The 42,448-nt window shown below is 65.5% G+C and carries 43 protein-coding genes and 1 tRNA gene (1 of these 44 only partly in view); 20 read left to right on the top strand and 24 right to left on the bottom strand.

Going from position 1 to position 42,448, the window contains the following annotated elements; all coding sequences use genetic code 11:
• Positions 1–199, top strand: the 3' portion of a protein-coding gene (locus tag ACX40Y_RS16340) for a TonB-dependent receptor (protein ID WP_459120628.1). Its footprint begins 2,042 nt before the window's first position; 199 of the gene's 2,241 nt are visible here — the last part of the coding sequence; its start codon lies off the left edge, out of view; its stop codon occupies positions 197–199.
• 32 nt (positions 200–231) lie between these two features.
• Positions 232–1,977 (top strand): tannase/feruloyl esterase family alpha/beta hydrolase, encoded by a 1,746-nt coding sequence (locus tag ACX40Y_RS16345; RefSeq protein WP_459120629.1) that lies wholly within the window; start codon positions 232–234, stop codon positions 1,975–1,977.
• Positions 1,978–2,000: 23 nt separating this feature from the next.
• Here ACX40Y_RS16345 and ACX40Y_RS16350 read toward each other — a convergent pair whose 3' ends face one another.
• Both ACX40Y_RS16350 and ACX40Y_RS16355 read right to left on the bottom strand, forming a co-directional pair.
• Positions 2,001–3,176: a hypothetical protein gene (locus ACX40Y_RS16350; RefSeq protein WP_459120630.1), complete on the bottom strand. Its 1,176-nt coding sequence runs from the start codon at positions 3,174–3,176 to the stop codon at positions 2,001–2,003.
• A 150-nt stretch (positions 3,177–3,326) separates the two neighbouring features.
• Positions 3,327–4,001, bottom strand: coding sequence for an OmpW/AlkL family protein (locus ACX40Y_RS16355; RefSeq protein ID WP_459120631.1), 675 nt, complete (start codon positions 3,999–4,001; stop codon positions 3,327–3,329).
• Positions 4,002–4,180: 179 nt separating this feature from the next.
• Between ACX40Y_RS16355 and ACX40Y_RS16360 the strand changes: the two genes are divergently transcribed.
• Together ACX40Y_RS16360 and ACX40Y_RS16365 are read left to right on the top strand one after the other, a co-directional pair.
• Positions 4,181–4,915, top strand: a complete 735-nt coding sequence (locus ACX40Y_RS16360; protein ID WP_459120632.1) for a Crp/Fnr family transcriptional regulator — start codon at positions 4,181–4,183, stop codon at positions 4,913–4,915.
• Positions 4,916–4,993: 78 nt separating this feature from the next.
• Entirely contained in the window at positions 4,994–5,794 is an 801-nt protein-coding gene (locus ACX40Y_RS16365; protein WP_459120633.1) for a universal stress protein, read from the top strand.
• A gap of 132 nt (positions 5,795–5,926) precedes the next feature.
• Here the strand turns inward: ACX40Y_RS16365 and ACX40Y_RS16370 are convergent, their stop codons facing one another.
• Positions 5,927–6,184: an SWIB/MDM2 domain-containing protein gene (locus ACX40Y_RS16370; RefSeq protein ID WP_459120634.1), complete on the bottom strand. Its 258-nt coding sequence runs from the start codon at positions 6,182–6,184 to the stop codon at positions 5,927–5,929.
• A 334-nt stretch (positions 6,185–6,518) separates the two neighbouring features.
• On the opposite strand from ACX40Y_RS16370, the gene ACX40Y_RS16375 reads away from it, so the two are divergent.
• Both ACX40Y_RS16375 and leuA read left to right on the top strand, forming a co-directional pair.
• On the top strand, positions 6,519–6,677 hold the full coding sequence (locus ACX40Y_RS16375; RefSeq protein ID WP_459120635.1) for a hypothetical protein: 159 nt from the start codon (positions 6,519–6,521) through the stop codon (positions 6,675–6,677).
• Between the two features lie 210 nt (positions 6,678–6,887).
• Positions 6,888–8,546 carry a 2-isopropylmalate synthase gene (gene leuA / locus ACX40Y_RS16380; RefSeq protein ID WP_459120636.1) on the top strand — a complete coding sequence of 553 codons (1,659 nt, stop codon included), beginning with the start codon at positions 6,888–6,890 and terminating at the stop codon, positions 8,544–8,546.
• 49 nt (positions 8,547–8,595) lie between these two features.
• On the opposite strand, the gene ACX40Y_RS16385 is transcribed toward leuA, so the two are convergent.
• A complete protein-coding gene (locus tag ACX40Y_RS16385; protein ID WP_459120637.1) occupies positions 8,596–10,365 on the bottom strand; it encodes a methyl-accepting chemotaxis protein in 1,770 nt (589 codons plus the stop codon).
• On the opposite strand from ACX40Y_RS16385, the gene ACX40Y_RS16390 reads away from it, so the two are divergent.
• Positions 10,310–10,504: a hypothetical protein gene (locus ACX40Y_RS16390; protein ID WP_459120673.1), complete on the top strand. Its 195-nt coding sequence runs from the start codon at positions 10,310–10,312 to the stop codon at positions 10,502–10,504. The two genes, ACX40Y_RS16385 and ACX40Y_RS16390, sit on opposite strands and share 56 nt — an antisense overlap.
• On the opposite strand, the gene ACX40Y_RS16395 is transcribed toward ACX40Y_RS16390, so the two are convergent.
• From ACX40Y_RS16395 to folE, 3 genes are read right to left on the bottom strand one after another with little or no spacing between them, the layout of a single operon-like run.
• On the bottom strand, positions 10,473–10,838 hold the full coding sequence (locus tag ACX40Y_RS16395; RefSeq protein ID WP_459120638.1) for a dihydroneopterin aldolase: 366 nt from the start codon (positions 10,836–10,838) through the stop codon (positions 10,473–10,475). The genes ACX40Y_RS16390 and ACX40Y_RS16395 overlap by 32 nt on opposite strands.
• Positions 10,831–11,601, bottom strand: coding sequence for an SDR family oxidoreductase (locus ACX40Y_RS16400; protein ID WP_459120639.1), 771 nt, complete (start codon positions 11,599–11,601; stop codon positions 10,831–10,833). Before ACX40Y_RS16400 ends, ACX40Y_RS16395 begins: the two co-directional genes overlap by 8 nt.
• Complete coding sequence (gene folE, locus ACX40Y_RS16405) at positions 11,601–12,221, bottom strand: GTP cyclohydrolase I FolE (RefSeq protein ID WP_459120640.1); 621 nt, start codon at positions 12,219–12,221, stop codon at positions 11,601–11,603. The genes ACX40Y_RS16400 and folE overlap by 1 nt, the downstream gene beginning before the upstream one ends.
• A gap of 213 nt (positions 12,222–12,434) precedes the next feature.
• Between folE and ACX40Y_RS16410 the strand changes: the two genes are divergently transcribed.
• Positions 12,435–15,074 (top strand): TonB-dependent receptor, encoded by a 2,640-nt coding sequence (locus ACX40Y_RS16410; RefSeq protein WP_459120641.1) that lies wholly within the window; start codon positions 12,435–12,437, stop codon positions 15,072–15,074.
• Between the two features lie 64 nt (positions 15,075–15,138).
• Here ACX40Y_RS16410 and ACX40Y_RS16415 read toward each other — a convergent pair whose 3' ends face one another.
• From ACX40Y_RS16415 to miaA, 6 genes are all read right to left on the bottom strand, one after another.
• Positions 15,139–15,738 (bottom strand): TMEM175 family protein, encoded by a 600-nt coding sequence (locus ACX40Y_RS16415; RefSeq protein ID WP_459120642.1) that lies wholly within the window; start codon positions 15,736–15,738, stop codon positions 15,139–15,141.
• A 64-nt stretch (positions 15,739–15,802) separates the two neighbouring features.
• Positions 15,803–16,402 carry a YceI family protein gene (locus tag ACX40Y_RS16420; protein ID WP_459120643.1) on the bottom strand — a complete coding sequence of 200 codons (600 nt, stop codon included), beginning with the start codon at positions 16,400–16,402 and terminating at the stop codon, positions 15,803–15,805.
• A 96-nt stretch (positions 16,403–16,498) separates the two neighbouring features.
• The gene (gene ilvC / locus ACX40Y_RS16425; protein WP_459120644.1) at positions 16,499–17,518 is read right to left on the bottom strand and encodes a ketol-acid reductoisomerase; all 1,020 of its coding nucleotides are present in this window, start codon (positions 17,516–17,518) and stop codon (positions 16,499–16,501) included.
• A gap of 178 nt (positions 17,519–17,696) precedes the next feature.
• Positions 17,697–18,212: an acetolactate synthase small subunit gene (gene ilvN / locus ACX40Y_RS16430; protein ID WP_459120645.1), complete on the bottom strand. Its 516-nt coding sequence runs from the start codon at positions 18,210–18,212 to the stop codon at positions 17,697–17,699.
• Between the two features lie 160 nt (positions 18,213–18,372).
• Positions 18,373–20,118 carry an acetolactate synthase 3 large subunit gene (locus tag ACX40Y_RS16435; protein ID WP_459120646.1) on the bottom strand — a complete coding sequence of 582 codons (1,746 nt, stop codon included), beginning with the start codon at positions 20,116–20,118 and terminating at the stop codon, positions 18,373–18,375.
• Between the two features lie 92 nt (positions 20,119–20,210).
• Entirely contained in the window at positions 20,211–21,134 is a 924-nt protein-coding gene (miaA, locus tag ACX40Y_RS16440; protein ID WP_459120672.1) for a tRNA (adenosine(37)-N6)-dimethylallyltransferase MiaA, read from the bottom strand.
• Between miaA and serB the strand changes: the two genes are divergently transcribed.
• Positions 21,133–22,011, top strand: a complete 879-nt coding sequence (serB, locus tag ACX40Y_RS16445) for a phosphoserine phosphatase SerB (RefSeq protein WP_459120647.1) — start codon at positions 21,133–21,135, stop codon at positions 22,009–22,011. The genes miaA and serB overlap by 2 nt on opposite strands.
• Before the next feature lie 6 nt (positions 22,012–22,017).
• Here the strand turns inward: serB and ACX40Y_RS16450 are convergent, their stop codons facing one another.
• Together ACX40Y_RS16450 and ACX40Y_RS16455 are read right to left on the bottom strand one after the other, a co-directional pair.
• Entirely contained in the window at positions 22,018–22,818 is an 801-nt protein-coding gene (locus ACX40Y_RS16450; protein WP_459120648.1) for a MipA/OmpV family protein, read from the bottom strand.
• Positions 22,819–22,832: 14 nt separating this feature from the next.
• A complete protein-coding gene (locus ACX40Y_RS16455) occupies positions 22,833–23,729 on the bottom strand; it encodes an SPOR domain-containing protein (RefSeq protein ID WP_459120649.1) in 897 nt (298 codons plus the stop codon).
• Between the two features lie 158 nt (positions 23,730–23,887).
• On the opposite strand from ACX40Y_RS16455, the gene ACX40Y_RS16460 reads away from it, so the two are divergent.
• The 3 genes from ACX40Y_RS16460 to ACX40Y_RS16470 are packed head-to-tail and all read left to right on the top strand — an operon-like array spanning position 23,888 to position 26,557.
• The gene (locus tag ACX40Y_RS16460) at positions 23,888–24,601 is read left to right on the top strand and encodes an AAA family ATPase (protein ID WP_459120650.1); all 714 of its coding nucleotides are present in this window, start codon (positions 23,888–23,890) and stop codon (positions 24,599–24,601) included.
• Positions 24,602–24,611: 10 nt separating this feature from the next.
• Positions 24,612–25,244 (top strand): hypothetical protein, encoded by a 633-nt coding sequence (locus ACX40Y_RS16465; protein ID WP_459120651.1) that lies wholly within the window; start codon positions 24,612–24,614, stop codon positions 25,242–25,244.
• Positions 25,245–25,255: 11 nt separating this feature from the next.
• Positions 25,256–26,557, top strand: coding sequence for a tetratricopeptide repeat protein (locus ACX40Y_RS16470; protein ID WP_459120652.1), 1,302 nt, complete (start codon positions 25,256–25,258; stop codon positions 26,555–26,557).
• A 9-nt stretch (positions 26,558–26,566) separates the two neighbouring features.
• On the opposite strand, the gene ACX40Y_RS16475 is transcribed toward ACX40Y_RS16470, so the two are convergent.
• From ACX40Y_RS16475 to ACX40Y_RS16490, 4 genes are read right to left on the bottom strand one after another with little or no spacing between them, the layout of a single operon-like run.
• Entirely contained in the window at positions 26,567–27,790 is a 1,224-nt protein-coding gene (locus ACX40Y_RS16475) for a dihydroorotase (protein ID WP_459120653.1), read from the bottom strand.
• A complete protein-coding gene (locus ACX40Y_RS16480) occupies positions 27,787–28,776 on the bottom strand; it encodes an aspartate carbamoyltransferase catalytic subunit (RefSeq protein ID WP_459120654.1) in 990 nt (329 codons plus the stop codon). Before ACX40Y_RS16480 ends, ACX40Y_RS16475 begins: the two co-directional genes overlap by 4 nt.
• Before the next feature lie 43 nt (positions 28,777–28,819).
• The gene (gene ruvX / locus ACX40Y_RS16485; RefSeq protein ID WP_459120655.1) at positions 28,820–29,281 is read right to left on the bottom strand and encodes a Holliday junction resolvase RuvX; all 462 of its coding nucleotides are present in this window, start codon (positions 29,279–29,281) and stop codon (positions 28,820–28,822) included.
• 45 nt (positions 29,282–29,326) lie between these two features.
• Positions 29,327–30,439: a DUF3089 domain-containing protein gene (locus ACX40Y_RS16490; protein ID WP_459120656.1), complete on the bottom strand. Its 1,113-nt coding sequence runs from the start codon at positions 30,437–30,439 to the stop codon at positions 29,327–29,329.
• Positions 30,440–30,584: 145 nt separating this feature from the next.
• Between ACX40Y_RS16490 and gatC the strand changes: the two genes are divergently transcribed.
• Together gatC and gatA are read left to right on the top strand one after the other, a co-directional pair.
• Positions 30,585–30,872 (top strand): Asp-tRNA(Asn)/Glu-tRNA(Gln) amidotransferase subunit GatC, encoded by a 288-nt coding sequence (gene gatC, locus ACX40Y_RS16495; RefSeq protein WP_459120657.1) that lies wholly within the window; start codon positions 30,585–30,587, stop codon positions 30,870–30,872.
• Positions 30,869–32,353 carry an Asp-tRNA(Asn)/Glu-tRNA(Gln) amidotransferase subunit GatA gene (gatA, locus tag ACX40Y_RS16500; protein ID WP_459120658.1) on the top strand — a complete coding sequence of 495 codons (1,485 nt, stop codon included), beginning with the start codon at positions 30,869–30,871 and terminating at the stop codon, positions 32,351–32,353. The genes gatC and gatA overlap by 4 nt, the downstream gene beginning before the upstream one ends.
• A gap of 147 nt (positions 32,354–32,500) precedes the next feature.
• Here the strand turns inward: gatA and ACX40Y_RS16505 are convergent, their stop codons facing one another.
• On the bottom strand, positions 32,501–33,460 hold the full coding sequence (locus ACX40Y_RS16505) for a glycosyltransferase family 2 protein (protein WP_459120659.1): 960 nt from the start codon (positions 33,458–33,460) through the stop codon (positions 32,501–32,503).
• A gap of 128 nt (positions 33,461–33,588) precedes the next feature.
• Here ACX40Y_RS16505 and gatB point away from each other — a divergent pair, with 128 nt between their 5' ends.
• Together gatB and ACX40Y_RS16515 are read left to right on the top strand one after the other, a co-directional pair.
• Positions 33,589–35,100: an Asp-tRNA(Asn)/Glu-tRNA(Gln) amidotransferase subunit GatB gene (gene gatB, locus ACX40Y_RS16510; protein ID WP_459120660.1), complete on the top strand. Its 1,512-nt coding sequence runs from the start codon at positions 33,589–33,591 to the stop codon at positions 35,098–35,100.
• Positions 35,101–35,114: 14 nt separating this feature from the next.
• The gene (locus ACX40Y_RS16515) at positions 35,115–35,723 is read left to right on the top strand and encodes a peptidylprolyl isomerase (RefSeq protein WP_459120661.1); all 609 of its coding nucleotides are present in this window, start codon (positions 35,115–35,117) and stop codon (positions 35,721–35,723) included.
• Between the two features lie 3 nt (positions 35,724–35,726).
• On the opposite strand, the gene ACX40Y_RS16520 is transcribed toward ACX40Y_RS16515, so the two are convergent.
• The 3 genes from ACX40Y_RS16520 to ACX40Y_RS16530 all read right to left on the bottom strand — a co-directional run bounded on the left by ACX40Y_RS16520 (position 35,727) and on the right by ACX40Y_RS16530 (position 36,922).
• Positions 35,727–36,446 carry a Crp/Fnr family transcriptional regulator gene (locus ACX40Y_RS16520; RefSeq protein WP_459120662.1) on the bottom strand — a complete coding sequence of 240 codons (720 nt, stop codon included), beginning with the start codon at positions 36,444–36,446 and terminating at the stop codon, positions 35,727–35,729.
• Between the two features lie 87 nt (positions 36,447–36,533).
• On the bottom strand, positions 36,534–36,713 hold the full coding sequence (locus ACX40Y_RS16525) for a hypothetical protein (RefSeq protein WP_459120663.1): 180 nt from the start codon (positions 36,711–36,713) through the stop codon (positions 36,534–36,536).
• Between the two features lie 26 nt (positions 36,714–36,739).
• Entirely contained in the window at positions 36,740–36,922 is a 183-nt protein-coding gene (locus ACX40Y_RS16530) for a hypothetical protein (protein ID WP_459120664.1), read from the bottom strand.
• A gap of 124 nt (positions 36,923–37,046) precedes the next feature.
• Here ACX40Y_RS16530 and ACX40Y_RS16535 point away from each other — a divergent pair.
• The 4 genes from ACX40Y_RS16535 (at position 37,047) to clpX (ending at position 41,114) form a co-directional block, all read left to right on the top strand.
• A tRNA-Leu gene (locus ACX40Y_RS16535) sits at positions 37,047–37,131 on the top strand.
• Positions 37,132–37,189: 58 nt separating this feature from the next.
• Positions 37,190–38,824, top strand: coding sequence for a trigger factor (gene tig / locus ACX40Y_RS16540; RefSeq protein ID WP_459120665.1), 1,635 nt, complete (start codon positions 37,190–37,192; stop codon positions 38,822–38,824).
• 244 nt (positions 38,825–39,068) lie between these two features.
• On the top strand, positions 39,069–39,704 hold the full coding sequence (locus ACX40Y_RS16545) for an ATP-dependent Clp protease proteolytic subunit (RefSeq protein WP_019368058.1): 636 nt from the start codon (positions 39,069–39,071) through the stop codon (positions 39,702–39,704).
• A 144-nt stretch (positions 39,705–39,848) separates the two neighbouring features.
• Positions 39,849–41,114, top strand: a complete 1,266-nt coding sequence (gene clpX / locus ACX40Y_RS16550; RefSeq protein ID WP_459120666.1) for an ATP-dependent Clp protease ATP-binding subunit ClpX — start codon at positions 39,849–39,851, stop codon at positions 41,112–41,114.
• Between the two features lie 77 nt (positions 41,115–41,191).
• Here the strand turns inward: clpX and ACX40Y_RS16555 are convergent, their stop codons facing one another.
• Positions 41,192–42,331, bottom strand: coding sequence for an acyltransferase family protein (locus tag ACX40Y_RS16555; RefSeq protein ID WP_459120667.1), 1,140 nt, complete (start codon positions 42,329–42,331; stop codon positions 41,192–41,194).
• Positions 42,332–42,448: the final 117 nt, after the last annotated feature.

A 42,448-nucleotide genomic window follows, 5' to 3' on the forward strand; every position in this document is an offset into this window, starting at 1 on the left:
GCTCTATACGCCGACTCTCGATTATCTGCGCGGGCGCGGGCTGCTTTCAGCGCAGCTGACGCTTGGCCTCGGGAACTGGTCGATCGAGGCCTATGGCATGAACCTCGCCAATTCCCGCTATGTCAGCGGGCAATCGGGCAACAATGAATTCTATGGCGCGCCGCGTGAATATGGCGTGCGGGCGCTCGTGCGGTTTTGAACGCGAGCCGGGATCGTTTTTGGGAGATGGGTATGAATCGTTTTCTTCGTTCCGCTGCGTGCATCGCGTTGCTGGCGCCGACGGCCTGCATTCGTGACGGCTCCGACACGGCATCGAGCGCCGGGCAGGCCGACGCGGCGGCGCGCTGCACGGCGCTGGCCGGGCGCATCATGGCGGGGCAGGGGGAGGGCGCGACGCCGCTTTCCGCCGTCTATCGCGAAGCCGGTCCCGCGCAGCTGCCGCCCAACCCGATGGGCCCGCCGCCAGGCCCGCCGCCTCAGCTTCCCGCCCACTGCGAAGTGATCGGGACAATGAAGCAGCGCACCGGCATCGACGGCCAGGCCTATGCGATCCGTTTCCACCTGCGGCTGCCGGCCGAATGGAACGGCCGCTTCTACATGCAGGGCGGCGGCGGCACCAATGGCGAGCTGGGCGATGCGCTGGGCATGACCGGACCGGGCGCTCCCGCGCTTGCAAAGGGTTACGCGGTGCTGTCGCAGGATTCGGGGCACGACAATGCCGTGAACGCCGCGCCCGAGCGGGGCGGCCCGTCCGCTTTCGGCTTCGATCCGCAGGCACGCGCCGATTATGGCGGCGCATCGCTGCCGGTGGTGGTGAAGGCCGCCCGACAGCTGGTTTCGGACTTTTACGGCCGCGATCCGGCGCGCAGCTATTTCGTCGGCTGTTCGAAGGGCGGGCAGGAAGGGATGATGCTGGCACAGCGCTATCCCGCATTGTTCGACGGCATCGTGGCGGCTGCGCCGGGCATGTCGCTGCCGCGCGCGGCGGTGGCGGAGGCGTGGGATACGCAGAGCATCGCCTCGGCAGCGCCGCGTCCGGTCACGGTGCCCGGGTTGGCGAGTGCCTTTAGCGACGCCGATCTGAAACTGGTGAGCGGCGCGGTGCTGAAGGCGTGCGACGTCGATGACGGCCTTGTCGACGGCATCATCGGCACGCCGGGCAGTTGCACGTCGGCGCGGGTGCTGCCGGTGCTCCGTCAGTCGCTTTGCACCGGCGAAAAACAGGCCGGCTGCCTGTCGACGGCGCAGGTCGACGCGCTGGTCCGCATCCATGACGGGGTTCGCGACAGCAGCGGCAAGCCGCTCTATGCCAGCTTTCCCTGGGATGCCGGCTGGTCGGACATGGGCTGGCGGATCTGGAAGATGGGCTCGGCCGACGGACGCGTTCCGGCGCTCAATGTGCTGATGGGGGCGCCTTCGCTCGCGATGATCTTCACCACGCCGCCCACTCGCGTGGCGCCGGGGCCGCAGGGCGGGCTCGATTTCGCGATGAGGTTCGATTTCGATCGTGATGCCGGCAAAATCTATGCGACCGGCGGCGCCTTCACGCGCTCTGCGTGGCAGGATATCGGCGCGCGTTCGCCCGATCTTGATGCGTTCCGACGGCGTGGCGGCAAGATGATCGTTCCGCATGGCGTTTCCGATCCGGTCTTCTCGGTTGAGGATACGATCGCATGGTGGCGCGAGGTCGATGATCGCGCCGGCGGCAGGGCGGCCGATACGGTCCGCGTATTTCCGGTGCCCGGCATGGGTCATTGCGCCGGTGGTCCAGCCACTGACGGGATCGACAGTTTCGACGCGCTGGTCGCCTGGGTCGAGCGTGGTGAGGCGCCGGACCGGCTGATCGGTCGCGCCAACCCTGCCTCGCCCTGGCCGGGACGCACGCGGCCGGTCTGCGCCTATCCGACGGTGCTTCGCTACAAGGGCAGCGGAGATGTCGAATCGGCCGACAGCTTCGAGTGTCGCATGCCAGGCTGATCGCGCTCGGGCGGGCTCGCCGCTCAGCCCCGCCCGCGGCGCGGGCCGGGCGGCGAGGGCGGCCGGCCCAGCGCGCTGCATTGCGCCATCGCCTCGGCGGCGGCCCCCGCATCGCCGGCGATCACCGCCTCCGCCATCTCGCGTAGCGCGTCGACGATCGCGCGCGCTTGCTCCGCCGGTATGAAGGGCAGGGGCGGTGGTTGCTGCGTCATCCGGTGATAGCAATAATACCAGAGGCAGCGGACCAGCATGTGGAGCACGGCGCAATCAGCCGAGCCGGCGATATGGCGCAGCACGGCGACCTGCGCGGCAACCTCGCCGCGCATCATGTCCTCGACGCGGACCTCGGCCACCAGCGCGCGCAGCGTCGCCGCGTCATGCTCGCGCAGCGCGGCGCGTTCGGCATGGATTTCGTTGATCGCCTCGATCAGCCGCCCACAGAGTGCCGGGTCGATATCGTGCGCAATGAAATGGGGCAGGGTGGCGCGCACCAATGCGCAGGGCGGCGGCGCAATTCGCCTGAAGCCGCCACCCCGCCCGCGCACCGCCGCCGCCATGCCGAGATTTTCGAGGATGCGCAGCGCCTGAACGATGATCGGACGGCAGGCGGCGTGCGCCTCGATCAACTGGTCGATCGTGCCGATCTCGGCATCCGCCCGCTCATGCTGTTCCAGAATCTGCCGCGCAATCTGGAGCGCGCGGCTGTCGCGGCTGGCGTGCGCCGGGGCGCGGTCGCCCGCGTTCGATGCGGCGTCGATCTGATCGAGCAGGGCCGCGGCGAAGCGTCGTGCGCCGGCAGTGTCGTGCGTGCGGCCCAGCTTGTTTCTCAGCAGGGCTCCGGCCTCGGCGACCTGCCCGGCGGGAACCCCGTGTGCAACCAGATGAAGCGCCATCAGCCGTCCGGTCTGCGCAAGCGACGGCTGATGCAGTACGAGGCCGCCCGATGCGCCGCGCTGGACATGGGCGAGATCGCGCCCTTCGAGGACGCGTAACGCCTGGCGCATGGCCTGGGGCGTCGATCCATGTTCGCGGGCAAGATCGGTTTCGGAACCGAGAACAAGCCCCGTCGGCCAGCCGCGTTCGAGCAGGGCGCGCTCCAGCGAGTCCGCCAGTTCGAGCGCGCGTTTAGGGGCGACGCTCCGGCGAAATCCGGTCGCTTCGATCATCGCGGGCGACAGCATCCGGGCGCTCTCCTGCACGTCGGGGTGGCCTGTGATGCTTGAACGTGCCAGCGCGATCCGCCGCTGACAATCGGATATCTGCCTCGCGGTGAAGAAGACGCAAAAGGGGAGCCGCCGGCCCTAGCCGACGACTCCCCGTCACGCCCCGCGGCCTTGGGGACGATTGCTTCAGAAGCGGGTGCCGATGCCGAAGCCGAACACCAGCGGATCGATGTGGACGCTGGTCCTGTTGACCGTGTTGCCCGTCGTCAGGCGCGCCGTGGTGTCCATATCGATATATTTGACGTCGAGGTTCAGAAAGAACTTCTTGTTGATGTCGATATCGACGCCGGCCTGAAGCGCGTAGCCAAAGCTGTCCTTCAGCGACAATTCGGTCTTGCCCAGCGCGGTGTTCAGCGAATCGCTGGTCTTCGACGAATAGAAGGTGGTGTAGTTGACGCCCGCACCGACATAGGGGCGCACCGCCGCCTTCGGCATGAAGTGATATTGCAGCGTCAGCGTCGGCGGCAGGACCCAGGTGTGGCCCACCGTGCCCAGGCCGGAAATCGCTTCGCGCCCGGTGATGTCGTGGCGGGTACTGGAGACGATCAGCTCGGCGCCGATATGGTCGGTCGCCATGTAAGTGAAATCGACTTCCGGCATCACCGCATCGCCAACGCCGACCTTGCCGGTGGGGATGCCGGGCTGGATGCCGCCGGACGATTCATTCGGGGCGACGACGATGCCGCGCAGGCGGACCAGCCAGTCGCCTGCCGCGATCCCGGTATCGTCCTGTGCCTGCGCGCTCGCGGTCGACGCCAGCAGGCCGGCGGCTGCCAGACCGACAAGAAGCGAAGTACGCATGTGATGTTCTCCTCGTTTTCGACGAGGCACCGGGTACGCTTTCCGCCGCGCCGCGGTTTTGATCGGGCGCAACCAGCCGACTAGGTAATGTTCACAGGCCGGCTCCGGTCTTTGCTTCGGATCAATACGTAGCGACAGCATTCGCCTGTGCGCGGCATGCCGCGTGCGGGAGGCGATTGATGTACAGGGATCACGATCAGATGCAGATCGGCGCAGCGGAATGGACGGTTCCTGCACGCTGCGCGACGTGCGGCGTCCGAATGACGGCACTGTGCGGCGGACTCGAGCCGCCCGCGCTCGACGCGCTCAATCAGATCGGCCGCAAGCGGATGCTGCGCCGGGGGGAGGCGCTGATCTGGCAAGGCGATGTCGCCGATCATGTCGGCATCCTGCATGGCGGGCTCGTCAAGCTGGCCGCATCGCTGGAGGACGGCCGCGAGCAGATGCTCGGACTCGCTTTTCCCGGGGATTTCGTCGGCGCGATCGACGAGCGGCCGTCGACGCACTGCGTCACCGCGCTGACCGAGGCCGAGCTCTGCACCTTCCCGCGCACGGCGCTGGCGAACATGGTCCGCGCCTATCCCGCGATCGGCGAGGCGCTGCTCGCGCGCGCCTATGACGAACTCGATCATATGCGACGCTGGATGCTTCTGCTCGGCCGGATGAGCGCCGGAGAGCGCGTCGCCAGCTTGTTGCTCGAATTCGCGGCGCGGGCGGGCCCGGTGGACGGTGCGCGTGTGCCGTTGCCGCTGACACGCCAGCAGATGGCCGAATTGCTGGGCCTCACGATCGAGACGGTCAGTCGCAAGATGACGGCGATGAAACGGAGCGGAATCGTGGCGTTGCCGGATCTGCGCAGCGTCGAAATTCGCGACCGGGCGGCGCTCGAACGAATTGCTGCCGGGTATCAGTAACTAACACAATGTTACCGTTCGTCATCTCCACCTAGTCCTGCCTGACGGTTAAATTGTGTTTCCGACAGGAGATGGGTGATGAAGAATATCCTCGTCATGATGCATGATGATGTTGGCCAGGAATCACGTTTCCAGGCTGCACTCGATATCGCGAAGGGGCTCGATGGGCACCTTCGCTGCGTCGATATTGCGATCGTGCCGGAATTTGTCGGCGACTATGCTGAAATGGGCGGATCCGCTGCGCTGATGGCCGATGAGCAGGCGCGTGAGGCGGTCAATCGCGAGCGCATGGAAGCTCGGCTGCGGGTGGAGGAAGTCCCCTATGATTGGGTGGACGATACTGGCTTCGCCAGTCCCTGCCTGCGCGATGCCACTGCGCTCGCCGATCTGGTGGTGCTCAATCGCAATTTCGACGATGTCGGCTATCCCGACATGCGCCGGCTCGTCGGCGATACGATCATCAAGACGGGCAAGCCCATCGTCGCCGTGCCGACGAGCGCACGGGGTTTCAACCTCTATGGCCATACCCTGGTGGCCTGGGACGGTTCTCGACAGGCCGAAGCGGCCCTTCAGGCCGCGGTACCGTTGCTGAAACATGCCGGAACGGTCACGATCCTCGCCGTCGACGACGGATCGCTGCGTACCCCGCCCGCCGACGCGGCCGAATATCTGTCGCGGCACGGCATAAGGCCGATCCTGTGCGTCGAATCCGCGCGCGACATTGCCAGTGCGGTCCTGCTTGCGGAGGTGCAGCGGCAGCGGGGCGATTATCTGGTGATGGGCGGCTTCGGCCACAGCCGCTTTCTCCAGGCTGCGTTCGGCGGCGTCACCCGGCGGATGCTCGACGAATGCCCGGTGCCGCTGTTCCTGGCGCATTGATCGCGGCACCGCCATCGAATCGATCGGGACGGGTACCGATCACGGGCAATGCCGGAAAAGCAACGGGGCGGGAATCGCTGGATGCCCGCCCCGTTTCGTTCGGCCGCAATGCAATGCGGCGGACCGGTCAGATCACTTGACGTGCTTGGCGAGGTGCTTGTTCATCTCGAACATCGTCACCTTGTCCGTGCCGAAGATCGGCTTCAGCGTGTCGTCGGCCAGAATTTCACGCTTGTTTTCAGGGTTCTGGAGGTTGTGCTTCTTGATGTACTCCCAGACCTTGCTGACGATCTCGCTGCGGGGCAGGTCACTCGTGCCCACGATCTTCGCCAGTTCGGGCGAAGGGGTGACCGGTTTTGCGATACCGCCGCGTGCCTTGGTTTCGGCCATGATATTCTACTCCTGTTCGTGCCCGTTCGCGGGCTTTTCCTTCGTCAGCGCCTCGGGCTTGAGAGGCTTCCTCCCCCTTGTCGCGACAGACGATGTACTGCGGTTCGTGCGCCGATGCACGTCCCTGATCGCCTTTGATCGTGCGAAACGGCTTCTGTCCAGCGCGGAGGTGGAATTTCCTCGTCGAGCCGAGCCGCTCTGGCGGCGCGGTGGTGCGTGGTTGCAACAGTTCGTGGCCCCCGGGGCCCTTGCATCACGGCGCTGGACGGCCGAAACAGCGCCGATCGAACGAAGGGGAGTTTGAATGCGAAGGGCGTGGCGGCTGATGAGTGCTGTGGCTGGGTTGCTCATCCTCGGCGGCTGCGGCGGGGGCGAGACCACCAACTATTCCGATCCGCCGCCGATGGCGGAGATCGTCGCCACACCGGCACCAACGCCCACCCCGGACGACGCGGACGCTGCAGATGCCGCCGACCGCAACGCCGCCGAATAGGGTCATGCGCGGTCACATGCGCTGGCTGGACAAGCCGATCGTCCTGCGGCAATACGGCGCCGTGACGATTGCGACGCTTCTTACCCTGCGACTTATCCGCCCTTAGGGGCCGGGTTCGCACCTGCGCGTCGTCCCCTAAGGGCAAACTGAGCTTCCTTAAGGCACTGCCGCTGCGCTAGGCGCGGCGCGAGCAATCGAAAGAACCCCGTCATGTTGCGCGATCCGAGCGTCAAATACCGTCCGTTCCCCCAGGTCGACCTGCCCGACCGGCAATGGCCCGGCCGTACCATCACCCGCGCGCCGCGTTGGCTGTCGACCGACATGCGCGACGGCAACCAGGCACTGATCGACCCGATGAACGCGGAGAAGAAGCGGCGCTTCTTCGACCTGCTGGTAAAGGTGGGCGTCAAGGAGATCGAAGTCGGCTTCCCGAGCGCCGGCGCCACCGAGTTCGACTTCATCGCCGGCCTGGTCCGCGAGGGCAATGTACCGGACGACGTGACCATCCAGGTACTGACCCAGTCGCGCCGTGACCTCATCGAAACCAGCTTCCAGTCGCTCAAGGGCGCCAAGCGTGCGATCGTCCATCTCTACAATGCGGTTTCGCCTGTGTGGCGTCGCATCGTGTTCAACATGGCGCGCGACGAGGTTCGGCAGATCGCGATCGAGGGGGCGAAGGTGCTGCGCGATGAGGCGGCCAAGCAGCCCGACACCGATTGGCATTTCGAATATAGCCCGGAAACCTTTTCCACCGCCGAACTCGATTTCTCGGTCGAGGTCTGCGAAGCGGTCATGGATATCCTGCGCCCGACGCCGGAAAAGCCCCTGATCCTGAACCTGCCTGCCACGGTGGAGGCGGCGACGCCCAATGTCTATGCCGATCAGATCGAATGGTTCTGCCGCAACATTCGCGACCGCGAAAGCGTGGTGATCAGCCTCCACACGCACAATGATCGCGGCACAGGTGTCGCCGCGTCCGAACTCGGGCTGCTTGCGGGTGCGGATCGCGTCGAGGGCTGCCTGTTCGGCAATGGCGAGCGGACCGGCAATGTCGACCTGGTGACGCTGGCGCTCAATCTCTACACGCAGGGCGTCGATCCCGGGCTCGACTTTTCGGACATCGACGAGGTGATCCGCACGGTCGAATATTGCAACCAGTTGCCGGTCCATCCGCGCCATCCCTATGCCGGCGAACTGGTGTTCACGGCCTTTTCGGGCAGCCACCAGGACGCGATCAAGAAGGGCTTTGCTGCGCAGGCCGTGCGCAACGACGATTTCTGGGAAGTCCCCTATCTGCCGATCGATCCCAAGGATCTGGGCCGCGACTATGAGGCGGTGATCCGCGTCAATTCGCAATCAGGCAAGGGCGGCGTTGCCTGGGTGATCGAGCAGGACAAAGGGCTGAAGCTACCGAAGCGGATGCAGGCCGAATTTTCGAAAGAAGTTCAGACGCTGGCCGACGAGACCAGCCGTGAGCTCGAAGCTGCCGACATATGGGCATTGTTCGAGAAGGTCTATCTCCCGAGCGCGAACGACCGCATCGCGCTGGTCGATTATGAGGAGACGGGGGCCGCCGGCAGCCGCGTATTCGTCGGGCGGATTTCGGTGGACGGTGCGGAACGATCGATTTCCGGCCGCGGCAACGGCCTGATTTCGGGCGTCGTCGATGCGCTTGCCAGTTCTACAGGGCCGGGGCTGGATGTTGTCGACTATAGCGAACACGCGATCGGCGTCGGCACCAACGCGCAGGCTGCGGCTTATGTCGAATGCCGCACCGAGGATGGGCGGACGGTGTTCGGCGTGGGCATCGATGCCGATATCGCGACGGCATCGGTCCGTGCGGTGCTCAGCGCCGCGAACCGCGCCTGAAGGCAGCGCGCCGCGCCGGGCCGTTCGCGCCCGGTGCGGGCGTCCGCAATCAGTGAACGGTCGCGCCGCGTCGCTGGCTGACGACCGGTGCGGCTGCCACGGTGCCGGTGCGTTCGAAGCGGAAGGCGCCGGCACGCTCGGCAAGCGAGGTGACCTCGCCGGAGAGGTTGCGGATCGCCGCCGAGGTTTCCTCCACCATCGCGGCGTTCTGCTGCGTCACCAGATCCATCGCCTTCATCGCGGTCGCGACCTGCGTCACGGCAGCGGACTGGGCGTGATTGTCGTGATCGATCGCCTCGATCAGATTATGAACCGCCTCGACATCGCCCGAAATCGTGTCGAGCGCCGTGTCGGTGTGATGGACGGCATCGGCGGCCTGAAGGATGTCGGCCTGGGTTTCACTCAGCATGTCGCGCGCCTGCTTGGCCTGATCCTCGGCGCGCAGCGCGAGCGCGGCGACTAGGTCGGCGACGACCATGAAGCCGCGACCGGCCTCGCCCGCGCGCCCGGCCTCGACGGCGGCATTCATTGCCAGAACGCGAGTCTGGAATGCGATCTTGTCCAGCCCCTCGATCACGCCGTCGATGTTCTTGGCGCTGCCGCTCGCACGGTCCATCGCCTCGACGGCACGTGCGGTGGTGCCGCGGCCGTCGCGCAGCGCGCTGGTCGCCTCGCTGGCGCGCTTCACGGTGTTGTCCGCGGCGATCATCGTCGCGCGTAGCCGCTCCTCGATCTTCTGAAGCGCCTCGGTCGCCTGGGCGAGATTGGCTGCGCTCTTTTCGGTGCGGTGCGCGAGGTCTTCGGAGCCGTGCGCAACCTCGAGCGAGGTGGTGCGGATGTTCTCGGAGCTTTCGCTGACCAGTTGCACCCGGTTGCGAAGCGAGGCGATCGCTTCGTTGATGTTGTGGCGCAGCACTTCATATTCGGCGGGGAACTGGCGGTCGATCGTTCGCGTCAGATCGCCCTCGCGAAGCGCGAGCAGGCCATTGCCCAGCACTTCGGTAACCTCGCGCTGCTCCTCCAGCTTTTTCGCATCGGTCTCGATGCGCTTGGCGGCGGCGGAGCGGTAATGTTCAAGCCCCTGGGCGATGCTGCCGACTTCGTCCTTGCGATCCTGATAGGGGATGGCCGCGGTTTCGCCACGCGCGAGCCGGTCGGTGAGCCGCGACAGCGTTCCAACCGGTTCGAGCACCCGACGGTACATGGTGATGTAGAAGTGCAGCGCCTGCGCAGCGACGATCAGGCCGAGGACGAGGACGATACTGATCGCCAGATAGAACTCACCGCCGCTCTCGGCTTCAACACGCTGCTGCTCGGCGGTGGTCATCGCAACCAGCTTGTCGACGGCGGCGCGGTGCGCGGCATAGGCTTCGCCGAGCTTCGCGTAGCTCGCCTGTGCAGCCGCCGTGTCGCCGCGCCGGATTGCCGGCAGGAAGCCGGTCTCCAGCTCGTTCCAGAATCGTTCGGCAGCGGGATGGGCCTGTTGCAGCAACTGCTTTCGCAATGCTTCGTCGACGGACGCTGTCTGCCAATAGCGGTTGCGTTCGAGATACTGGCGGCGCAGCGATTCGAGACGGGTTTCATGCGGACCGGCCGCGCCGGGATCACGCGCGATCAGCGTGGCCTCGAGGAACGGCTCGATGATATATTCGGGCGGGGGCAGGATGTCGGCGATCAGTTCGGCGTTCATCTCCTGGCGCAGCTGCATCTCGCCGCCCATGCGGATCCTGTCGAGGCGCCATGCCGCCAGCAGGCCGCCGACGATGAGCATTGCCATCATCGCAAGAGCGCTGTTGCGGACAAAACTGGCAATCGACATCAAACTTCCCCTGGCGCCAGGCACGCAGCTTCCAAGAACGAACCTCCTGCCGGAGGCCCCCTGGAATTATAGCGCGGGGGAGGCGGGCGCGGCGCCCGAGACATGGTTTATTGTGCTGGTCTCGCTCGGCTACGTATAATCTCGCATCCGATGCCGGCATCCGGGTAGATGTCCGGCTTGGTCGTTCGAACGATGACCGAACGGACGCGAGGATCGCGCATCGCCAGCGCCGAAATCTCCTCGCACAGCGTTTCCTGAAGCTCGAAATGCCGGCCGGCAACGAGTTCGTGAATGCCCTCGCGCAGTCGGTCATAATCGACGACGGCGTCGATCCGGTCCTCCGGCCGGGCGGGATAGCTGCAGATCATGCTGACGTCGATGCGGACGCGCTGCGGCGCCGCGCGTTCTTCCGGATGGATGCCGAGGCCGATCGGGATCGTCAGCGCCTCGAGCCGGATCGTATAGTCAGGCATCGGGCCGACTCCGCCCTTCGAACATGACGTCGCCGTCGCGGGCGAGGAAGCGCTGACCGCAGTCGACAAAGAGGTTTTGCCCGGTGATCGACCGGCTTTCGAGCAGATGGGCGACAGCAGCGGCAATGTCGCCGGGGTCGACATGGCGCTGGAGCAAATTCTGGCGGCCTGTGCGCTCGAACTCCTCGTCCGTCTGGTCGAGACTGGGCAGCGTCAGCCCCGGCGAGACGGCGTTCACCCGAACGCGCGGCGCGAGCGACCGGGCGAGCATCTCTGTCGCGCCGGCAAGCGCCAGTTTCGAGCAGGTATAGCTGAAGAAATCCGGGTTGAGATTGCCGACCTTCTGGTCGAGCAGGTTGACGACCGCGCCATCATCCAGGTCGGCCTGCGCCGCGAGTGCGACGGCGAGCGCGACCGGTGCCGCCAGATTGACGTGCATGTGCCGATCGAGCAGCGCCCGATCGTCGCTCGACGCCTGGTCATACTGAAACAGCGAAGCGTTGTTGACGACGGCCGTGAGCGGCCCTCCCAGCGCAGCACGCGCGTCCGCGACCAGCGTCGCTGCTGTGCCCATGTCGGCGAGTTCGCCGCTGAGGACGGTCACCATGGCCCCGTCCGCGCGCAGCGCCTCCGCCAGTGCCTCCGCGTCCTCGGGGGAGTGGTGGTGGTGGATGGCAACGGCCCAGCCGCGCCCGACCAGATGGCGCGCGATCGCGGCACCGATGCGGCGGGCGCCACCCGTTACAAGGACGCGGCTCGGCATCAATATCCCATCAGCTTCAGAACTTCGGCCCGGCTGCGCTCGTCTTCGCGGAACACGCCCATCATCCGGCTGGTCACCATGCCCACGCCCGGCGTGCGTACGCCTCGCGCGGTCATGCAGCCATGCTGCGCCTCGATCACCACCGCGACGCCCACCGGGTGCAGATGATTCCAGATGCAGTCGGCGACCTCCGCCGTGAGCCGTTCCTGCACCTGCAGGCGGCGAGCGAAGGCGTGAAGCACGCGGGCAAGTTTCGAGATTCCGACAACATGGTTCTTCGGCAGATAGGCGATCGATGCCTTGCCGGTAATCGGCGCCATGTGGTGCTCGCAATGTGACTGAAAGGGAATGTCCTTCAGCAACACAATCTCGTCATAGCCGCCGACTTCCTCGAAAACGCGGCCGAGGTGACGTGCGGGGTCGTCGTCATAGCCGCTGCAATATTCCTTCCAGGCCCGTGCCACCCGCTGCGGGGTATCGAGCAGGCCTTCGCGCGTGGGATCGTCGCCCGCCCAGCGGATCAGCGTACGGATCGCGTCGGCGACCTCTTCGGGAACCGGGAGCTTCGGCGGCGGCGCGACGATGTCGCCGTCCTCGGGTTCGTCATGGGCGTCGTGCATTATTTTCCTTTCTCGTCAGGTTCGGGTGACGTTACGGCAACGGGCGCTTGCGCGCTCGTATTCCCCGCTAGCCCCTGAAAAAGCCCGAAATTGCGGCGGCCTTGCGGGGCTCCGCCCGTTGACGGCCCTGAAAATCGAGCGTTAGTTTCACGACAACGAAAATGCAAAGTCGCGACCGGCGTAAGATCGGAGCGAAACGAGGAGAGGGACCAGATGAGAAAGGCCGAGTTGCTCGCGGCGTGTGCGATCGTGTTGATCGTCGCGACCCCAGCCTTCGCGCAAGAGGAGGCATCCGCCCCGAGCGGTGTGGCAGAGGATCAGGGCTACGTCGCCGCCAACGAGATCGTCGTCACCGCCACGCGCCGCAACGAAACCGTGCAGGACGTGCCGATCGCCGTCACCGCGATCGGGCCGGAGCTGCTGCGCAACGCCGCCGTCGACAATGTGCGGGATCTGGAGCAGCTGGCGCCATCGCTTCAGTCCTCGACAGGGCAGTCATCGGCCACCGGCACCACCATCTATATCCGCGGCATCACCACCGGCGGCGACAATCCCGGCTTTGAACCGGCGGTGGGCGTGTTCATCGACGGCGTGTTTCGTGCCCGCGCCGGGGTGGCCATTTCCGAACTGCCCGAGCTCGACAGCGTGGAGGTGTTGCGCGGTCCGCAGGGGACGCTGTTCGGCCGCAACACCTCGGCCGGCGCGCTCAGCATCGCGACGGCGCAACCCAAGTTCGATCTCGGCGGCTATGTCGAGGCAGGCTATGGCAACTACAACGCCTATGAGGCGCGCGGCGCGATCACCGGGCCGGTCAGCCAGTCGATCGCGCTGCGGCTCGACGGCAGCTATCGGAAACGCGACGGCTTCATTGAGGACGTCAACAGCGACCGGGCAATCAACGATCTCAACCGCTGGGCAGTGCGGGGTCAGGCATTGTTCGACAGCAGCGACCTCACGTTCCGCCTGATCGCCGATTATTACGAAACCGACGAGCAGTGCTGCGGCGCCGTGTCGGCCGCGCGCGGCGCGCTGGCGCCCGCCATTCAGGCCGTGGCGGCGATGCGCGGGCTGACCGGCCTCTACACCGGCGATCCGAGCGATCGGGCTCAGGCGATTTCGCCCAACCGCGATTATGCCGAGCGGGTGCGGGACTATGGCGTCTCGGGCGAGCTGAACTATGATTTCGGCAAGGTGCGGCTGACGTCGATCACCGCCTATCGCAACTGGCGCGTGCTGCGCGATCAGGACATCGACTTTTCGGGCATCGATCGCGCCTATCGCGAAGGCTATCGTAACCAGCTGACCGATTTCACGCAGGAGATCCGGCTGCAGGGATCGGCGCTGGGCGGCAAGCTCGATTGGTTGGTCGGTGGATTTTATCTCAACGAGACCAACAAGCTGCGCGATACGGTGCGGACCGGCAACGATGCCAACCAATATGTGGATGCGGTGTTCTCGGACCAGCTTCAGCCACTTTTCGGCACGCCGGTGCAATTCTATGGCTCGCTCGGCCCGACGGTGCCGACCTTCGGCCAGGTGCTGCTCAATCCGGCGGCGCCGCCGGCCGCTTATGGCCAGTTGGCGCCGCTCGTCACGCTGTTTCGTGCGCAGGTCGGTACCGCGCCGATCGCCGGGATCCCGGTGGTGCCCGGGCTTGCGGCGCTGGCCGTCGGCCCCTTGCCCGGCGCATTGGCAGGGCAGGGCAACAACAATGATGATTTCCGCGTGAAGACCCACGCCTTTGCGCTGTTCACCCACAACATCATCAACCTGACCGACAAGCTCTCGCTGACGCTGGGCGCGCGATACAACCGCGAAACCAAGGAGATGACGGCGTCGATCAACAGCAATACCGGCGCCTGCGGCTTTTTCGATCAGGTTCGCACCGGCAATGCAGCGGCGACGGCCTATGCCAATATCCTGCGGCAGGTGCCGGGGCTGTTCAACAATCTGTTCCTGCTGAGCTGCAACCCGGCGGTGAACAGCGAATTCAACGGCAATTACAGCGACAAGCGGACTGAGGAGCAGGTCACCGGAACGGTGAAGCTTGCCTACAAGTTCACGCCGCAGATCCTGGCCTATGGCGGTTATGATCGTGGCTACAAGTCCGGCGGCTATAATCTCGATCAGGCGACGTTCGATTCGGTGCTGCTTGGCGGCAACGGCGCGCAGGGCTCCGATCTGGGCTTCGGGCGCGAGACGGTCGATTCGTTCGAAATCGGCCTCAAGACCGAGGTGAGCCGGCAGTTCACGATCAATCTGGCGGGCTTCTATTCGAAATTCTATGGCCTCCAGAGTCTGGTGTTCAGCGGCACCAACTTTGTCGTCCAGAACGTGCCGAAAACGACGAGCAAGGGCGTCGAAGCGGAAGCGACGATCCAGCCGCAGCGCGACCTGATCTTCCAGCTGGGCTACAGCTATATCGATGCGAGATATGATCGCGACGGCAACAACTTCACCGGCACGCCGCTGGAGGGCAAGGAAGGGCTGCAGCTGGAAAATCAGCCGCGGCACACGATCACGCTCGCGAGCAGTTGGACACCCCGGTTACACGGCGACCTGCACGGCCTGTTCCACGTCAACATGCGCTACAACAGCGAAGTCAACATCCCCTCCAGCCTGCCGGGGCCGAACGGGCGCAATGTGCTCTACAATCAGGGCTATCCGCTGATTTCGGCGAGCGTGGGCGTACAGTCCGAAGACGGCAGGCGCCGCGTCGAATTCTGGGTGGAGAACCTCACCAACCAGTTCTTCTACATCACCGGTTTCGGCGTGCCTGAGCAGAACGGAAATTATGCCGGCTATCCCGGCACACCCCGCTTTTACGGAATCCGCACCAGATTCGGATTCTGACGGTTCGTCGATGGGGGACGGAGCGGCCGGCGCGATGCGTCGGCCGTTTTCCCATGTGGCGCGGTCATGCGCCGAACAGGCGATCGAACGGGCTGTCCGCGAGGCACCAGAGCAGGGCGACCACCGCCGCGCAGCCGAGGCCAAGCGGCGGAGAGAGCAGCGCGAGGGGAATGCCGGCAGCGTAAAGGAGCGTCGCGACCGTCCCCTTTCGCAGCGTTCGACGATGATAGGCGCGGGCAACCTCACTGGTGGCGCTGGTGCGGCGGATGATGCGCTGGAGCGCGCCATAGGCGAATGCCGGCAGCAGCAGCACCGCCATGTAGAGAATGGTCGCGGCGCGGCTGAAATGCTGGCCGCCCAGATAAGCGGTCGCGAACGGCACCAAAGACAGCGCGAACAGCAGCGCGATATTGGCCCATAACAGGCCGTTGGTGACGCGCGTGGCGAACTGGAACAGCCGGTGGTGGTTCACCCAATAGATCGCCACATAGGCGTAGCTGAGCGCATAAGCCAGGAACACCGGCCACTGCGCCCACAATGCACCTAGGCCGGGCACTTCGGGTGCGTGCAGTTCGAGCACCATGATCGTGATGATGATGGCAATCACGCCATCCGAAAAAGCTTCGACGCGCTTGGCGCCGTCGCGGCCTTCCTGTTCCTGCATCGCTGCCCTCCTGCCCGGGCCGGTGGTGGCGCAGGCGGGAGGGCAGGGCAATTAGACCAAAGGTTTACTTGGCCGAGAACGCGGCATTGATCTCCAGCTTCACCTCGTCCGAGACGAAGGGCACATATTTGTCCATGCCGAAGTCGCTGCGCTTGATCGTGGTGGTCGCGCGGAAGCCGAAGTTCAGCTTCTTCATCATCGGATTGGTGCCGGCGCCGACCAGTTCGGTCTCGAGCGTCACGGGCTTGGTCACGCCGTGCAGCGTCAGGTCGCCGGTCACTTCGGCCTTGGTGCCGTTCACGACAACCTTGGTCGAGACGAAGTGGATCGTCGGATATTTGGCTGCGTCGAAAAAGTCCGGCGAAGCGAGATGCTTGTCGAGCGCCGGCACGGTGGTGACGATGCCGCTGGTCGGGATGGTGATCTCCAGCTTCGCGTCGCTCGGCTTGGCGGGATCGATCGTCAGCGAGCCGGTAGCGCCGCCTGCCTGCCCGGTGAAGTGGCTGAAGCCGAAGTGATTGACCGTGAAGTCCACCTGGGTGTGGCCGGTATCGACCATATAGGTGCCGGCGGGGACGCGGCTGGCGTCTGCCTGGCCGGGCAGTTCCTGGGCGAACGCGACCGGGGCGGTCGCGAAAAGAGCGAGGGCAATGAGAGCGCGCATGACTGTTCCCTTCGGGTGGTTGCGTCGCTCCCGTAATGAGGCTGCCGGCCACGCAATGCTAGTGCGCAGCCGGCAACTTATGGTTTCCGCTTGTGATCAGTTCTTCGACTGGTCGACCAGCTTGTTGGCGGTGATCCACGGCATCATCGCGCGCAGTTCGCTGCCGACCTGTTCGATCTGGTGGCGCTTGGCGGCGATGCGGCTGGCCTTCAGCTCGGGCTGGCCGGCGCGGTTGTCGAGCACGAAGTCCTTGACGAAGCGGCCCGACTGGATGTCCGCCAGCACGCGCTTCATTTCCTTCTTGGTCTCTTCGGTGATGATGCGCGGGCCGGTCTTGATGTCACCATATTCGGCGGTGTTCGAGATCGAGTAGCGCATGTTGGCGATGCCGCCCTCATACATCAGGTCAACGATCAGCTTGAGCTCGTGCAGGCACTCGAAATAGGCCATTTCGGGGGCATAGCCCGCCTCGACCAGCGTCTCGAAGCCGGCCTGGACCAGCGCGGTCGTGCCGCCGCACAGCACGGCCTGCTCGCCGAACAGATCGGTCTCGCACTCTTCGCGGAAGTTGGTCTCGATGATGCCCGAGCGGCCGCCGCCGACGCCCGACGCATAGGCCAGCGCCACGTCATGCGCGTTGCCCGAGGCGTCCTGGTGGATCGCGATGAGGCACGGGACGCCGCCGCCGCGGACATATTCGCTGCGCACGGTGTGGCCGGGGCCCTTGGGCGCGATCATGATCACGTCGATGTCCGCCGGCGGCTCGATCAGGCCGAAATGCACGTTGAGGCCGTGCGCGAAGGCGAGCGCCGAACCCGGCTTCATGTTGCCCTTGAGATCCGCCTCCCAGATCGCGGCCTGGTGCTCGTCGGGCGCCAGGATCATCAGGATGTCGGCCCAGGCGGCCGCTTCCTTGTTCGGCAGCACCTTGAAGCCGGCGGCTTCCGCCTTGGCGGTCGAAGCCGAACCGGGGCGGAGTGCGATCGCGACCTCCTTGACGCCCGAATCGCGCAGGTTCTGCGCATGCGCATGGCCCTGGCTACCATAGCCGAGGATGGCGATCTTCTTGTCGGTGATCAGGTTCAGATCGGCGTCGCGATCGTAATAGACACGCATTCCTAATTTCCCTTTCTGCGCCTCTCCCATCGGGAGAGAATTACGGAGACTTTTCGGCCGGCATCCGCCGGTTGGCCAGTCGAAGTTGATGAGGGTGGCGGGGCACGAAGGCATTCACCCTCACCCTCCCATGCTGCGCATGGGCCCCTCCCTCTCCCAATGGGAGAGGGCTTGAAATTCAGGCGGGCTCGCGGCCGCGCGAGATGGCGACGATGCCGGTGCGGGCGACCTCTACCAGGCCGACCTCGCGCATCAGTTCGACGAACTTGTCGATCTTCTCCGTCGTGCCGGTGACTTCGAACACGAAGCTGCTGATCGTCGCATCGACCACCCGGCCGCGATAGACTTCGGCAAGGCGCAGCGCCTCGATCCGGTGATCGCCGGTGCCGGCGACCTTCACCAGCGCCAGCTCGCGTTCGACATGCTCGCCCTGGGTGGTGAGGTCGACCACCTTGTGGACCGGCACCAGCCGTTCGAGCTGGGCGATGATCTGCTCCATCACCGGTGCGGACGCGAAGGTGACGATGGTGATGCGGCTGATCAGATCGTCGTCGCTGATCTCCGATACGGTGAGCGACGAGATATTGTAGCCGCGCGCCGTGAACAGGCCGGCGATCCGCGCGAGGATGCCGGGCTCGTTATCGACGATGACCGCCAGCGTGTGGCGCTCGATGGCTTCTTCCTTGATGTGCATTTCTACCCCTTCGATCCTCCCCGGAACGGAGAGGGGGACCGGCGCGAAGCGACGGTGGAGGGGGCTCTCCGCGAGTTAGTCGCTTGTGGAGGCCCCCCTCCACCACGGCCTGCGGCCGCGGTCCCCCTCCGCGTGCCGGGGAGGATTGTTGCCTGTACCATCAAACCAGCGCCTTGGCCTCGTCGTCCATCTCGCCGGAGACTTCGCTCGCCTGGAGCAGCATCTCGGTGTGCGCAGCCCCACTCGGGATCATCGGGAAGCAATTGGCCAGCTTCGCCACGCGGCAGTCGACCAGAACCGGGCCGTCATGGTCGAGCATCGCCTGGATGCCGTCGTCCAGCTGACCGCGATTTTCGATACGGATGCCCTTCCAGCCATAGGCCTCGGCCAGCTTCACGAAATCGGGCAGCGCGTCCGAATAGCTCTCCGAATAGCGCGACTGATAGGTCAGCTCCTGCCACTGGCGGACCATGCCCATATATTCGTTGTTGAGAATGAATATCTTGACCGGCAGTCGATATTGCGTAGCGGTCGCAAGTTCCTGAATGTTCATCTGGATCGAAGCCTCGCCGGCGATATCGATCACGAGGTCGTCAGGATTTCCAAGCTGGGCGCCGATCGCGGCCGGCAGGCCATAGCCCATCGTGCCGAGGCCGCCGCTGGTCAGCCACTTGTTCGGCGCCTCGAACCCGAAATGCTGGGCCGCCCACATTTGGTGCTGACCGACTTCGGTGGTGATGATCGGCACACGATGCTTGGTCGCCTCGTACAACGCGCGGATCGCGCGCTGCGGCATGATGACGTCGCCGCTTTCCGGGAAATCGAGGCAACGCGTCGCCCGCCACCGCTCGATGCGGCTCCACCAATCGGTGAGATCGGGCCTGGGGTGGCCGCGCGACTTCCAGCATTGGACCATCGCGTCCAGTGCGCGCGCGCAATCGGCGATGATCGCGAGATCGACGCGAACATTCTTGTTCACGCTCGACCGGTCGATATCGATATGCACCTTGCGGCTATGCGGCGCGAAGGCGTCGAGCCGCCCGGTGACGCGATCGTCGAAGCGCGATCCGACCGCAATGATCAGATCGGCATTGTTCATCGCCCAGTTGGCTTCATAGGTGCCGTGCATGCCGAGCATGCCGAGCCACTGGTCGGACGAGGCTGGCAGCGCGCCGAGACCCATCAGTGTCGAGGTGACCGGCGCGCCGGTGAGTGCCGCGAGTTCGCGCAGCAGGCGGGTGGCTTCCGGGCCGGAATTGATGACGCCGCCGCCGGTGTAGAAGACCGGGCGTTCGGCGGCCGCCAGCATGTCGACCGCTTCCTGAATCTTCGCCGCTTCGGGCTCTGTTTGCGGGCGATAGGTCTTGTGCTGAATGGGGCCAGGAGTCTCGTAGCGCGCAGTGGCGACCTGAACGTCCTTGGGAATGTCGATCACCACCGGGCCGGGGCGGCCCGAGGTGGCGATATGAAATGCCTCATGGACGGTCGCGCCGAGCAATTCCGGTCGCTTCACCAGATAATTGTGCTTGGTGCAGTGGCGGGTGATGCCGACCGTGTCCGCTTCCTGAAAGGCGTCGGTGCCGATCAGCGCAGTCGGAACCTGGCCGGTGATGACGACCATCGGGATCGAATCCATCAGCGCATCGGTGATGCCCGTGATCGCGTTGGTCGCGCCCGGGCCCGAGGTGACCAGAACAACGCCCGGCTTGCCGGTCGAACGGGCATAGCCCTCCGCCGCATGGGTCGCCGCCTGTTCATGGCGGACCAGGATGTGCTTGATCCGATCCTGCTTGAACAGCGCGTCATAAATGGGGAGCACCGCACCGCCGGGATAGCCGAACACGACCTCCACCCCGAGGTCGTTGAGCGCCTCGATCAGGATGTCTGCGCCGCTTTTCTCGGTCACGATAATCTCCACTTCTTCCAAAACACGCACACACGGCAACGATGCTGCCGAGCGGCGCTGCTACCCGCACGAATATGATAGGTCAACCATCTTTAGAACAATTTTCTTTCAATGGTGATCATGTTCGCGTATAAATCTGTCTCCGTCGCCCGTTCCCAATCCCCCGGGGGCTGGCGACGGAACCAGGTATATTGTCGTTTCGCATATTGGCGCGTCGCAAGCGACCCTGCTTGTGCGGCCTGTTGAAAGGCCCATTCGCCGGCCAGCATCTTCGCGGTCTCCGAAACGCCGATCGCGCGCAGAATCGGTGCGTCAGGGGGCAAGTCGCTGCGCGCAAGCAGCGTGCGCGCCTCCTCCTGGCCCGTGTCGAGCATTGTCGCGAAGCGGCGGTCGATCCGTTCCCCGAGCCAATCGCGGTCGGGCAGCAGGATCAAGGGCGCGAGGTTGATGCGTTCGCCAATGCCGCCCTCGCGTCGCGCCTGCCAACGCGCGATCGGCCGTCCCGTCGAGCGAACCACCTCAAGCGCGCGGGCGATGCGGCTCGTGTCGGTCGGCTTCAGGCGTGCTGCGCTCTCGGGATCGGCCGCAGCGAGTGCCGCATGCGCCTGCGCCACCGAAAGCGCCCGCACCTCGGCCCGGATATGGGGATCGATTTCAGGCACCGGGGCGATACCGTCGAGCAAGGTGCGCAGATAAAGCCCGGTGCCGCCGACTAGGATCGGCAGGCGCCCGGACGCATGGGCCTCGTCGATCGCTGCGCGTGCTTCCGCTGCCCAGCGCGCGGCCGAGCACGCCTCCGCACCGTCGATATGGCCGAACAGCCGGTGGGGGACGCGGGCTTCCTCCTCGACACTCGGCCGCGCGGTCAGGACGCGAAGATCGGCATAGACCTGCATCGAATCGGCATTGATGATCGTGCCGTCATGCTTTTCGGCCAGTGCCAGTGCCAGTGCGGACTTGCCGCTGGCCGTCGGCCCTGCAATGAGCGCGACGCTCGGTAATCTTGGGGAAGCCATGTTCATTGCGACGCTGATAGCAGCCGAATCGATCGCTGCAGGCGAAATTTCAGACGCGGTCGAGACGATGACGCCGCTGTGCGACGTCGCCGGCTGGACCTGGATCGATGAAGGGCGGGCGGCGGACATTCATTTCAACCAGGAACCCGATCGGGCTGCCGCGGCGCTGGCGCCCCGCTTCGAACGGGCCGACGTCGTGATCCAGCGCGCCGAGCATCGCGCCAAGAAATTGCTCGTCGCGGACATGGATTCGACGATGATCACCGTCGAGTGCATCGACGAGCTGGCCGATTATGCCGGCATCAAGCCGCAGATCGCCGAGGTGACCGAGCGAGCGATGCGCGGCGAGCTGGACTTCGCAGCTGCCCTCGATGCGCGGGTCGCGCTGCTCAAGGGAGTGCCGGAGAGCGCGATCGACCGCTGCCTGGCGGAGCGAGTGAAGCTGATGCCCGGCGCCGAAGCGCTTGTGAAGACGATGCGCGCGCGCGGGGGGCACTGCATTCTCGTCTCAGGCGGCTTCACCCGGTTCGCCGAGCCGGTCGGCTCGGCGATCGGTTTCGATCGCGTGATCGCCAACCGGCTGGAGATTGCCGATGGCGCGCTCACCGGCACCGTGGCCCGGCCGATCGTCGACAGCGGCATGAAGGAGGCGACGCTGCTCGGCGCGATCGCCGATCTGGGCCTGACCGCGGAACAGTCGATCGCGGTGGGCGACGGCGCCAACGATCTGGCGATGATCCGCGAAGCCGGTCTAGGCGTCGCCTATCACGCCAAGCCGATCGTCGCCGAAGCTGCCGGCGCACGGATCGATCATGGCGACCTGACCGCGCTGCTCTATGCGCAGGGGATTCCCAGCGCAGAGTGGGTGACGGCCTGACCGCTGTCAGCGCACGCCGCGGCCGAAGCTGTAGGACAGGGCGAGACCGCCTGAGAATTGGTTGCGCGAGCCGAGCTGCGTGACGAACGGCGAGTCCGCCGCGTCGCCGACCAGGCGGTTATAGGCGACATAGCCGTAAAGGCCCCAGCGCGTGCTCAACTGCCGCGTCGCGGTGCTGCTGATCCCCACCGAATGGATCGGATCGTTGCTGATCGAATAAGCGGCGAGTCCGGCTTGGCGATCGCGCGCCGACACGCCGAAATAGGCGCGGCGAAAGCGTGCGTCCGAGAGCGAAACGCGCGGGCCGACCGCCACCAGCCAGCGATCACCGTCACGGACGACGTAATCAAGGCTGAGGTCGCTCACGAGCCCGTTGTGGCCAGAAACCGCCTTGCGGACCTCGCTGCGGATACGGAGTTCCGGGGTGAACCAATAAGCGGCGGCGCCACCGAGCTCGACGCTGAAGCCGACCGAATCGACATCGGCTCCCACGCTGCTGCGCCGGCGCGAGCCGACAAAGTTCATCGCGGTGCCGAGTTCGAGGCCGTCATGGCGGTACAACGGAATGCTGAAGCTTTCGTCCGCCGCTTCGAACTCGAAGGGGGAATCGCCGCGCGCGCTCACCACGTCGATCAGCGGGCGGATGACATTGTGGTCGGCGCCAGGATAGCTGGGCACCGCCTGAACGCCGATCGACACGCGGGTGCGGCGCTCGCCGTCCTGCGGCTGATCGCTCTGCGCCTGGGCGCCGGAGGCAAGGGCAAGCGGGACGGCGGCGAGAAGCGCGGCAACGGGGCGTCTGATCATGCGTGCGGACCCTTTCATTCCTTTACCGCGACGCAGGGGCTGATCTCGCGGCAGGCTTCGACGGCCTTTGCGCGAGAAGGGAAGGGGCCGACAAGCAGTTTCGTCAGCCGACCCGACTTGACCTGATAGGAACGCAGTCCCGGGAAGCGCCCGCGAACCTGCGTCCAGAGCCGGTCTGCATTCGACGCGACCGCGAATGCGCCGAGCTGTACCCGCCAGCTGCCATCGGGCGTCGCTGGGGCGGGTTTCGGGGCCGGCGATGCCGTGGTCGGCCTGGGCCTGGCCGGCGATGCGCCTTTGGCGGGCGCATGCACGACCGTGCTGGCCGCCTGCTCATAGCTGCGCGCAAGCGTCAGGCCAGCTTCCCGATCCTCCGCAGGGATGAACTGGTCCATCTGCGCGAGCGTCTGCGTCGCGGCGTTCAGGCCGCTTGCGGACGACCGCGTCATCAGCGCGTAGGCGCGAATCCAGTTCTTGGTCACGCCGTCGCCGTTGAACAGCATCACGCCCAGAACATATTGCGCCCGCGGTTCGCCCCGGGTCGCCGCACGGTCTAGCCAGGGCACCGCCTGCGCCTGCTTTCCGTTCTCGAACAGCAGCAAGCCATAATTGGTCTCGGCCTGTTCATGCGCCTGACGGGCGGCGAGGCCGAACCAGGTTTCCGCTTCCCCCAGATCGGCTTTCACGCCGCGACCGAGCTTATAGGCCTGGCCGAGGTTGAACTGCGCATCGGCATCACCCTTTTCGGCGGCGGGCTGCCACAGCGCGACCGCCGCCTGGTAATCGCCGCGAGCATAGGCATCGACGCCTCGTTTGACCGGGCTGTCCTGCGCCAATGCCGGGCTCCCCAACGCCAGTGCGGCCGAAACTGCAATTATCCCCAGCGGCTTCATTTCGTGAACAGGCTCCATTTCACGCGTTTATGGTGAATGGCAATTAACCATCTTTTGGGAAAGATTTTACTACTGCCGATCGATCTCCCTCCGCCGCCCGCCGCGGCGTTAACCGGTTCTTATCCGCCGGCATGACATTTCCTGTTGCGACTGGTTCCGAAATCTTGAGGGGGTTCATGCGCGTTCTAGCGATGGCATCGCAGAAAGGCGGGTCCGGCAAGACCACGCTGTCCGGGCACCTCGCGGTGCAGGCGCAACTGGCCGGACAGGGCCCCGTCGTGCTGATCGACATCGATCCGCAGGGATCGCTGTCCGACTGGTGGAACGAGCGCGATACCGAATTTCCGGCGTTCGCGCAGACCACCGTTGCGCGGCTCGCCGCCGATCTGGAGGTGCTGCGCCAGCAGGGCTTTCGACTGGCGGTGATCGATACGCCGCCGGCGATCACGATGGCGATCCAGAGCGTTATCCAGGTCGCCGAACTGATCGTGATCCCCACCCGACCCAGCCCGCACGACCTACGCGCGGTGGGGGCGACGGTCGATCTGTGCGAGCGTTCGGGCAAGCCGCTGATCTTCGTCGTGAATGCCGCCACGCCCAAGGCGCGGATCACCTCCGAAGCGGCGGTGGCGCTCTCGCAGCACGGCACCGTGGCGCCGGTGACGCTGCATCACCGCACCGATTTCGCGGCGTCGATGATCGATGGCCGTACCGTGATGGAGGTCGATCCCAACGGCAAGTCCGCCGCCGAGGTGGAGGCGCTGTGGGGCTATATCGCCGATCGCCTGGAAAAGAATTTCCGGCGCACCGTGTTCAGCGCGCCCGCCGCGCCGGCCGCATTCGGCATGGCGCGCCCGGCGAGCGGCTTCGGCCGCCGCGTTGTGAGCTGAGGAGGTGCGGATGATCGGCACGCCAAAGCCCACCGCATCGCTCTCGTCCGGCCTGCTCGCCCGCAAGGGACAGGCGCGCCCCGCGATGCGGCCACAAGGCTTTTTGGGCATCACGCATTCGGGCGGCCCGGACGATCTCGGCTGGAACGACATGGGGCTGGACTCGCATGGCGCAGCACCGGTGCCGGCGCCCGCCCCGCTCGCGGACGCCGCCGTTCGGCCGCCGGTCACGCCGGTCGAGCGCCCGGCGGTGCTCCGTCAGCGCGAAGTGCTCGATCGCCGTCTTGCAGAGCCGGCGGCTGAGGCGGTGCCCGAGCCGGTCGAACCGGCGCAGGCTGCTCCCGTCGAGCCGCCAGTTCCTGCTGCTGCCGCCGAATCCGAACCGGAAGCGGCGCCGGTCGCGACGCGGGCCTTGTCCCGCAACCTCGTCGATCGGGTGGCGCGCGATGTGCGCGCGAAGAAGGGCAAGGCGGCATTCACGCTCCGCCTCGACACCGATCGTCACCTTCGGCTGCGCCTCGCATCTGCGGTGACCAACCGCTCGGCGCAGCAACTCGTGACCGAAGCGCTCGACGCCCTTCTAGCGTCGCTGAAAGAGGTCGACACGCTGGCCCGTCAGGTCGGCACCGGACGGAAAGAATAAGGGGACCGACGATGAACCGTCGCTTCATGCTCTCGCTCGGTGCCGCCGCCTTTGCGGTGTGCGGTACCGGGGCAAGCACCATGCTTGCGCAGGGGCGGGCCTTTGCCGCATCGGCCGCCAACGCCAAAAAGGCTGCCGAAGAGGCGCGGGCGGCGCGCAAGGCGATCGAGGGGCGCCACGGCGAACGCGCGGTGCGGCACGCCGAAGCGGCGGTCGCCAATGATCCGCGCAATGCCGACTATCGGGCGACGCTGGGGCAGGCCTATCTGCTCGCGGGCCGCTTCACCTCCGCGGGACAGGCGCTCAGCGATGCGCTTGCGCTCAACCCCGCAGACGGTCGCGCGGCACTGAATCTGGTGCTAGCGCAGATCGCGGAAGGCAATTGGGCCGAGGCCCGGACGCTGCTTGTGGCGCACGCCGAACGGATACCGGCCAGCGACCGGGGCCTGGCCTATGCCCTGGCCGGCGATCCGGTGACGGCGGTGCAGATCCTGTCCGCCGCCGTCCGCGAGCCTGGCGCCACGCCGAAGACACGCCAGAATCTGGCGCTCAGCCTGGCGCTTGCCGGCCGCTGGGGCGAGGCCAAGATAGTGGCGGCGGCGGATATTGCGCCCGATCAGCTCAATGCCCGCTTGCTGCAATGGGTGGCGTTCGCCCGGCCGACCAACGCCTATGACCAGGTCGCGGCGCTGCTCGGCGTGCGCGCGGTGGAGGATCCCGGCCAGCCGGTCGCGCTTGCGCTGGCGCAGCAGCCGGCAATCGCGGTCGCCGCCGCGCCGACGCCGGCGAGCCAGCCCGAGGAAGCGTATCTCGCCGAGCCGACGGTCGAGCCGATGACGGTCGAGTTGGCTCAGGCGACCCCGGCACCTTCGCCGCAACCGACGCCAAGGCTGGTATTCGCGCCGCGCCGCGAGATCGTGCAGCCGCTGCCGGCGCGCAATCGGACCCAGCCCGCACGAATCGCGCAAGCGATTCCGGTTCAGGCCACGAGGGCAACCCCGGCGAGTTTCGCAAGCGGCCCCTATTTCGTGCAGCTCGGCGCCTATGCCAACGCCGATGTGGCGCGCGATTCCTGGGCGAATCTTGTCCGGCGGGTAGCCATATTACAGGGGCAGGCGCCGCAGGGCAGCAGCGTTTCGACCCCGACGGGCAATTTCTATCGCCTGTCGGTGGGTGGTTTCGCCCGGCAGGGCGCCGATTCGCTCTGCCGGACGGTGCGAAGCCGCGGCGGTCGCTGCTTCGTCCGCACACAGGCGGGCGACGCGGTCGCGCGCTGGTATCGTGCCGGCGGCAAACAGGTCGCCGCCCGCTGATTTGGCGGCTCAGCCAACCAGCGTGCCGCCCTTGTAAAGCCTGAGCACGCGGCCCTGCGTTGGCAGCCGGTCGAACGGGGTGTTGCCGGCGCGAGCGTTCATCCTTCGCGCGTCGATGATCCAAGGCGTGGCGGGATCGAGTACGATGAGATCGGCAGGCTTGCCGATCGCCAGCGTGCCGCAATCGACGCCGAGGATGCGTGCCGGGTTCGCCGCGAGCAGCGCGAACAGCCGTTCGAGCGACACGCGCTCGTCGCGGACCAGCGTGAGCGACAGCGCAAGCAGCGTCTCCGCACCCGCCATGCCGGGCTCGGCATCGGCGAAGGGGAGCCGCTTGGCCTCGGGCCCGCGCGGATCATGGCCGGAGGTGATTACATCGATCGTGCCGTCCGCCACCGCGTCGAGTGCCGCCTGACGGTCGCCTTCGTCGCGTAGCGGCGGCGAAAGACGCGCAAAGGTGCGGAAATCGCTGATGGCATTGTCGGAGAGCAGGAGATGGGCCGGGGTGATCCCGCACGTCACCTTCACGCTGCGCCGTTTGGCGGCACGGATCAGATCGAAGCTCGCCGCCGTGGTGACCTGACGGAAATGGAGCTTCGCGCCGGTTTCTTCCGCCAGCATCAGATCGCGGGCGATCGCCAGTGCCTCGGCAAGCGCCGGGGCGGCGGAAAGGCCGAGCCTGGTCGCGGTCTCGCCCTCGGTCGCCACCGCGCCGGCGGCCAGGCCGCCGTCTTCGGCATGGCTGACCACGGTGAGTCCAAGGTCGCGCGCATAGAGCATCAGCTTGCGCATCGTCCCCGAACTGGCGATCCAGCCGCGTCCCGTTGCCACCGCACGCGCGCCGGCCGAGGCGTTGATCGCGATTTCGCTCAGATCCTCGCCCAGCAGCCCGCGTGTCGCCGCCGCCATCGGATGGACCCAGAGCGACGGCTTGCCCGAAACCGCCGCGCGGCGGATCACGCCGGGATCGTCGAGCACCGGCGACTGGTCGGGCATCAGCCCTACGCGCGCGATGCCGCCGAAGCGACAGGCGGCCTGATCGACGGCAAATACGCCCAGATCGACGAGGGCAGGGGCGAGGATGCGGCCCGCCACGTCGATCACCTCGGCATCGGCAGGGGCATCGACCTCGCCGACCGCCGCGATCATGTCGCCGCGCACGAGCAGATCGCCCTTGCGGGCGCCGCCTTCGGGGCAGACGAGCTGGGCGTTGCGGAACAGGATGCTGCTCATGCCCAGCCCTCCACGCCGCGGGCTCGTCGGGTAAGCACGTCGAGGCAGGCCATCCGCACCGCCACGCCCATTTCCACCTGCTCGGTGATCGCGCTCCGCTCGGGGTGATCGGCGACGATCGAATCGATCTCGACGCCGCGATTCATCGGGCCGGGGTGCATCACCAGCGCATCGGGCTTCGCGCGGGCCAGCCGCTCGCTCGTCAGGCCGTAGCGCATGTGGAACTCGCGGGTGGACGGAATATAGCTGCCGGCCATGCGTTCGTTCTGGACGCGCAGCATCATCACGACGTCGGCGCCGTCGATCGCGGCATCGAAATCGGTGAAGGGTTCGACGAACATCTTTTCGATTCCTGCGGGCATCAGCGTGGATGGCGCCACGACACGCACCTCCGCGGCCAGCGCCGTGAGCGCCAGCATGTTCGACCGCGCGACGCGGCTGTGCAGAATGTCGCCACAGATCACCACCCGCTGCCCCGCGACCTGGCCGCGCCGGCGGCGGATGGTGAGTGCATCGAGCAGCGCCTGGGTGGGGTGTTCGTGCCAGCCGTCACCGGCGTTGAGTACCGGACAATCCACCTTGTCGGCGATCAGCTGCACCGCGCCCGAGCTGGAGTGGCGGATCACGATCACGTCGGCACGCATCGCGTTGAGCGTGACGGCGGTGTCGATCAGCGTCTCGCCCTTTTTCACGCTGCTCTGCGCGGCATGCATGTTGACGACGTCGGCGCCCAGCCGTTTTCCGGCGATCTCGAACGACAGCAACGTGCGCGTCGAATTTTCGAAAAAGGCGTTGATCTGGGTGAGCCCTTCCAGCCTTTTGTCGCTCTTGGCGCGGCTGCGATTGGCCTCGACCCATTGCTCCGCTTCGTCGAGCAGGAACATGATCTCGTGCGGCTGGAGTCCCGAAATGCCGGTGAGGTGCCGGTGCGGGAAAACGGCGCTGCCCTGAATCTGGGCACCGGGGCGGTGATCGGAAGGTTGCATCAAAGCCGCCGCCTAATAGCCGCCGGGCGCCGGCGCAAGCAGGTCAGGCGTTTACCAGACCGTCGATCGCACCTTGCAGGATATAGGCGGCCGCCATCTTGTCGATCAGCTCGGCGCGCTTGGCCCGGCTGGCGTCCTGTTCGATCAGCGTGCGCTCCACTGCGACGGTCGACCAGCGTTCGTCCCACATCAGGATCGGCAGGCCCATGTCTTCGCAGTTGCGGGCAAAGGCGCGGGTGGACTGGGTGCGTGGGCTATCCGTTCCGTCGAGGTTGAGTGGCAGGCCGATCACCATGCCGCGCACCTGCTGGGCCGCGATCAGCTCGGCGAGGCGTGCCTTGTCCTTGCTGAACTTGGTGCGGCGGATCAGATCGGCCGGGCTCGCAAAGCTCCAGCCGGCGTCGCAAAGCGCCGTCCCGATCGTCTTGGTGCCGACGTCGAGGCCGATCAGGCGGCCGCCATCGGGCAGCGCGGCGCGGAAATCGCGGGGGGCGGTGGTGATCACGCGCCGTCCATAGGCGAAGGTGCCATGGCCTTCAAATAGCCGCTGCTACTTGCTGGCGCCTTCGAACGCGGCGAGACGCCGCGCGGCGTCTGCACGGACATTGGCCCAGAACAGGCTATAGTCGAACACGTGATAATTGTTGCCGGGCAGCACATATTGGCCGAAGTCCGGGGGCGAGCTGCCGATCATCAGGAAGCCGCGGCCCTCGCACCGCGCGGGCACGCGGCCGACGCGCAGTTCGGCGGTCTGGAAATTGGGGCCGGGGATCAGCGCGCCGAGATTGGCGCTTGCCGGGGCGCTGCCACCTGGCTCGCCGGTGATCGGATTGGTGCACAGCATTTTCGTGCTCGCGCGCGGCTGGCCGGTGAAGCCGTTGCTCGCATCGAACGTGTCGACGATCAGCGCCGGATCGGCCGGTTCGGCGAAGCTCTGCCACGAAAGGATGCATCCCGTCGCCTGCGAACCGTCGCACGCGGGCAGGCCCATCTTCGGCAGATCGGCGGTGAGCGAGACCGGCCAGCCGACGACATAGGCCGCGACGATTCGCTTTGCGAGCGGCGTGCCCGCGACGCGATCGACCAGCAGGCGTGACAGGTGCAGCGCGCCCTGGCTGTGGCCGGCGAGGATGATCGGGCGATCGCCGACTTCCTTCAGGAACGCATCGAACGCGGCAAGCACGTCGCGATAGGCGAAGTCGAGCGCCTGCTGCGCCGCCTGCTTGTTCGACAGGAATGCGCCGAACGTCGCCTGGCGGTAACGCGGCGCCCAAATCGCCGCGCTGTCGTTGAACGCGCTCGCCTGGCCGCGCAGGAACAGTTCGGCGCGGGCATTCGCATCGCGATTGTCGAGCGGGGCGTTCCACCGCTTGGTGTCGAGGAACGAGGTGGGGTGAATGAAGAACATCGCGGCGCGCGGATTCGCGGCGGGACTATAGCCCGAAGGCGTCCATAGCGCGGGATTGCCGGGCTTGTCCGGCCGCGCGATCCACATTTCCGCGCGCGCGTAATCGCGCGACGAAACCGGCGGCAGCGCCACCGCGTCGGTCGACGGCACCATGAACTGGCGCATCAGCTGAATGCCATAGAGGCGATAGGCGAACATCGCGGCGACGGTGAGCATGGTCAGGATCGCGACTGCATAAAGAAACTTCCGGGCCAATGGCCTCTCCATTGTGCAATGCAGCAAAAACTGCCCGGGGGGCAACCGCGTTCCGACCAGTTACGCGTGCGAAGGATGCAATCGCAAGTGCCGATGCACGACGCGGGCGCTTGATGGCGCCGGGTTCGCCTGATAGGCGCGCGTCATGTCCGTAGACACCGCAACCGTGAAGAAAGTGGCGAGCCTGGCGCGTATCGCGATCAGCGACGCCGACGCCGAGCGCATCGCGCCCGAACTCAACAACATTCTCGGCTGGGTCGAGCAGCTGGGTGAGGTTGACACCGCCGCTGTCGAGCCGATGACGGCCGTGATCCCGAACCGCCTGCGCCTGCGCCCCGACGTGATCACCGATGGCGACCAGCGCGACGCGGTGCTGGCGAACGCGCCGCAGGGCGAACATGGTTTCTTCACGGTGCCGAAGGTGGTGGAATGAGCGACCTGACCGATCTGGGCGTCGCCGCGATCCGCGACGGCGTGCGCAAGGGCGACTTTTCGGCACGCGAAGTCGCCGATGCCTTCATCGTGGCGGTGAGCAAGGCCAAGCCGCTCAACGCCTTCATCGTCGAGACGCCGGAGCATGCGCTCGCCGCCGCTAAGGCCGCCGACGAGGCGCGTGCCGCCGGCGAGACGCTGAAGCCGCTGGCCGGCGTGCCGATCGGCATGAAGGATCTGTTCGCGACCAAGGGCGTGCAGACGAGCGCCGCCAGCCACATCCTCGAAGGCTTCAAGCCCGAATATGAGTCGACCGTCTCGCACAAGCTGTGGGAAGCGGGCGCCGGCATGCTCGGCAAGCTCAATCTCGACCAGTTCGCGATGGGCTCTTCGAACGAGACGAGCTATTTCGGCAACGTGATCTCGCCGTGGCGGCGTGGCGGCGGCGACAACGCGCCGCTCGCCCCCGGCGGTTCCTCGGGCGGCAGCTCGGCGGCGATTGCGGCGCGCCTGTGTCCGGCGGCGACCGGCACCGATACCGGCGGCTCGATCCGCCAGCCGGCGGCATTTACCGGCATTTCGGGCATCAAGCCGACCTATGGCCGCTGCTCGCGCTGGGGCGTCGTGGCGTTCGCCTCGTCGCTCGACCAGCCGGGGCCGATGGCGCGCGACGTGCGCGATTGCGCGATCATGCTGGAGGCGATGGCGGGCTTCGATGCGAAGGATTCGACGTCGCTCGATATGCCGGTGCCGCACTGGGAAGCCAATCTCTCCGCCGATCTGCGCGGCAAGCGTGTCGGCATCCCGGCTGAATACCGGATGGACGGCACGCCGGCCGAGATCGAGGCGCTGTGGCAGCAGGGCATCGACTGGCTGAAGGATGCGGGCGCCGAGATCGTCGAGGTGAGCCTGCCGCACACCAAATATGCGCTGCCGGCCTATTACATCATCGCGCCGGCCGAGGCGTCGTCGAACCTCGCCCGCTATGACGGCGTGCGTTATGGCCTGCGCGAGCTGGCCGAGGGGCAGAACCTCCAGGACATGTATGCCGCCACCCGCGCTGCCGGTTTCGGCGACGAGGTGAAGCGCCGTATCCTGATCGGCACCTATGTGCTGTCGGCGGGCTTCTACGATGCGTACTACACCCAGGCGCAGAAGGTGCGGGCGCTGATCGCGCGCGATTTCGACAACGCATGGAGCCAGTGCGACCTGCTGCTGACCCCGACCGCGCCGAGCGCCGCCTTCGCGCTGGGCGAGAAGAACGACGACCCGCTGGCGATGTATCTCAACGACGTCTTCACCGTGCCGTCGAGCCTGGCAGGACTGCCGGCGATGAGCGTGCCGGGCGGTCTCGACGCCGCCGGCCTGCCGCTGGGGCTGCAGATCATCGGGAAGCCGTTCGACGAGCAGGGCGTGCTCGACGCCGGGTTGGCACTCGAGCAGCGCGCCGGCTTTACGGCGCGTCCGCAGGCGTGGTGGTGATCTAAAAATCCTCCCCGGAACGGGGGGGAGGACCGCGCTCCGCAGCGGTGCGGTGGAGGGGGATCGCAGCGACGGTGTCGGTCGTGGATGGCCCCCTCCACCATTCGCAGGCGCGAATGGCCCCCCTCCCCGTGCCGGGGAGCATTTTTATCCGTGCACGATCGGCACGGCGAGGTAGGCGAGGCGCCGTACCTCGCGGCGGCCGCGTACCACCGTGTCCAGGATCAGCCCGGTAAAGAAGCTGAGCGTGGCGACGATCGACAGGCCGGTGACCAACACGGCGGTCGGCAGGCGCGGAACCTGGCCTGTGTGCCAATAGGTTACGCCCAGCGGCACGGCGAGAATCAGCGCGAGCAGCGCCAGCACCGCGCCGACGCCACCGAAGAACAGGATCGGTCGCTCGACACGGAACAGGCTGATGATCGTGCGCAGGATCCGCCACCCGTCGCGATAGGTGGAGAGTTTCGAGGTCGACCCCTCCGGCCGTGCCGCATAGGCGGTGACGATCTCCGCCACCGGCATGCGCAGCTCCAGCGCATGGATGCTGATCTCGGTCTCGATTTCGAAGCCGGCGGACAGCACCGGGAAGCTCTTGACGAACCGGCGCGAGAAGACGCGGTAGCCCGACAGGATGTCGCTGAAGCTGCGGCCGAACAGGCGCGCCAGCATCCCGGTCAGCAGCCGGTTGCCGAAGCGATGGCCGCGGCGATAGGCAAGCTCGATCTCGGACTTGCGCGCGCCAACCACCATGTCGAGCTGGTCGTCGAGCAGCCGCTCGATCAGCGCGGGCGCAGCGGCCGCGTCATAGGTCAGATCGCCGTCGGACAGGATGTAGATATCGGCTTCGATGTCCGCGAACATGCGGCGGACGACATGGCCTTTGCCTTGCATCCGCTCGGTTCGAACCACGGCGCCGGCGGCGCGGGCAACGTCGACGGTGCGGTCGCGGCTGTTGTTGTCGTACACATAGACGGCGGCGCCGGGAAGGCTGGCGCGAAAGGCTTCCACCGTCCGCGCGATCGCGACTTCCTCATTGTAACAGGGCAGCAGCACCGCCACCCGCAACGCTGCGATTCGCGCCTGCAACTCAGCCGTAATCGGGGCCATTCGTGCCATACTCCAGTCGATCCGGCGCCTAATCGACTCCGTCGCCTTGCGCAATTGCGCGCTGGACCCGACAGGCCTGACGCGCGATAGGCGTTGACAAGCACCATTCAATTCCCAGTGAAGAGCACATGGCGACCAAGACTGCATCGAGCTACCGAATCCAGGGCGAAACCGGCGAATGGGAGGTCGTGATTGGCCTCGAAGTCCATGCGCAGGTGACGTCGAACGCCAAGCTGTTTTCCGGCGCGGCGACGGCGTTCGGAGCCGAGCCGAACAGCCAGGTGAGCCTGATCGACGCGGCGATGCCGGGCATGCTGCCCGTTCCCAATCGCGAATGCATCCGCCAGGCGGTTCGCACCGGCATGGCGCTGGGCGCGGTGATCAACAAATGGTCGCGGTTCGACCGGAAGAACTATTTCTACGCCGATCTGCCGCAGGGCTATCAGATCAGCCAGCTCTATCACCCGTTGGTCGGCGAGGGGCAGCTGGAGATCAGCCTCGACGAAAAGGATCCCGCAGCCGAGGTGAAGACGATCGGCATCGAGCGCATCCATGTCGAGCAGGATGCCGGCAAGCTGATGCACGATCAGCATCCGACGCGATCCTATGTCGACCTCAATCGCGCCGGCGTCGCGCTGATGGAAATCGTGTCGAAGCCCGACATGCGCTCGCCGGCCGAGGCTGGTGCGTATCTGAGCAAATTGCGTTCGATCCTGCGCTATGTCGGCAGCTGCGACGGCAACATGGACCAGGGCTCGATGCGCGCCGACGTCAACGTCTCTGTGCGTAAGCCCGGAGACGAATTCGGCACGCGCACCGAGACGAAGAACGTCAACTCGGTCCGCTTCGTGATGCAGGCAATCGAATATGAGGCGCGTCGCCAGGTCGAGGTGCTGGAGAGCGGTGGGCGCATCGTCCAGGAAACCCGCCTGTTCGATCCTGACCGGGGCGAAACGCGGTCGATGCGATCGAAGGAAGACGCGCATGATTACCGCTATTTCCCCGATCCCGATCTGTTGCCGCTCGAGCTGGACGAAGGCTTTCTCGACGATTGCCGCCAGAGCCTGCCCGAACTGCCGGACGCGAAGCGCCGCCGTTATGAGGAATCGCTTGGACTCACCGCTTACAACGCCGCGGTTCTGACCGCCGAGGCGGAGACGGCGCGCTGGTTCGAGGCGCTGCTCGCCGAAAGCGCGCGGATCCAGAAGAAGGGCGAGCCGGAAGTCGCGCGTGCCGCCGCCAACTGGCTGCTGTCGGACCTTTACGGAGCGCTCAACCGGCTGGGCAAGGGCATCGAGGAAAGCCCGGTGAGCCCGGAGCAGGGCGCCGAATTGCTGGCGCTGGTCGCCGACGGGACGATCTCGAACACGCTGGGCAAGCAGGTGTTCGAGATCATGCTGGAAACCGGCGATGCGCCCGGCAAGATCGTCGAAGACCGGGGCATGAAGCAGACCAGCGACACCGGCGCGATCGAGGCGGTGATCGCCGAGGTTCTGGTCAAGAACCCGAACCAGCTGGAGCAGTATCGCGGCGGCAAGGAGGCGCTGTTCGGCTTCTTCGTCGGCCAGACGATGAAGGCGATGGGCGGCAAGGCCAACCCGGCGGTGGTCAATGAGCTGCTGAAGAAGGCGCTGAGCTGACAGGAGGGTAGGGGATGCTGCGTCGACTGATCGTTCTCGCGCTCTGCCTGTTGCCGCTGGCGGCGTCGGCGCAGACCGCACCGGCTCCGGCCAGCAACCCCAGGGTCGCGATCGAGACCAGCGCCGGGCGCATGGTGGTCGAGGTCTATCTCGACAAGGCGCCGATCTCCGCGCGCAATTTCCTGCGATACGTCGGTGCGAAGCGGCTGGACGGGACGGTGTTCTATCGCACCGTCAAGCCGGCCGACCATTTCGGCTTCGTCCAGTTCGGCGTTCAGAATTCGCCGAAGAAGATGTTCCCGCCGATCAAGCATGAGCCGACGACCGAGACCGGCATCAAGCATCTCGACGGCACGCTGTCGCTGCCGCGCCTCGCACCCGGCACGGCACGCGGTGAGTTCACCATCATGGTCGGCGATCAGCCGTCCTTCGATGCGGACCCGAGCAAGCCGGGCGATAATCTCGGCTATGCCGCGTTCGCGCGCGTGATCGACGGGCAGGACGTCCTGCTCAAGATTTTCGACGCGCCGACCTCGCCCACCAAGATGCTGATGGGCAGTTTCAAGGGCGAGGTGCCAGAGGCGCCGGTGAAGATCCTCACGGCGCGGCGAATTGCCGAGTAACGGCTAGTGGCGGTGCGACTCGAGGTAGAGATAGCCGGGATCGAATTCTGCAAGTTGCTTTAGGGCCTCGACGTCCTTGAGCGTGACGCGGCCGCTGCGAAACTCGACCAGGCCTTTCTCGCGCAATTCCCGTAGCACGCGATTGACGTGTACAGGCGTCAGTCCAAGGCATTCGGCAAGCTCCGCCTGGCTGATCGGAAGCGCATAGCTGTCCGGCTCGGCCAGGCCGACGACGCTCAGCCGGACGTGCAACTCGCAAAACAGGTGCGCCGCCCGCTTGATCGCCGAGCGACGGCCGAGCGACACCTCCCATTCGCGGTGGATGCAGGCATCGACATTGGTGGAGAACCACAGCATCCGCGTGAGGTGTGGCAGTGTTTCGGTGATTTCGCGGAGCCGCTCATGGGGCGCCCGCGCGATCACGCAGGGGGTGAGCGAGAGGACCGAATGGTCGAGCCGTCGCAGCGTGAACCCGTGCAGATCGGCGAAATCGCCGGGCACGTGGATGTGCGTGATCTGGCGCTGGCCGTCGCTCATATCTTTGTACCGGCAGATCAGGCCATCGATCAGCAGCGTCGAGAAGTGCAAATTCTCCCGCGCGCGCACGATCACGCGGCCGGCGGGATATTCGACAGTATCGACGATTGTCCTACGCAGCGCGGCTTCTTCGGTTTCTGAAATTTCGTCGCGAAGACGAAGTTTCAGCAGCAAACGATCAAGCATCGTCTCTGCTCCCCGTTGTGGCAAACCCCAACGGCAGCCTTAGATATCGAGCGTTAGCATGGTACCGGCACGAAAGCGAAACGATAGCTATTGCTGGTCGCTTTCCTGGTTCTTCACCACACCTGCGGTGCCGCCCACGCCGTCGGGCGCGCCCGCGGGTTCTTGCGGGGACGTCGTGCCGCCGCCGCCTGCTGCATCGGCCGCGTCCGATCGCGCCTCGACGGCCTGCTGAATGTCGGGCCGTTCGTCCTTGCGTTCGGTGTCCATGGTTTCTCCTTTTTTGTTGTTCGGGTTCATGCGACCGGCTGACCGGGCGCGATGCCGGGATCGCCGCCGGGGGCGGGTTGCGGCGCGGGTACGTCGATATCCGGTCCCGGCGGGGCGATCTCCGGCGGTGCGGGGTTCGGCTGACCGGGGTCTGGCATCGGGGTTTCGGCAGGGGGAACGGTGGGCTGGACGGGGGGCTCGACAGGCACGGGCATCACTCCTCTTTGCCTGTCCCAACGCGGGAAGTGACGCTTGTGTTGCGTGCATTCTCGCATCGCGACTTGCTCCCGCACCCACGCCTGCTATAGAGCCCGCCGACCGGCGGTGTCCCCTGCGGGCGTGGCGGAACTGGTAGACGCGCTGGATTTAGGTTCCAGTATCGAAAGATGTGGGGGTTCGAGTCCCTTCGCCCGCACCAGTCCTTCGCGGCTGATGTGTGGTACACCGCAATTCCGATTCTTTGAGAAAGCCTGAGAATGCAGACTGTCGAGACGTTGAACGAGGGCCTGAAGCGCGCCTACACGCTGAAGATCACGGCGCAGGACATCGACTCGAAGGTCGATGCCGAAGTGAAGCGCGTCGCACCGCAGGTGCGGATGCCGGGCTTCCGTCCGGGCAAGGTGCCGGCGAACCTGGTGCGCAAGATGCACGGTGAGGCGCTGGCGCAGGACGCGCTCAACAGCTCGATCCAGGACGGCATTCAGAAGCTGATCGCCGATCACAAGCTGCGGCCTGCGATGCAGCCGTCGGTTCGCCTGGAGGGCGACTATGCGCCCGGCGGCGATGCCGAGATCAAGGTCGAACTCGAAGTTCTGCCCGATGTCCCGGCTCCGTCGATCGACGGCCTCAAGCTCGAGCGGCTGACCGTGCCGGTGAGCGACGAGGCGGTGCAGGAGCAGCTGCAGCAGCTCGCCAGCCAGCAGAAGAAGTGGGAGGACGCGCCCGAGGGCCATGCCGCCGCGACCGGTGACCAGGTTGTCATGGACTTTGTCGGCAAGGTCGACGGCGTCGCCTTCGAAGGCGGCACCGGCGAGGGCATGGCGGTCGAGCTCGGTTCGGGCCGCCTGATCCCCGGCTTCGAGGAGCAGCTCGAAGGCGTGAAGGTCGGCGATGAGAAGCAGCTGAACGTAACCTTCCCGGAAGATTACGGCGCCAAGAATCTGGCTGGCAAGGCCGCGACGTTCGACGTCAAGGTCACCGCGGTGCAGACCGCCGGCGAAACCACGATCGACGACGACATGGCCAAGGCGTTCGGCCTTCAGGACCTGGAGCAGCTGACCGGCCTGCTGAAGGGCCAGATCGAGCAGCAGCTGAACGGCCTGACCCGCACCCACATGAAGCGCAAGCTGCTCGACCAGCTCGCCGCCGGCCACGACTTCCCGGTGCCGCCGTCGATGGTGGAAGCGGAGTTCGACCAGATCTGGCACCAGCTGCAGCACGAAACCGAGCATGAGGAAGATCCGGCTGCGGCGAAGGCCGAGCTGGAGAGCGAGCGTGATGATTATCGCGCGATCGCCGAGCGCCGCGTGCGCCTGGGCCTGCTGCTTTCCGAAATCGGCACCGCCAACGGCGTTGAGATCACTGCGCAGGAAATGAACCGCCTGATCGCGCAGGCCGCGCAGCAGTACGGCCCCGAGGATCGCCAGCGCTTCATCCAGTATGTCCAGCAGGAGCCGATGGCCGCCGCCCAGCTGCGCGCGCCGCTGTTCGAGGACAAGGTCGTCGACTTCCTGTTCGAGAAGGCTGAGATCACCGATCGCGAAGTGACGCGCGAGGAACTCGAAGCCGCGATCGAGAGCGAGGACGGTTTCGCTTCGGGCACGCACGTTCACGATCACGATCATGATCATGGTGCGAAGCCGGCCAAGGCGAAGAAAGCCAAGGCCGCCGATGCCGATGCGCCTGCCGAGGAATCGGCTGCAAAGCCGACGAAGAAGCCTGCTGCCAAGAAGACCGCGGCGAGCGACGAGACCGCTGACGACGCGGTGCCGGCCGAGCCGGTGAAGAAGGCGGCCACCAAGAAGGCGCCGGCCAAGAAGGCCGAAGCCGCAGCGGAGGACGCGCCGGCCAAGCCGAAAAAGGCGCCGGCCAAGAAGAAGTCGGCCGAATAAATCCTGGCCGCCACGCCTTCGGCTGGATGTGCAGACGGTACGGCGTCGGACTCAGGTCCGGCGCCGTTCGCGTATGTGGTGGGCTGTGATTCGGCTTCAATCGGGGGTGGGGTTCCCGGTGGCGGCGCTGCATTCGTTGCCTACGCATGCATCCCCTCTTGCACCTTGGTGCTCGAGCGCCGATGTTGGGGCCGGGCAAAACACAACCATGAGATTATCCCACATGCATCCGCTTTCCGGTCAGATGACCATCGATCCCGTCACTGGCGCGCTCGTTCCGATCGTTATCGAGCAGTCGAGCCGCGGCGAACGTAGTTTCGACATCTATTCGCGCCTGCTGCGGGAACGAATCGTTTTCGTCACCGGTCAGGTCGAAGACCATATGGCGTCGCTGATCACCGCCCAGCTGCTGTTCCTCGAATCGGAAAATCCGAAGAAGGACATCTGGATGTACATCAATTCGCCGGGCGGCGTCGTCACGGCGGGGATGGCGATTCACGATACGATGCAGTATATCCGTCCCCGCGTCGGCACGGTGTGCATCGGCCAGGCGGCGTCGATGGGCTCGTTCCTGCTGGCGTCGGGCGAGCCCGGCCTGCGCGTGGCGCTGACCAACGCCCGCATCATGCTGCACCAGCCTTCGGGGGGTGCGCAGGGTATGGCGTCGGACATCGAGATCCAGGCCAAGGAAATCCTGCGGATCCGCGCGCGCATGAACGCGCTGTATTCGAAGTATACCGGTCAGCCGATCGAGAAGATCGAGACGACGATGGATCGTGACTCGTTCTTCGAAGCCGAAGAAGCTAAGGCGTTCGGCATCGTCGACGAGGTGTATGAGAAGCGTCCGGTGCCGACCGAGGATGCGGCAGCGGGGAATTAACACTATATACCTATCCTCGAACGCCCGGCGATTCCCGGTGCAGGGAACGTCGGGCGGGCGGGGCGATTATGGATTGCCGGAACTTCGCCTGCGTGTAGGATGGCAGGCGAGCGTTACGCGCCCGAGGCGCGAAGGATGGATTGAATGACCAAGCTCAGCGGCGGTGACTCGAAGAGCACGCTTTATTGCTCCTTCTGCGGCAAGAGCCAGCACGAGGTGCGCAAGCTCATCGCGGGCCCGACCGTGTTCATCTGCGATGAGTGCGTCGAGCTCTGCAACGACATCATCCGCGAGGAAACCAAGTCCTCGCTGGTATCGAAGAAGGATGGGGGCGTCCCCACGCCGCAGGAAATCTGTGACGTGCTCGACGATTACGTCATCGGCCAGAAGAAGGCGAAGCGCGTCCTCTCGGTCGCGGTGCACAACCACTACAAGCGGCTCAATCACGGCGCCAAGGGTGCCGATGTCGAGCTCGCCAAGTCGAACATCCTGCTCGTCGGCCCCACCGGCTGCGGCAAGACGCTGCTGGCGCAGACGCTGGCACGCATCCTCGACGTGCCGTTCACCATGGCCGATGCCACCACGCTCACCGAAGCCGGCTATGTCGGCGAAGACGTGGAGAACATTATCCTCAAGCTGCTCCAGGCCTCCGACTACAACGTCGAACGGGCGCAGCGCGGCATCGTGTACATCGACGAGATCGACAAGATCAGCCGCAAGGCCGAGAATCCGTCGATCACGCGCGACGTGTCGGGCGAGGGCGTGCAGCAGGCGCTGCTGAAGCTGATGGAAGGCACCACTGCAAGCGTTCCGCCGCAGGGCGGCCGCAAGCATCCGCAGCAGGAATTCCTGCAGGTGGACACGACCAACATCCTGTTCATCTGCGGCGGCGCTTTCTCCGGCCTCGAGAAGATCATTGGCGATCGCCTGCAGGGCAAGTCGATCGGTTTCGGCGCGCATGTGGCGGCTCCCGACGAGCGCCGCACCGGCGAACTGCTCCGCCAGACCGAGCCGGAGGATCTGCTCAAGTTCGGCCTGATCCCCGAATTCGTCGGCCGTCTGCCGGTGATCGCGACGCTGGAAGATCTCGACGTCGAGGCGCTGATCAAGATCCTGACCGAGCCGAAGAACGCCCTGGTCAAGCAGTATCAGAAGCTGTTCGACATGGAGGCGGTCAAGCTCGGCTTCACCGACGACGCGCTCACCGCCGTCTCGAAGAAGGCGATCGAGCGCAAGACCGGCGCACGTGGCCTGCGATCGATCCTCGAAGGCATCCTGCTCGACACGATGTTCGACCTGCCCAGCATGGATGGCGTCGACGAAGTCGTGGTCGACAAGGACGTGGTCGAGGGCCGCAAGGAGCCGGTGCGGATCTACGCCAAGAAGGAAAAGGCCGGCAGCGCCGCCTGATCCCGTCGAACGTTACAACCGCTTGTGGCACGCAGGGTTCGCTACTCTGCGTGCCTTTTTTATTCTTCCATGCTTGATCAGAGCCTCGCTGCCGAGTCGGCGTTCAATTGCTGGTTGTCCGCACTGGCGGTTTGCGGGCGTAATCGGCCGTTGAACAGGTAGAGCAGCGTATTGCTTCGCGCGATGACGAACACGTGCAAGCCAACACCAGAAATGACAGCCCAGGAGACCAGGAGGGTATAGAAGATTACTGGCTGATCGCGCAGCCCCCCCACCGCGTTAGCCGCGATGTAGATCAGGAGATACTGGAACAGATAGGCCGTGTAGATTGATGATCGAAGCGTATCCATCGCCTTCGATGCCCGATCGAGAAACCGAAGCCCGCACCACATGATCGCCAGCGTCGCCCAGCAACGGACAGCAGGCAGCACCGCCAGCCAACCGGCCTTGGTGACGATGTCGGGCAATGTGAGGCTCGCCAGCCCGGCATAGGCGCCAAGGACGATAAGCCCGATGAGAAGATTGGGGCGTACCGCCGCCCGCCGCATTGCCTCCGCTTCATACAGTAGGATTCCCATCGCGTAGAACGGCAGGTAGCGGGCTGTGACTTCGACGATCCAGGGGACGTCCCCCACAAGTTTGGCGAGCACTGTCGCTATGACTTTCCACGCGAGGCTGGCGATAACGATCGCACCGACGAGCGAAGCAGAGGCAAGCAGCGGTGAAACCGCCAGGCGATCTAGGGCGTGCCGATGCCTATGGACGACGGGCACCAGAATCGGCGCGATCAGCACATAGACCGCGAGTGAGATCAGGAACCAGAGATGGATGTGCCAAACGAAAATGTGCGAATTGACGTCGCGGGACTGGAGAACGGCGTCGATCAGATCGTGCACATTGAGCGTGCCATAAGCGTATACATATGCCAGTACCCACGTAATCGGATTGAGCAAAAATAGTCCACAAATTAGCGGCACGAGCACGTTGCGCAATCTATCCTTCAGAAAACGGCGTGATCCCCGTTTCTGGAGGAGCATCGCGCCTAGAAATCCTGATACCGCAAAAAACAACGCCATGCGGAATGCATCGGAAATCGGCGTGACTAGTTCCAGCGGGCCGAAATCACCGAGATTGGCAGCGTGAACGAAGACGCCCAGCAACATCGCGAGCACGCGGATATTGTCGAGATAGATGTAGCGAACGGCCTTGGATTCCACGGTATCCCCCTAAGGCCAACGCCCGTGCCACGACGGAGCTGGCGGCGTGAGAGCCTATCCCATGGGTTTGCAAAAGGAAACCAATCTGAGAAGTCGCCTCAAGCCCATTCCGCCATC

The sequence above is a fragment of the Sphingomonas sp. RS6 genome, assembly GCF_054489705.1.

Excerpts from the sequence above, each read along its gene's own strand:
- ACX40Y_RS16345 (WP_459120629.1), top strand. The coding sequence starts at position 232 with ATGAATCGTTTTCTTCGTTCCGCTGCGTGCATCGCGTTGCTGGCGCCG.
- ACX40Y_RS16355 (WP_459120631.1), bottom strand. The coding sequence starts at position 4,001 with ATGCGTACTTCGCTTCTTGTCGGTCTGGCAGCCGCCGGCCTGCTGGCG.
- ACX40Y_RS16360 (WP_459120632.1), top strand. The coding sequence starts at position 4,181 with ATGTACAGGGATCACGATCAGATGCAGATCGGCGCAGCGGAATGGACG.
- ACX40Y_RS16365 (WP_459120633.1), top strand. The coding sequence starts at position 4,994 with ATGAAGAATATCCTCGTCATGATGCATGATGATGTTGGCCAGGAATCA.
- ACX40Y_RS16370 (WP_459120634.1), bottom strand. The coding sequence starts at position 6,184 with ATGGCCGAAACCAAGGCACGCGGCGGTATCGCAAAACCGGTCACCCCT.
- leuA (WP_459120636.1), top strand. The coding sequence starts at position 6,888 with ATGTTGCGCGATCCGAGCGTCAAATACCGTCCGTTCCCCCAGGTCGAC.
- ACX40Y_RS16390 (WP_459120673.1), top strand. The coding sequence starts at position 10,310 with ATGAGCATTGCCATCATCGCAAGAGCGCTGTTGCGGACAAAACTGGCA.
- ACX40Y_RS16385 (WP_459120637.1), bottom strand. The coding sequence starts at position 10,365 with ATGTCGATTGCCAGTTTTGTCCGCAACAGCGCTCTTGCGATGATGGCA.
- ACX40Y_RS16395 (WP_459120638.1), bottom strand. The coding sequence starts at position 10,838 with ATGCCTGACTATACGATCCGGCTCGAGGCGCTGACGATCCCGATCGGC.
- ACX40Y_RS16400 (WP_459120639.1), bottom strand. The coding sequence starts at position 11,601 with ATGCCGAGCCGCGTCCTTGTAACGGGTGGCGCCCGCCGCATCGGTGCC.
- folE (WP_459120640.1), bottom strand. The coding sequence starts at position 12,221 with ATGCACGACGCCCATGACGAACCCGAGGACGGCGACATCGTCGCGCCG.
- ACX40Y_RS16410 (WP_459120641.1), top strand. The coding sequence starts at position 12,435 with ATGAGAAAGGCCGAGTTGCTCGCGGCGTGTGCGATCGTGTTGATCGTC.
- ACX40Y_RS16415 (WP_459120642.1), bottom strand. The coding sequence starts at position 15,738 with ATGCAGGAACAGGAAGGCCGCGACGGCGCCAAGCGCGTCGAAGCTTTT.
- ACX40Y_RS16420 (WP_459120643.1), bottom strand. The coding sequence starts at position 16,402 with ATGCGCGCTCTCATTGCCCTCGCTCTTTTCGCGACCGCCCCGGTCGCG.
- ilvC (WP_459120644.1), bottom strand. The coding sequence starts at position 17,518 with ATGCGTGTCTATTACGATCGCGACGCCGATCTGAACCTGATCACCGAC.
- ilvN (WP_459120645.1), bottom strand. The coding sequence starts at position 18,212 with ATGCACATCAAGGAAGAAGCCATCGAGCGCCACACGCTGGCGGTCATC.
- serB (WP_459120647.1), top strand. The coding sequence starts at position 21,133 with ATGTTCATTGCGACGCTGATAGCAGCCGAATCGATCGCTGCAGGCGAA.
- miaA (WP_459120672.1), bottom strand. The coding sequence starts at position 21,134 with ATGGCTTCCCCAAGATTACCGAGCGTCGCGCTCATTGCAGGGCCGACG.
- ACX40Y_RS16450 (WP_459120648.1), bottom strand. The coding sequence starts at position 22,818 with ATGATCAGACGCCCCGTTGCCGCGCTTCTCGCCGCCGTCCCGCTTGCC.
- ACX40Y_RS16455 (WP_459120649.1), bottom strand. The coding sequence starts at position 23,729 with ATGGAGCCTGTTCACGAAATGAAGCCGCTGGGGATAATTGCAGTTTCG.
- ACX40Y_RS16460 (WP_459120650.1), top strand. The coding sequence starts at position 23,888 with ATGCGCGTTCTAGCGATGGCATCGCAGAAAGGCGGGTCCGGCAAGACC.
- ACX40Y_RS16465 (WP_459120651.1), top strand. The coding sequence starts at position 24,612 with ATGATCGGCACGCCAAAGCCCACCGCATCGCTCTCGTCCGGCCTGCTC.
- ACX40Y_RS16470 (WP_459120652.1), top strand. The coding sequence starts at position 25,256 with ATGAACCGTCGCTTCATGCTCTCGCTCGGTGCCGCCGCCTTTGCGGTG.
- ACX40Y_RS16475 (WP_459120653.1), bottom strand. The coding sequence starts at position 27,790 with ATGAGCAGCATCCTGTTCCGCAACGCCCAGCTCGTCTGCCCCGAAGGC.
- ACX40Y_RS16480 (WP_459120654.1), bottom strand. The coding sequence starts at position 28,776 with ATGCAACCTTCCGATCACCGCCCCGGTGCCCAGATTCAGGGCAGCGCC.
- gatC (WP_459120657.1), top strand. The coding sequence starts at position 30,585 with ATGTCCGTAGACACCGCAACCGTGAAGAAAGTGGCGAGCCTGGCGCGT.
- gatA (WP_459120658.1), top strand. The coding sequence starts at position 30,869 with ATGAGCGACCTGACCGATCTGGGCGTCGCCGCGATCCGCGACGGCGTG.
- ACX40Y_RS16505 (WP_459120659.1), bottom strand. The coding sequence starts at position 33,460 with ATGGCCCCGATTACGGCTGAGTTGCAGGCGCGAATCGCAGCGTTGCGG.
- gatB (WP_459120660.1), top strand. The coding sequence starts at position 33,589 with ATGGCGACCAAGACTGCATCGAGCTACCGAATCCAGGGCGAAACCGGC.
- ACX40Y_RS16515 (WP_459120661.1), top strand. The coding sequence starts at position 35,115 with ATGCTGCGTCGACTGATCGTTCTCGCGCTCTGCCTGTTGCCGCTGGCG.
- ACX40Y_RS16520 (WP_459120662.1), bottom strand. The coding sequence starts at position 36,446 with ATGCTTGATCGTTTGCTGCTGAAACTTCGTCTTCGCGACGAAATTTCA.
- ACX40Y_RS16525 (WP_459120663.1), bottom strand. The coding sequence starts at position 36,713 with ATGGACACCGAACGCAAGGACGAACGGCCCGACATTCAGCAGGCCGTC.
- tig (WP_459120665.1), top strand. The coding sequence starts at position 37,190 with ATGCAGACTGTCGAGACGTTGAACGAGGGCCTGAAGCGCGCCTACACG.
- ACX40Y_RS16545 (WP_019368058.1), top strand. The coding sequence starts at position 39,069 with ATGACCATCGATCCCGTCACTGGCGCGCTCGTTCCGATCGTTATCGAG.
- clpX (WP_459120666.1), top strand. The coding sequence starts at position 39,849 with ATGACCAAGCTCAGCGGCGGTGACTCGAAGAGCACGCTTTATTGCTCC.